Source organism: Lentzea albida (genome assembly GCF_900111005.1).
GTDB classification, from domain to species: Bacteria; Actinomycetota; Actinomycetes; order Mycobacteriales; family Pseudonocardiaceae; genus Lentzea; species Lentzea albida.
This window is the reverse complement of the sequence record NZ_FOFV01000003.1, coordinates 114,011-169,175: the sequence shown is the minus strand read 5'-3', so window position 1 is coordinate 169,175 and position 55,165 is coordinate 114,011. Positions and strand designations below refer to the sequence as shown.

Here is a 55,165-nt window from a genome sequence, read left to right as displayed (position 1 = left end):
GCGAACCGTCGCACCGGGAGACCGCGCCCGGCTGTTGCGGAAGTTCGCGGAGGTCGTCGACGCGCACGTCGAGGAGCTCGCGCTGCTGGAGGTCGAGAACTCCGGCCACACCATCGGCAACGCGCGCTGGGAGGCGGGCAACGTCCGCGACGTGCTGCAGTACTACTCGGCCGCGCCGGAACGGCTGTTCGGCAAGCAGATCCCGGTCGCGGGCGGGCTCGACGTCACGTTCCACGAGCCGCTCGGCGTCGTCGGCGTGATCGTGCCGTGGAACTTCCCGATGCCCATCGCGGGCTGGGGTTTCGCGCCCGCGCTCGCGGCCGGCAACACCGTCGTGCTCAAGCCCGCCGAGGTGACGCCGCTGACCGCGATCCGGCTCGGTGAGCTCGCGCTGGAGGCGGGCCTCCCGGAGGGCGTGTTCCAGGTGCTGCCGGGCAAGGGCAGCGTCGTCGGCAACCGGTTCGTCACGCACCCGTTGGTGCGCAAGGTCGTCTTCACCGGCTCCACCGAGGTCGGCAAGCAGATCATGGCGGGCTGCGCGGACCAGGTGAAGCGGGTGACCCTGGAGCTCGGCGGCAAGTCCGCGAACATCGTCTTCGCCGACTCCGACCTCGAGAAGGCGGCCGCCACGGCGCCGTACGGGGTGTTCGACAACGCCGGTCAGGACTGCTGCGCGCGCTCGCGGATCCTCGTGCAGGCCGGCGTCTACGACCGGTTCATGGAGCTGCTGGAGCCCGCCGTCAAGGGCGTCAAGGTCGGCGAGCCCGGTGACGAGGCCACCGAGATGGGGCCGCTCATCACGGCGGCGCACCTCGGCAAGGTGGCGTCTTACGTCCCAGACGACTCCCACGTCGCTTTCCGGGGCTCGTCGCCCGACGGTCCCGGGTTCTGGTTCCCCCCGACGGTCCTCACGCCGCCCGCGGACCACGTGACCGTCACCGAGGAGATCTTCGGGCCGGTCGTCGTCGTGCTGCCGTTCACCGACGAGGCCGACGCGATCCGGATCGCGAACGACTCCGAGTACGGCCTGTCCGGGTCGATCTGGACGAACGACGTCGGCCGTGCGATCCGGGTGTCCCGTGCCGTCGAGGCCGGGAACCTGTCGGTGAACTCGCACTCGTCCGTCCGCTACTGGACGCCCTTCGGTGGTGTGAAGCAGTCCGGCCTCGGCCGCGAGCTCGGTCCCGACGCGCTCGACGCCTTCACCGAGGTCAAGAACGTCTTCATCGCCACCTGATTTCCGGTCACACCCGAGCAAGGAGAACACAAGATGGTGCAGCGACTCGAGGGCCGCGTGGCCGTCGTGACGGGGGGCGGCAGCGGCATCGGACTCGCGACCGCGCGCCGGTTCGCGAGCGAGGGCGCGAAGGTCGTCGTCGCCGATCTCGACCCCGCCACCGGCAAGGCGGCCGCGGACGAGGTGGGCGGGCTGTTCGTCCAGGTCGACGTGACCGACGAGGAACAGGTCAAGGCGCTCTTCCAGACCACTGTGGACACTTACGGCAAGCTGGACATCGCGTTCAACAACGCCGGTATCTCGCCGCCCGACGACGACTCGATCCTCACGACGGGCATCGAGGCGTGGGAGCGCGTCCAGAAGGTGAACCTCACGTCGGTCTACCTGTGCTGCAAGTACGCCATCCCGCACATGCAGGCCAACGGCAAGGGCTCCATCATCAACACGGCGTCGTTCGTCGCGACGATGGGCGCGGCGACGTCCCAGATCTCCTACACGGCGTCGAAGGGCGGCGTGCTCGCGATGTCGCGTGAGCTCGGCGTGCAGTTCGCCCGGGAGGGCATCCGCGTCAACGCCCTGTCTCCCGGCCCGGTCAACACCCCGTTGCTGCGGGAGCTGTTCGCGAAGGACCCGGAGCGGGCCGCGCGCCGGCTCGTGCACGTCCCGCTCGGCCGGTTCGCGGAACCCGAGGAGATCGCCGCGGCGGTCGCGTTCCTGGCGTCCGACGACTCCTCGTTCATGACCGCGTCGAACTTCCTCGTGGACGGCGGCATCGCCGGCGCGTACGTGACACCTCTGTAGATGGTGGAACACGCGCAGGAGGCGTTGTTCCGCCCGGTGCGGGCGGGCAACGCCTTCGAGGAGACCGTCGAACGGCTCATGCAGTCCATCCGGCTCGGCGTCGTCGCGCCAGGGGAGAGGCTGCCGTCCGAACGGGACCTGGCCACCCGGCTCGGCGTGAGCCGGGTGACCGTGCGCGAGGCCATCAGGTCGTTGCAGGAGAACCACTACGTCGAGTCGCGAAGGGGGCGGTACGGCGGCACGTTCGTCAAGGACTCGCTCCCGAAGTCGGCCCCCGGCAAGGAGTTCGGCGACCTGCACGACGTGCTGACGTTGCGCAGGGTGCTGGAGACGGGCGCCGCGGAGACGGCGGCGGGCCGCTCGCTCGGCCCGGCCGAACGCCGTGGCCTGCGCGCCCGCCTCGAGGAGGCCTCGACCTCGTCGCTCGCGGAGTACCGGCGCAAGGACTCGCGGCTGCACCTCGCGATCGCCGAGGCGACCGGGTCCGCGGCGCTGACCGCCGCCGTCGCCGAGTCGCGGATGCGCGCCAACGAGCTGCTGGACCACATCCCGCTGCTCGAACCGAACCTCGCGCACTCCAACGCCCAGCACGAGCGCATCATCGTCTCCATTTTGGACGGAGACCCGGCGGCGGCCCGCCAGGCGATGGCCGAGCACCTCGACGGGACGGCCTCGCTGCTGCGCGGCTTCCTGGTCTGACCGGTCAGACTCCGGCGAACGCAGCAACGTGGCACAGTGATCGGGCATGTTGACGACAACGTGAAAACGTTTGCAGGCTTAAATGTCCTGTTGTCATGCGAATTCCGCATGCGACAAGGCTTGGCGTGAGCCTTGCGGACAGTTACCGTCCGAATACCTCGGGGACTTGCAGCGCGAGGAGCTGTTGATGCCAGGGTTGCGCAAGGTGTTTCGCGACGCCATGGGCCGGGTGCACTCACTCCGTGTCTTGTCCGAGGCGGGCATGGTCAGTCTCACGAACATCAAGATGTCCATGCAGGCGTTGCAGGAGGTCAAGGTCTGGGGACCGAACGTGACGGCGCTGCGCCGGTCCGTGCGGCTGAACCCCGACGGCGTCGCGGTCGTCGACGAACGCGGCTCGGTCACCTACCGCCAGCTGGACAGGCGGTCGAACGCGATCGCGCAGGGGCTGCGCTCGCTGGGGGTGCAGCACACGCACATCGTGGCGCTGATGTGCCGCAACCACCGCGGCATGGTCGAGTCGCTGCTGGCGTGCGCGAAGCTCGGCGTGCGCGTGCTGCTCGTCAACACCGGGTTCGGCGCCCCGGTCGTCCTGGACCTGTTGCACCGCGAGCGGGCCTCGCTCGTCATCCACGACGAGGAGTTCACACCGCTGTTCCACCAGCTGCCGCCGTCGATCCCGCGCTGGCTGTCGTGGTCGCGCGACGGCCTGGACCGCCGCACGCCGACGCTGGACCAGCTGGTGGCCAAGGCGCCGCGCGGCGAACTGGAACCGCCGCGCGAACCGGGTGTCGTGATCCAGCTGACGTCCGGCACGACCGGCACACCCAAGGGCACGGCCCGCGAGATCAAGTCCGTGCTGACCGCGTCGGACTTCCTCGACCGCATCCCGATGCGCTCGGGCGAGTCGACGTTCATCGCGGCCCCGATCTTCCACTCCGTCGGCTACTCGCACCTGACGCTCGCGATGTCGCTGGGCTCGCGCGCGGTGCTGCACCGCCGTTTCGACCCGCGCAAGACGCTGTGGTCGGTGCAGGGCCAGCGCTGCACGACGCTGGTGCTGGTGCCGACGATGCTGCAGCGGATCATGGAGCTCGACCGGCACGTGATCGACTCGTTCGACCTGTCGCACCTGAGCGTCGTGTTCTCGTCCGGGTCGCCGATCTCGCCGGACCTCGTCGAGCGCACCCAGTCCGTCCTCGGCCCGGTGCTCTACAACCTCTACGGCTCAACGGAAGTCGCCGTCGCCACCGTCGCGACCCCCGAAGACCTGGCGGCCGCGCCGTCGAGCGTCGGCCTGCCCCCGCACAACTGCGTCGTGCGCATCTACGACGAGAACGGCAACCGCATCACCCGGTCGTTCGTGACGGGCCGCATCTACGTCCGTGGCTCGCTGACCGTCGACCTCTACACCGACGGCACGCAGAAGGACTCGATCGACGGCCTGGTCGCGACCGGCGACCTCGGGCACTTCGACCCCAGCGGCAGGCTCTACTTCGACGGCCGCGAGGACGACATGATCGTCTCCGGCGGCGAGAACGTGTACCCGGTCGAGGTCGAGAACCTGCTCATGACGCATTACCGGGTGCGCGACGCGGCGGTGCTGGGCGTGCCGGATCCCGAGTACGGGCAACGGTTGCGCGCGTTCGTGGTGCCGGTCGCGGGGGCGCGGATCGACGTGCGGGAGCTGCGCGAGTTCGTGCGCACCCGCCTCGCACGGCACAAGGTCCCGCGCGAGGTCGTGGTCGTGCCGCAGCTGCCGCGCAACGCGACCGGCAAGGTGCTGCGGCGCCAGCTCCTGGCGATCCGGCTCGGGCCGCAGCACTAGTACGTCTGGGCGGAACGCGCGTCACCGCAGAACGAGGGGGACTAATCCGGCGGTGACGCGCGTTCCTGGCTTGGGGAGTGCGCGACTCACGGCGTCGGGGATCGGTACGTGAGTCGCGCACTCGGTCGGGTCACCGCTCGAAGCGGTCGCCCCGCTCACCGCGGTCGCCGAACGGCCCGCGCTGGTCGAAGCGGTCGCCGCCGCGGTCGGGGCCTCGTTCACCGCGCTCGTACATCCGCACCTGGCCGGGGCCGCCGCGGTGGTCGAAGCGGTTGGCGGCGACCGCTCCCACGATGCCGCCGCCGAGTACGAGGCCGAGCAGCCCCACGGCGACGAGCTGGGTGGCGCGGTGGCGCACGAAGCGCCTCCCGCGGCCGGGGCCCGCCGGCACCGCGGCCGCGGGGGTCGCGGCCGGAGGAGGCGGAGGTGGTCCGGCCGGTGTCTCCGCGGCGGGAGCGGCGGCCGGAGTGGCCGCTGCCGGTGCGGCGGAGGCTTCGGCCGGTGCTGCCGCCGGCGCCCCGGCAGGCAGCGGGGTGGTCGCCTGGTCCGGTGCGGGCTGGGCGGCCTGCGGTTCGTTCTGCGACGGCTCCTTCGGCGGAGGCGTCTGTCCCTGCTCGCTCATGTCCTCAACGATGCGCCGTTCGACTGAGCTGGGGCTGACAGCCACCTGTTCGTTTCCTGAAGCCCTCCGGGGAACCGCCTGGAGTTCATCACGGGCCTCGAACCAGCGAAAACGTGCCGCTGGTCGGCGTAGGTCGCGCCGAAGGTCTCGTCGTCGAGCACCCCGGTCCACAGGAAGTGCAACGTGGTGCGCGTGCCGTTGCGGGCGTCGCGGCGGGCGTAGTGGTCGCGCAGGTCGGCGTAGAGCAGGCGCAGTTCGTCCCGGTTGGACTCGGTGAGGCGGACCGGGCATTCGACGACCAGGTCGGACATGGCGGTGCTCCTTTCGGCGGGCCGGGAGACGACCAGGGTGCTCGCCCCGGGCACCGCGCCGCATCCGAAAAACCACTCAGACGCCGTGCGTAGAGAAAGCGGTTGCGCCGGCGCGCTTCAATCGGACCATGGAACTCGTACCGCTCCGCAGGGAGTTCGCGCAGGCTATGGCCAGGAGCCGCCCGAACGACGCCGAGGTCGACCGCCTCACCGGTACGCACGGGACGTTCACGCTGGAGGATTACGAGGCCTACGTCGAGCGGACCCTGAACGACCCGAACCGCTACACGCGTGCGATAACGGAGGACGGCGAGTTCCTCGGCGAAGTCGTTCTCACCATCAATCCGCACAACCGCTCGGCGGGCCTGCGGATCGCGATGTGGGACGGTTTCGGCAAGGGGTACGGGACGGCCGCGATCAAGCACGCCCTCGACCACGCGTTCCACGAGCGGAACCTCCACCGCGTCGACCTGGAGGTGTACGACTTCAACGAGCGGGCCATCCACGTGTACAAGAAACTGGGCTTCCGCGAGGAGGGCCGGTTGAGGGACGCCCTGCTCTGGGACGGCGTCTTCCACGACGCGATCGTCATGTCCATCTTGAGCACCGATAACATCTGATCCGCAACCACTCTCTTCGATCTAGGAGTCACCGTGTCCGAGTCGCGCCCAGCAGTCGCCCAGAACCCGCCGCGCGTGGTGGTTCCGGCTGGGACGACGGCGGGCACGGCCGTGCGCGAGGCCGGTCTGCCGGGCAAGGGCCCCGACGCGATCGTCGTCGTGCGCGACGCCGAGGGCCACCTGCGCGACCTGTCGTGGACCCCGCAGGTCGACGTCGAGGTCGAGGCCGTCGCCGCGGACACCGAGGACGGCCGCAGCGTCGTGCGCCACTCCGCCGCGCACGTGCTGGCGCAGGCCGTCCAGCAGCAGTTCCCCGAGGCCAAGCTCGGCATCGGCCCGCCCGTGAAGGACGGCTTCTACTACGACTTCCAGGTCGAGAAGCCCTTCACGCCCGAGGACCTGCAGGCGCTCGAGAAGCGCATGAAGCAGATCATCAAGTCCTCGCAGCGGTTCTCCCGGCGCGTCGTCGAGTCGATCGACTCCGCGAAGGCCGAGCTGGCCTCCGAGCCGTTCAAGCTGGAGCTCGTCGACATCAAGAGCGACGTCGACACCAGCGAGGTCATGGAGGTCGGCGGCGGCGAGCTGACGATCTACGACAACCTCGACCCGCGCTCCGGTGAGCAGGTCTGGGGCGACCTGTGCCGCGGCCCGCACGTGCCGACGACCAAGCACATCCCGGCGTTCAAGCTGACCCGCGTGGCGGCGGCGTACTGGCGCGGCAACGAGAACAACCCGCAGCTGCAGCGCATCTACGGCACCGCGTGGGAGTCGCAGGAGGCGCAGGACGCGTACCTGGAGCGCCTGGCCGAGGCCGAGCGCCGCGACCACCGCAAGCTGGGCGTCGAGCTCGACCTGTTCTCGTTCCCGGACGAGATCGGCTCCGGTCTCGCGGTGTTCCACCCCAAGGGCGGCATCATCCGCAAGGCGATGGAGGACTACTCCCGCCAGCGCCACACCGAAGAGGGCTACGAGTTCGTCTACTCGCCCCACATCACCAAGGGCAACCTGTTCGAGGTCTCCGGCCACCTCGACTGGTACAAGGACGGCATGTACCCGGCGATGCACCTCGACGCCGAGCTGAACGAGGACGGCACCGTCCGCAAGCCGGGCCAGGACTACTACCTCAAGCCGATGAACTGCCCGTTCCACGACCTGATCTTCAAGTCGCGCGGCCGTTCCTACCGCGAGCTGCCGCTGCGCATGTTCGAGTTCGGCGGCGTCTACCGGTACGAGAAGTCCGGCGTGGTGCACGGCCTGACCCGCGTGCGCGGCATGACGCAGGACGACGCGCACATCTTCTGCACCAAGGACCAGGTGCGCGACGAGCTGAAGTCGCTGCTGACGTTCGTGCTGGACCTGCTGCGCGACTACGGCCTCGACGACTTCTACCTGGAGCTCTCGACCAAGAACCCCGAGAAGTACGTGGGTGCGGACGAGATCTGGGACGAGGCGACCGAGACGCTCGCGTCGGTGGCGCAGGAGTCCGGCCTGGAGCTCGTGCCCGACCCCGGTGGCGCCGCGTTCTACGGCCCGAAGATCTCGGTGCAGTGCCGCGACGCGCTCGGCCGCACCTGGCAGATGTCGACCATCCAGCTCGACTTCAACCTGCCCGAGCGCTTCGAGCTCGAGTACACGGGCCCGGACGGCTCGCGCGTGCGCCCGGTCATGATCCACCGCGCGCTGTTCGGCTCGGTGGAGCGCTTCTTCGGCGTGATGACCGAGCACTACGCGGGCGCGTTCCCGGCGTGGCTCGCGCCGGTGCAGGTCATGGGCATCCCGGTGACGTCCGAGAACGCCGACCACCTGTTCGCCGTCCGCGAGACGCTGAAGAAGGCCGGCATCCGGGTCGAGGTCGACGCCTCCGACGACCGCATGCAGAAGAAGATCCGCAACCACACCATGCAGAAGGTGCCGTTCATGCTCCTGGCGGGCGCCAAGGACGTGGAGGCGAACGCGGTGTCGTTCCGGTTCCGCGACGGCACGCAGATCAACGGCGTGCCGGTGGAGCGGGCCGTCGAGCAGATCGTCGAGTGGGTGCAGCGCCGTGAGAACGCCTCGCCCACGGCGGAACTGCTCTCGTGACGCCTGAGTACTCCTCTCAGGACGGTGTGGGGGTCCCGGACGCGTTGCAGCGCCTGTGGACCCCGCACCGCCTGTCGTACGTGCAGGGAGCGGGCAAGGCCGAGGGCGACGAGCCGGAGGGCTGCCCGTTCTGCCGCGTCGTGGAACTGTCCGACGAGGACGGTCTGATCGTCGCGCGCGGCGCCGAGGTCTTCGCGCTGCTGAACCTGTATCCGTACAACCCCGGCCACCTGATGGTGTTGCCGTACCGGCACGTGGCGGACTACACGGACCTGACGGTGTCGGAGGTGGCCGAGCTCGGTGCCTTCACCCAGAAGGCCATGAAGGTCGCTCGGCACGTGGCGGCGCCGCACGGGTTCAACATCGGCATGAACCAGGGCGTCGTGGCCGGCGCCGGGATCGCCGCCCACCTGCACCAGCACCTGGTGCCGAGGTGGGGCGGCGACGCGAACTTCATGCCGGTCATCGGGCACACGAAGGTGCTGCCGCAGCTGCTGGGCGAGACCCGGCAGCTCCTGGCCGACGGCTGGAAGGCCGTCGACTGATCGCTCAACAGTAGAAATCTGTTGACTTTCGATAGGTCAGCGAGGCATGGTCATCCCATGCCTCGCTTGCTGCTGCCCCTGGTGGGCTGTCTCCTCCTCGCCGCGCTCGGTGTCGGCGCTCTGCTGTACGCCCAGCACGACGACGCGCCCGGTCTGGGTCTCATCGGTTTCGTGCTGATTTTCGGCGGCATCGGGCTCGGTGTTCGGGCCGCATTGCGGACTAAACGTGGCGTTTAGCCTGCGGGCGTGATTGAAATCCGTACGAATTCGTGGACAAAAGAGTGACAAAACCCACTGCCGTTTGTCTGCGGTGGACAATCAAGGCTCTTTCCACGTGACAAGGAATGACTTTAGGTTACTTCTTTCGGGTGCATTTCCCGGCCTGTTCGAGACGTAACGCCAGCACAAAGCGATTCCAGGTAGGTGAGATCACCCACCTGGAGGTGTCAACTGCGAGTCAAGTCCCCGCCTATGGCCGATCGTCTCACCGTGTGCGAATGGTTACGGTGCGAACATGACCGCACCTGAGCGTTCGCGATTAGCGAGAGAGCGGCTTTCGCGTGAACTACGCCGGTTGCGCACCGAGGCGAAGATGACCGGCACGGCCACCGCCCGTGCCACCGGGATGAGCCAGTCCAAGCTGTCGAAGATCGAGAACGGCATGCTGCTCCCGTCCGTGACGGACGTGGAGCGTCTCGTGGCGGAACTGGCCGCCGCGAGAGAGACGCGCATCGAACTGGTCGAACTCGCCAGGTCGCTGCACGCGGAGGCGGAGACCCGCCGCGTCGTGCTGCACCGAGGAGCGCACCGCCACCAGCAGACGATCAGCCGCGTGGAGGCGCGGGCCGCGACGTCGAGGTTCTTCCAGGTCAACCTGGTCCCCTCGCTGCTGCAGTCCGAGGCCTACCTGCGGATCGTGCTGGGGACGATGCCGCATTCGGAGCAGGAGGCCGCGGTGGCCGCCCTGCGCACCCGCCGTTCCCGGATGGACGACCTGGCCAAGCAGTTCGTGTTCGTGCTGTCCGAGAGCGCACTCCGCTGGCGGATGGGCTCGGCGGAACTCATGGCGGAACAGGTGGAACACCTGATCGCCATGCAACGCCGCCCGAACGTCCGCCTGGGCGTCGTGCCGTGGTCGGCCGACGCCAACGTGGTCGCGTTGCACGGGTTCCAGATCTACGACGAGCGCGTCGTCACGGTCAGCGTGCTGACCGGCAACGCCACCATCACCGACCCGCTGGACGTGCGCGAGTACCTCGCGTTGTTCAGCCGGTTGGAGCGGCTGGCGGTGCGAGGGGAGGAGTTGCAGGGGTTGCTGAAGCGCATCGCCGAGGACCACCGCCGGCTGGGCTAGGGGCCCGGCCGGGCTCCGGTCAGCGGATCCGGTCAGCGGTGTGCGGTGTTAGGAGGGGTTGAGCGAGGGGGTCGAGCGGGCTGTTCGCGGGGCTGTCGCGGGGACGAGACGGCGCTCGCACGGCCCGCGCTCCGCGCGCATGCCCCGCGCTCCGCGCGCATGCCCCGCGCTCCGCGCACGGCTGGCGCCTCGCGCACGTCCGACACCTCGCGCACGGTCTGCCTCGCATGCATGCCTGGCGCTTGGCGCACGGCCCGCACCTCACGCACGGCCCGCACCTCACGCACGGCCCGCACCTCGCGCACGACTGACGCCTCGCCCATAGTCCGCCTTCGCGCGCACGGCTGGCGCTTCGCGCGCGGCCTGTGCCTCGCGTGTGGCTCGCCCCTCGCGCACGGCTGGCGTTTCGCGCATGCCCGGCGCCTCGCGCATGTCCCGCGCCTCGCGCGCACGGCTTGCTTCTCGCGTGAGTGCCGCCTCTCGCGCACGGTCCGCCTTCGCGCGTGCGTCGCGCCTCGCGCACGGCCCGCGCCTCGCGCACGGGTTGCGTCACGCGCGCACGGCCCGCCTCTCGCGCACACGCGCGTCGCAGAAAGGCCCCGCCTCGCGCAGTTCGCCCGGACCGCGTCCCACTGCGCACCGCTCCCGCGGCGACCTCGCCCCGCGGGGCGTTCGTCCCCGCACGGCCTCCGCCTCGCTGGCCCGCTCCGGCTCCTCTTACCGCCGGCCTGCCCACGCGCAAACCCCGGACGTCCCGCTCACCCCGCCCAGCCCGCGCGCAAACCCCGCACCCGCCCCCACCCCATCCCGCCCGCCCGCGCGTCCGCCCGCGGGACCTCACCCGCGGCGCGCGCGTTTCGCCAGTCCAGCTAGGCTGCGGCTGCCATGCTGAACATCTTCGCTCGCGCGTCCGTCTCGCGCGTCACCGATCCGATCGGGGCGTGGCTGCTGGCGCGTGGCCTCACGCCCAACGCCGTGACCGTGGTCGGCACGGTCGGTGCCGTGGCGAGCGCGCTGTGGTTCATCCCCCGCGGGCAGCTGTTCGTGGGCTGTGCGCTGGTGACGTTCTTCGTGCTGCTCGACCTGATCGACGGTGCCATGGCCCGCGCGCAGGGGCCCACGAGGTTCGGGGCCGTGCTCGACGCCACCTGTGACCGCATCGCGGACGGGGCGTTGTTCGCGGCGCTCACCTGGTACGCGTTCGACACCGGCAACCGGTGGACGGCGGCGGCCGGGTTCATCTGCCTGGTGGCCTCGCAGGTCATCTCCTACGTGAAGGCGCGGGCCGACGCGTCCGGCCTCAACGCGGACGGCGGGCTGGCCGAGCGGGCCGAGCGGTTCATCGTCGCGCTGCTCGGCGCCGGGGTGCAGGGGCTGGGAGTGCCGTACCTGCTGGACATCTCGCTGTGGCTGCTCGCGGCGATGACGGTCGTCACGGTGTTGCAGCGCGTCTTCGCGGTGGCGAAGTCGGCGCGGGAGGCCGCGTGAACCTCGCGACCCTCGGGTACAGCGCCGGGTGGCGGCTGATCCGCCTGCTGCCGGAGTCGTGGGCACGCCGGTTGTTCCGCGCGGGCGCGGACTACGCGGCGCGCAAGGGCGGTGCGAGCGTCGAGCAGTTGCGCACGAACCTCCGCCGGGTCGTGCCGCGGGCCGGTGAGGACGAGCTCGACGAACTGGTGCGCGACTCGTTGCGGTCGTACGCGCGGTACTGGTGCGAGGCGTTCCGGTTGCCGTCGATGGACCTCAAGGCCGCCTACGAGAAGTGCGACTCGCAGGTGTCGGGTGTGGAGAACCTCGACGCGGCGCTCGCAGCGGGCACCGGCGCGGTCGTCGCGCTGCCCCACAGCGGCAACTGGGACATGGCGGGCGTCTGGCTCGTCGGCCACTCCGGCACGTTCACCACGGTGGCCGAGCGGCTCAAGCCCGAGTCGCTGTACCGCAAGTTCCTCGACTTCCGCGAGACCCTCGGCTTCGAGGTGCTGCCGCTGCACGGCGGCGACCGTCCACCCGCGACGGTGCTGGCCGATCGCCTGCGCGCCAACAAGGTCGTGTGCCTGCTGGCGGACAGGGACCTGACGTCGTCCGGTGTTCCGGTGACGTTCTTCGGCGAGCAGACCCTGATGCCTGCGGGTCCCGCGCACCTGGCGTCGACGACGGGCGCCGCACTGCTGCCGGTGGGCTGCTGGTTCACCGGGGACGGCTGGCACTTCCGCATCCACCCGCCGATCAAGGTGAGCAACGTCCAGACCGCCACGCAGGCCGTCGCGGACGTGTTCGCCGCCGACATCGCCGCTCATCCGGCCGACTGGCACATGATGCAGAAGCTCTGGCTCGCCGACCTGCCGGAGAGCCGCCGCGCCGCACTGGCCAGGAGGCTCGCGCGGTGAAGGTCGGCATCGTCTGCCCGTACTCCTTCGACGTGCCAGGGGGAGTGCAGGCGCACGTCGTCGACCTCGCCCGTGCCCTCATCGGCCTCGGCCACACGGTGAACGTGCTGGCGCCGGCCGACGACGACCAGGAACTGCCGGAGTTCGTCACCTCCGCGGGCCGTGCGGTCGGCATCCCGTACAACGGTTCCGTGGCACGGCTGAGCTTCGGCCCCGTCTCGTACGCGCGGGTCCGCCGCTGGATCGACGAGCACAGGTTCGACGTGCTGCACCTGCACGAGCCGACGGCGCCGTCGCTGTCGTTCCTCGCGCTGATGGTCGCGGACGGCCCGATCGTCGCCACCTTCCACACCTCGACGCCGCGCTCCAAGATGCTGTCGGCGTTCCAGGGCGTGCTCCAACCCTTTCTGGAGAAGGTCACCGCCCGCATCGCCGTCTCCGCGCTGGCGCGGCGCGTCCAGGTCGAGCACCTCGGCGGGGACGCGGTGGAGATCCCGAACGGCGTCGACGTCGACTTCTTCGCCTCCGCGTCCACTTTGGACGGCTACCCGCGGCCGGGCGGCACGATCGGGTTCGTCGGCCGCTACGACGAGCCGCGCAAGGGCATGCCGTTGTTGTGGGAGGCGTTCGGGCTGATCGCCGACGAGTTCCCCGACCTGCGCCTGCTCGTCGTGGGTCGCGGCGAGAACCCGTTCGAGGGCCCGCACGCGGACAGGGTCGACCTGCTGGGCCAGGTCAGCGACGAGGACAAGGCCCGCATGCTCCGCTCGGTCGACGTCTACGTCGCCCCGAACACCGGCGGCGAGTCCTTCGGCATCATCCTGACCGAGGCCATGTCCGCCGGCACCGCGGTGGTGGCGAGCGACCTGGACGCGTTCCGGCGCGTGCTCGACGACGGCAAGGCGGGCGTGCTGTTCCCGGTGGGCGACGCCCACGCCCTGGCCGACGCGCTGCGCTCGGTGCTGCGCGACTCGGCCCTGCGCGCCGAGTATGTGACCGTTGCGTCCCAACGGGTTCAGACCTACGACTGGTCCGTGGTCGCCTCCCAGGTGCTGCGCGTCTACGAGACCGCGATCGCCGCCGACCCGCGCCGGGTGAGCGAGGCATGACCACCGCGCTCGTCGTCGTCCTCCTCACCCTGCTGCTGGCCGCCTGGATCCTCAGCATCGCGAACCGCCTCGACCGCCTGCACGTCCGCACCGACGCGGCCTGGGCGGCCCTCGACGCGGCACTGGCCCGCCGGGCGGTGGTCGCCCGCGCGTTGCTGGACCCCGCTCTGTCCGCCGCGGCCTCGCGTGCCGAGGCCGCCGCGCGCTCGGAGCGCGAACTGGCCGAGAACGAACTCTCGGCCCTCCTCGTCGCGGTCGACCGCTCGTCCCTGGCCCCGGAACTGGCCTTCGAACTCGCCGACGCCGAAGAACGCGTGATGCTGGCCCGCCGCGTCCACAACGACGCCGTCCGCGACACGCTGCTGCAGCGCCGCCGCCGCGTGGCCCGCTGGCTGCGCCTGGCCGGCACCGCCCCGCAGCCGTCGTACTTCGAGATCGCCGAGCCCGCCGCCCCCGCGGAACCCGTGATGCTCAAGCCGCGCCCGTCGGCCCGCGTGGTGCTGACGGACTCCGCCGGCCGCGTGCTCCTGTTCCAGGGCTTCGACCCCGCACGTCCGCAGGAGTCGTTCTGGTTCACGGTCGGCGGCGGCGTCGAGGAGGGCGAGGAGCTGCGCGATGCGGCCGTCCGCGAGGCCTTCGAGGAGACCGGCCTGGAGCTCCGGCCAGAACAGCTGATCGGCCCCGTGTGGCGGCGGCGCGCGGTCTTCAGCTTCGGCGGCGAGACGTTCGACGCGGAGGAGTGGTTCTTCTACGCCTCGGTCGACGGCCTGGACGTGGACACCTCGGGCTTCAACGACGTCGAGGAGAGCTCGATCACCGGGCACCGGTGGTGGAGCGCGGAGGAGCTGGAAGCCGCCGAGGACACCGTGTACCCGGTGCAGCTGGCCGAGCTCCTGCCGGCACTCGGACCGGAGTGGGACGGCGAGACCCGCGCGGTCCGCTGACCTCGTTGTTCCACCGTTGACCGCATAGCGGGATGGTGACGCGGATCGCGACCGGGCGTTGGCAGGCGTGCGACCGGTGGTCACGGCCGCGATGCGCCAGAAGGCGAGCGCGCGGCTGGCGGTGAGCGAGGACCGCAGGGGTGGCTCGCGAAGCGGCCGGGGTGCGGGTGGACCGCGTGACGACCGAGGTGAAGGTTCGCTCGACCAGTGGTGACGGTGCCGTGCGCGTCGCGGAGGTCGACGAGCACAGCGGCTATCCCGTCGAGGGCTCGAAGCAGGGCACCAGCACGAAGTCCCGGCACCGGTTCACCTTCGAGTGGTCCGGTGGCAGGTGGGCGGTGGCGGACGTCGTTCCGCTGGACGAGAAGAGCAACCTGAGCGATCGGGCACTGGCCTCGATCGCGCCCGACGAGGAGCGTCGTGCGGCGATCCGCCACCGGATCGAAGCCGTTCGCGCCGGGATCACGGCGAACCTGCCGGCGTTGCGGGCCGCCGACACCGCCAAGCTGGCGGGCAAGCAGGTGGTCGCTCCTGACGCGCTGAAACCCTCGGAGGGCAAGGGTCCGGGTGGTGTGGCGGTACCCGCCCGCCCTGCGGACAGGCCGTTCGCGCCGGAGGTGCGGGACCAGGTCCACGCGCTCGGCGGTGAGGGCAGGCCGTACGACTACCAGACGATGATCAACGTGGCCTGGTACTACGCCACCGAACCCGTGCCGTACACCAGGGACGTGAACGACTGCACGACGTTCATCTCCTGGGTGCTGTGGAACGGGCGCTACGAGGAGCGCGGCAGCGAGTCGTACCCGGAGACGCTGTGGAACTACGACGACGCCGACGTGTGGTACTACCGTTGCAACGACTGCTCTCCGCGCCACACGTACACCTGGGGCGGTGCGCTGAACTGGAACGTCTACGAGAACAACTACGGCGGTCGGGTGACGTTCATGCCCTACCTCAGCGATCTCCTGCTCTCGGACGTCTTCCAGATGGAGATGAACAACTACGGGGACCCGCCCGGGATTCCCGACCACACCACGATGGTGACGGGACGGGGAACCGATGGGTGGCCCCTGCTCAGCTACCACTCGAGAGACACGAGGGACAAAGGTCTGTGGGACGTGATCGGCGCGGAGGACGGCCCGTTCTGGGCCATCCGCACCTGAGTCGTGCCGCCGCCGTTGTGCTGCTGTGCCTGGCGGCCACGGCGTGCGGGCGGGAGGCGTCGTCCTGTCCGGCGCCGACGAACGACGGGCTGCGGGCCGACCGGCAGAAGTCCGCGTTCGTCGCCCGTGTGGTGGTGACCGGCAAGACCCGCCTCGAACAGGGGCCGACCCTCAGCGAGGGGTACCTGCTGCGGACCGACTCCACGTTGGTGGGGGAGGAGCCGCCGCGCGAGTTCGCGTTGTGGCCCGCGCTCGACGCGGCGGACCTGCGCGAGGGCACCACGTACGTGGTGTTCGCCCGGACGAGCCTGTCGGGGCAGGACGGACCGGTGACGGCGAACGGGGCTCCGGTGACGGCGTTCCACGTCGCGGTGCCGGGGGGTGTGTTCGAAGTGGACGGTGATCGGATCGCCCGCGCCTGCCGGGACGGCAACAGCGAACGGGTCGGCGACGACGTGCTCACGGGAATCTGAGGGCCTGGGTGTTCCTCCGCGGAGGAACACCCAGGCCCTCGACGTCAGACCGCGGGGATGACCGCCGACCCGTAGGCGTCCCGCGTCTTGTCCTTCTCGTCGTGCATCAGGTACAGCGCGAAGTTGTCGACGCCGATCTCCTTCAACTCCTGCAACCTCTCGACGTGCGCCGACTCCGGCCCGACGAGGCAGAAGCGGTCCACGATCACGTCCGGCACGAAGTCCGTGGAACGGTTGCCCGCCTTGCCGTGGTGGGAGTAGTCGTAGCCCTCGCGGTCCTTGATGTAGTCGGTCAGGGCCTTGGGCACGACGCCCGAATCCCCGTACCGCGCCACGAGGTCCGCGACGTGGTTGCCGACCATGCCGCCGAACCACCGCAGCTGGTCGCGCTGGTGCGCGAGGTCCGTGCCCACGTAGGCGGGCGCCGCCACGCACATCGTGATCGCCGACGGGTCACGTCCGGCGGCGGTGGCCGCCTCGCGGACCGAGCCGATGGTCCAGCGGGCGATGTCCGGGTCGGCGGTCTGCAGGATGAAGCCGTCGGCCTGTTCCCCGACCATCTTCAACGCCTTGGGACCGTAGGCGGCCATCCACATCTCGAGCTTTCCGTTGCGCACCCACGGGATCTGGACCGGTGTGCCGTGGTGCTCGACCTCCCGGCCCTCCGCCAGCTCCTTGATCACGTGCATCGCGGAACCGAGGGTCGCGAGCGACGCGGGCTTCTGGCCGATCACGCGGCGGGCCGAGTCGCCGCGGCCGATGCCGCAGACCGTGCGGTTGCCGAACATGTCGTTCAGCGTCGCGAACAGGGACGCGGTGACGGACCAGTCCCGGGTCGACGGGTTGGTCACCATCGGGCCGACGACCAGGTCCCGCGTGGCGGAGAGCACCTGCGAGTAGATGACGAACGGTTCCTGCCACAGCACGCAGGAGTCGAACGTCCAGCCGTAGCGGAAGCCGCAGTCCTCGGCCGCGCGGAGGCCCTCCACCACGTCCCGCGCCGGCGGGTCGGTCTGCAGCACTACACCGAAGTCCACAGTGGACCTCCTCTCAGACGAGGTACTGGTTGAGATCGCGCGACACGAAACGGCCGTGGCCGGTCGAGCCGTGGTACGCGCCGTCGGCGATCACCTTGCGGCCCCGCGAGAAGACCGTCTCCACGCGGCCGGTGACCTCGAAGCCCTCGTACGCCGAGTAGTCCACGGCCATGTGGTGCGTGTCGGCCGAGATGGTCTGCGTGGCCGACGGGTCGTAGACCACGACGTCCGCGTCGGCTCCCGGGGCGATCACGCCCTTGCGCGGGTACATGCCGAACATGCGGGCCGGGGTCGTGGAGACGATCTCGACCCAGCGCTCGCGGGTGATCTCGCCCTTCACGACGCCCTGGTGCAGCAGGTCGACGCGGTGCTCGACGCCGGGCATGCCGTTGGGGATCTTCGAGAAGTCGCCGAGGCCCAGCTGCTTCTGGTCCTTGAAGCAGAACGGGCAGTGGTCGGTGCTGACGACGGACAGGTCGTTCGTGCGCAGGCCGCGCCACAGCGACGACTGGTGTTCCTTGGGGCGCAACGGAGGCGACGCCACGTACTTCGCGCCCTCGAAACCGGGCTTCGCCAGGTCCTCCAGCGACAGGTACAGGTACTGCGGGCACGTCTCCGCGAACACGTTCTGGCCCGTGTCACGGGCGGCCGTCACGGCGTCGAGCGCCTGGGACGCCGACAGGTGCACGATGTACAACGGTGAACCGGTGACGCGTGCCAGCTGGATCGCGCGGGACGTCGCCTCGCCCTCCAGCTCCGGCGGCCGGGTCAGGCCGTGCTGCACCGGGTCGCCGAGGCCCGACGCCAGCGCCTGCGCGACGAGCTGGTCGATCGCGATGCCGTTCTCCGCGTGCATCATGATCGTGGCGCCGGTCTCGCGCGCCTTCTGCATGGCGCGCAGGATCTCGCCGTCGGTGGCGTAGAAGACGCCGGGGTAGGCCATGAACATCTTGAAGCTGTTCACGCCGGCCGCGATGCACGACTCCATCTCCTTGAGCGACTCGTCCGTCACGTCGGAGATGATCATGTGGAAGCCGTAGTCGACCGCGCAGTTGCCGTCCGCCTTGCTGTGCCACTTGTCCAGGGTGGACAGCAGCGACGAACCCTTGGGCTGCACGGCGAAGTCGACGATCGTGGTGGTGCCGCCCCACGCCGCGGCGGTCGTGCCCGTCTCGAAGGTGTCCGCGGACTGGGTGCCGCCGAACGGCATCTCCATGTGCGTGTGGGCGTCGATGCCACCGGGGATGACGTACTTCCCGGCCGCGTCGATGACCTCGTCCGCCTCGACCGCGAACCCCGGCGTGACGAGAGCGGCGATGTGCTCGCCGTCGATCAGCACGTCGGCGGCGTGCGAGCCCGTCGCGTTGATCACCAGGCCGTTCTTGATCAGTGTGCTCACGGCGTCACCAGGCCCTCGTAGGTGTCGGGGCGGCGGTCGCGGTAGAACGCCCACGTGTCGCGGACCTCGGTCAGCAGGTCCAGGTCGAGGTCGCGCACCACGAGCTCTTCCTCGGTGTCGGACGCCGCGTCGCCGACGAGCTGCCCGCGCGGCGAGACGAAGTACGTCTGGCCGTAGAACTCGTTGTCACCCAGCGGTTCCACGCCCACGCGGTTGATCGCGCCGACGAAGTACTCGTTCGCGACGGCCGCGGCGGGCTGCTCCAGCTTCCACAGGTACTCCGACAACGACCGGGACGTCGCCGACGGGTTGAACACGATCTTCGCGCCCGCGAGTCCGAGGGCGCGCCAGCCCTCGGGGAAGTGGCGCTCGTAGCAGATGTAGACGCCGATCCGGCCGACCGCCGTGTCGAACACCGGGTACCCGAGGTTGCCGGGCTTGAAGTAGAACTTCTCCCAGAAGCCCTTCACCTGCGGGATGTGGTTCTTGCGGTACTTGCCGAGGTACGTGCCGTCGGCGTCGATCACGGCCGCCGTGTTGTAGTAGACGCCCGGCTGCTCGACCTCGTACATCGGCACGATCAGCACGATGTTGTTCTGCGCGGCCACCTCCTGCATCAGCTGCGTGGTGGGACCGTCCGGGATGGACTCGGTGTAGGAGTAGAAGTCGGCGTCCTGCACCTGGCAGAAGTACGGGCCGTAGAAGAGTTCCTGCAGGCACAGCACCTGAGCGCCCTGGGAGGCGGCGGCGCGGATGTGCTCGACCGCGTTCGCGATCATCGACTCCTTGTCGCCCGTCCACTTCTGCTGGACGAGCGCCGCCCGGATGATGTTGCTCACCTGGTCGTCTCCTTTGCCGTGGTGTCCTTCAGAGCGAGGAAGACCAGGAAGCCGGCCGCGAAGCCGACGACCCAGTTGTAGTCGTAGAGGGGCTTGAGGAACGGGATGAGCCCGTCCGCCGGGAACGGCCCGCCGTGGGCGCCGCCGACCGCGAGCACCGAGCCCACGAGCGTCGCCGCGACCGCGCGCCAGTTCCAGCCGCCGTTGAACCAGTACGCGCCACTGCCGTCCAGGTAGAGGTCCGCGAGTTCGAGCCGGGTCTTCCTGATCACCCAGTACCCGGCGACGAACACGCCGGCCACGGACGCCAGCAGGCCGCCGTAGAACCCGAGCCACGCGAAGATGTAGATGTTCGGGTCGGAGATCAGCCGCCACGGCTGGATCACGATGCCGATCACACCGGTGATCAGGCCGCCGACCGCGAACGTGATGCGCTTCGGGAAGGCGTTCGAGAAGTCGTAGGACGGGCTGACGACGTTCGCCGCGAGGTTCGCCGAGATCGTCGCCAGCACCAGCGAGATCAGCGCGATGATCACCAGCAGCGTGCTGTCGAAGCGGGACGCGAGGTCGGCCGGGTCCCAGATCGCCTCGCCGTACAGCGCCTGCGCGCCCGAGGTGGTCAGGATCGCGACGATCGCGATGAACGACATGGTGGTCGGCAGGCCGAGGATCTGCCCGGTGACCTGCTTCTTCTGGCTGCCACCGAACCGCGTGAAGTCCGGCATGTTCAGCGACAGCGTCGACCAGAACGCGATCATGCCCATCAGCGCGGGGAAGAAGACCTTCCAGAAGTCCGGTCCCCAGCCGAGCTTGCTGGGCGTGTCGAGGATCGGGCCGAACCCGCCGGCCTTCACCAGCACGTAGCCCAGCAGGATCAGGAACCCGACGCTGACCAGCGGCGCCGTCCAGTTCTCGAACCGCCGGATCGCCTCCATGCCGCGCCAGATCACCAGCATCTGCACGACCCAGAAACCGAAGAAGCACAACCACAACGTCCACGGCTGGCCGCCGATCGACGACGCCTTGGTCCAGCCGTCCCCGGCCAGCCGGCCGATGATCACGTGCAGCGCCTTGCCGCCCACCCACGTCTGGATGCCGAACCAGGCGCACGCGATGAACGCCCGCAGCAACGCCACCAGGTTCGCGCCGCGGATGCCGTAGAACGCGCGGGCGAACACGGGGAACGGGATGCCGTACTTCGTGCCCGCGTGGCTGTTGAGCAGCATGGGGATCAGCACGATCAGGTTGCCCAGGGTGATCGTGAGGAAGGCCTGCACCCAGTCCATGCCGATCGCGATCAACGACGCCGCGAGCGTGTAGCTGGGGATGTTGTGCGCCATGCCCATCCACAGCGCGAAGAAGTTGTACGTCGTCCACGTCCGCTGCTCGACGGGCACGGGGGCGAGTTCGGGGTTGTAGAACCTGCTGTCCTTGATGGGACCCACGTCGCTCAGTTCGACTCGGCCATCAGGTGTGACCTGGGGCGGTGAGGACTCGACTGCCATCGTTCAACCCCCTGTTACGCTGCTGAAACAACGCCAACCCGGTCTGATTCCATCCCGGAATCCTGGGTCCGCCGGTGCAGGTCTGGCAGTGTCAGAGTGTCCACGCTTGTCATGATCGGCGCACATTGTGTTCCACTGACGGCATGGGGATGTCGCGCAGGGCCGTTCTGCTCGGTGGCGTGGGGCTGGCGGGAGCAGCGGGGACGTGCGCCGCGCTCTCCCCGCGCGGCCGCCGTCTGCTCGGCTGGACGGGTCCCGACGGGGTGGTGCCGGATGTCGAACCTGTACCCGTTCAGCCCATGCCGTGGGGTGCGTGGATGGGTGCGACCGGCCCGACCGTGCTCGTGCTGCACGGCCGTGGCGGCAGCGTCGGGTGGTGGGAGGCCCTCGGGCTGCCGCGGTTCCTCAACGGCAGCGCGTTCCGGTGCGCGGTGGTCAACGGCGGCGAGGACTACTGGGTGAACTTGACGCCACCCGTGCCGTTCGAGGCCGCGCTGGGCGTGTCGATGGGCGGCTTCGGCGTGCTGGACATCGCGTCCCGGAGGCCTCTGAAGGCCGTGGCGGCGATCAGTCCGGCGCTCTTCCCGGCGTGGGAGGACGCCGAGCGCATCGACGGGTTCGCGTCACGAGAGGTGTGGGAGGCGCACGAACCGTTGCGGCACACGGAGAGGATCAAGTCACCGGTCGGCGTGTGGTGTGGACGCGAGGACCCGTTTCACGACCCGGCGCGCGCACTGGCGGACGCGGTCGGCGCGCAGGCGTCGTTCGACCACGGCGAGCACGGCGACGGCTACTGGCGTCGCGTGCTGCCGGACGCGCTGAGGTTCATCGCGCAGCGACTTTGAGGCGCACCACGGCCGTGCCCGCCTTGCGGTCGTGCCACGTCCGCGTGCCCCGCAGGTCCAACGCCTCCACCACGGACAGCGAGAGCAGCGCGAAGCCGCCGACCAGCAACAACGAGCCGAGCCAGCCCGCCGACCCCATGGCGACGTGCTCGCCGATGACGACCCACGGCTGTTGCCAGCCGAGGCCCGCCATCAGCGCCGGTTCCCGCCAGCCCAGACCGGTCAGCACGAGCACCACGCCCGTTCCGGGCAGCGCGGTCGTGATGAGCGTGCGGGTCAGCGCTCGTCTGAGGCTCAGGCCGGACGCGGGGCCCACGACCCGCAGCCCCGTGAGGGCCTTGCCGAGGGTGTTCAGGCGGAGCAGCAGGAAGTCGTACACCGCCGCGCAGAGCACCACCAGCACGGGTTCGTGGACCAACGGCCACGCCACGACCAGCACCAGGAGCCAGTCGAGCAGACGGGCGAGCAGCCGACGAACGAGCATGATTCACGCTAAGCGGCAGAATGCCGTCATAAGTGGTCAGTTCATGGCCACTTGTCGCACGAACTCGGCCACCCACCGGCCGTTGTCGCGCCGGATCGAGCGCGGGGCGAGGCCGTCGCCCGCGAACGCCTCGACCTCGGCGGGCGTGAGCGGCCACGGAGGACCGTCCGGGTCGGGGCCCTCGTCGCGCGCCACGGCCAGCACGAGCAGCTCGCCGCCGGTGAGCGCCGCCACCTGCTCGGTGGCCTCGGCGTGCAGGGCGACGGGCAGCGCCTGCACCGTCATGTTCTCGACGACCAGGTCGAACGCCCGGCGCCACTGCGCGGGCGGGTCCAGCAGGTCGGCGACGACGTAGGAGACGGACGAGTCGGGGTGGCGCTCCCGCACGGCGGCGATGGCGGTGGGGGAGATGTCGAACGCGGTCACCTCGAACCCCAGTGAGGCCAGGAACTCGGCGTCACGGCCGTAGCCGCAGCCCACGACCAGGGCGCGCCGCCCGGTGCCGTCCACGCCGTCCGCCCACTCGACGAGGTGCGGTTGCGGCTGGGGGACGTCCCAGGGGACGGAGGCCGTGCCGGCTTCGGCCTCCGCGTAGAGCTTCTCGAACCAGCCTGTCGGGTCTGCCACCTGCAGGCGGCGGGCGTCGTCATCAGCGGACATGACAACACCCTGTCAGGTCAGCGCGCGGCGCGCGCCCGAGTTACGTATTCCACCAGCCCGTCGTCCGCCGGCCACCCGATCCGCGAGCTGATCGACGCCTTGTTCTCCTCCCACGACCGCTGCGCCGCCGCCTGCACGGCCGCGTCGCCACCCGTGAACTTCGCGCCGAGCTCGTCCCACTGCCGCGCCAGCTCGACGACACGCGGGTCGGACGGCGGGGTGCCGTCGGCCATGTGCTGCCGCAGTCGCGCCACCAGCTCCAGCCACGACGCCTTCAGCGCCTCCACGGCCTCGGGGCCCAGCGCCGCCGCGCGCGACCGCAGGTCGCCCAGCTGGTCGGCGGTGAAGTAGCTCTCGTGCACGGACATCATCTCCAAAGTGGACAGAAGGGATTCGGGGGTGTGCCCGTCGAGCAGCGCGGTGAGGCGGGAGCGGAGTGCCTCGACGTGTTGTGCTTGCGCGGTCAAGGAAGCGAGCTGGGCCTCGAAGATCGGTCGCAGGGAGTCCGAACGGGACAGTGCCGATCGGACTTCCTCGAGCGACAGGCCGAGCTGACGCAGCGATCTCACCTGATAGAGGCGACGTACGTCGTCCGGTGTGTACCGACGGTGACCGGATGGCGTGCGCTCGGAGGCGACGACCAGTCCGATCTCGTCGTAGTGATGCAGCGTGCGGACCGTCAGTCCGCTCGCTTTGGCCAGGTCACCGATGCTCCAGCGGGTCACGTGACGACCGTAGGACCTCCCGTGGCGTGAGGTTCAAGCCCTGAACACCCGATCGAGCGGGTTAATTCGCGAACCGAACGCGCCGATGAAATCGAAGATCGGTCCCCAAAACCAGATTGAGGAAAACTGTGTCCCGTTCCGGACTCTTCCGTGCCGCCGCCCTGCTCGCCGCCAGCGCCGCGCCGCTCCTCGCCGCGGGCTCCGCCAACGCCGCCGAGCTCCCGCAGCTGGGCTCGACCCTTCCCGAGGTCGGCGCGGACCAGCTGGCCTCCGGCGCCACCCAGCTCACCAACCCGCTCGAGGCGGCCTCGGCCCTCCAGCTGCCGCACGTCGGCACGCCCGTGGCGAGCGACCTGCCCGTGGCCGGTGCCCTGCCCGTCCCCGCCCTGCCGGGTGCCGCCCAGGAGCGCTCGCTGCCCGCGACGCCGGACCTCGCCGGTCTGCCGCAGGTGGCGACCCCCGAGGCCCACGGCGGCAACACGCACCTCGGCTCGGTGCGCGCTCCCATGCCGTCCGGCCTGCCCACCGAAGGCGCCGTGCCGAACCCGACCGTGCTCTCCGGCGTCCTGCCGACGATCAACGGCTGAGTTCGCACGTCGAAAATGGGCCCGTGCGCGCTCACGGGCCCATTTCGTGCACCAGCAGGGCGACGTAGAGCGAGAGCACGGACTCCGGGTCCTCCAGCGAGACGCCGAGGACCTGTTCGATCCGCCCCAGCTGCTGGTAGTACGCCGTGCGCGAGAGGTGTGCCGCCGCGGCCGCCGCCGACTTGTTGCCGCCGTTCTCGCACAGGCACCGCAGCAGCTCGACGAGCCGCGATCCCTGCGCCGCGTCCCGTGCCAGCAGGGGCCCGAGCTCGCGGTCCGCGAACGCCCGCACCCGTTCGTCGTCGCGCAGCAGGTGCAGCAGACCGCGCAGCCGCACGTCGTCCAGCCGGTGGTAGAGCTGGGATCCGGGCGCTCGCAACGCCGCCCCGGCCACGTGCGCGGCCTCGCCCAGCGACCGGCGAACGTCCGTTGTGGACGTCACGGTGGTGCCGACGGCGATGACGACCTCGGACGCCGCCGTCCGGTGGATCTCACGGGCGACCTTGCGCAGCACCCCTTCCACGCCCACGGTCATCGGCACCGAGAGCAGCGCCCGCACCGACGTGTCGTCGACGACACCGACCAGCGCCGCGACCGTCACCCGCCGGCCCGCGAGCGCGGTCGCCTCGGCGAGATCGCGCAGGACCTCCTGCGTGGCAAGCGTTTGCCCCTGCAGCACCGACACCGGCCGGACCGCCACGCCGATGAGCTGCCGTCGTTCCAGCGGCACCCCCAGCGCCGCCGCCCGCGCGCCCAGGTCCGGGGACTGCGGCGACTGGCCGAGCAGCTGCGCCAGCAACGTCCGGTGCGTCTGCCGTTCCAACGACTCCCGGTCGCGCGCCACGAGCCGATGCACGGCCAACGCGGACGCGGCGCGTTCGGCGACCACGACGTGCCGGTGCGGTGGAGCCTCCGGCGAGACCATCACCAGCCGGCCCCAGTCGGCGCCGCGCGCCCCGACGATCGTGATCAACCAGCCGGACGCCGCGTCGTAGGCGGTCCGCTCGGTCACCGTGACGGCCCGCGAGCGCGCCGCCCAGTCGTCCAGCAGCGTCACGGGGTCGTTGCCCGCCGCGTCGTAGGCGAGCACCTCGTGGCCCAGCGTCTCCAGCACGACGGCCAGTCCGGACGTCCGCGCCACCTCGCGCAGCACCTCCGACGGCTCGGCGCCCGCGACCGTCAGCGCCGTGAACGTCTCGTGCACCTGTTCCGCGGCCCGCAGCTCGGCCAGCTGGGCGTCCACGATCAGGCCGACGACGGCCTCGGTCACAGCGACGTACTTGGTCTCCTCGGTGAGCGTGACCAGCGGCAACCCGTGCCGTTCTGCCTCGGTGACGAGCGCGGCCGGCACGTCGTCGCGCCACCGCCGCCCCAGCTCGACGACGAGCCCGGCGCAGCCCACGGCGGCCAGTTCCTCGACATACCGGGCGAGCCCGGACTCGGGCAGCATCACCCCGGTCGTGAGCACCAGTTCGCCGCCGCGCAGCAACGGCGCGATGTCCGCGATCTCCGCCACGTGCACCCAGCGGACCCTCCGGGCGAGGCCCGCCGACCCCGCCACCAGGCGCGGTTTCCCCTGCCGGATCACCGGGAGGGCGACGACATCCGCGACCGTCGGGTACATGGACACAACGTAATGCCAACCAGCCGATCCGGGTACAGGTTGTGCATGGCGGCCAGGGCCCCGCGCCAGCAGACTCCGAGGTCAGGTGCGGAACCCCTGGAGGCGAGATGGCCCACAAGGAGCTGCTGGCACGTCACCGCGCGGTGATGCCGAAGTGGCTGGCCCTCTACTACGACGAGCCCATCGAGATCGCGAGCGCTTCCGGGCGCCGGGTGACCGACCGCGAGGGCACGACCTACCTGGACTTCTTCGCGGGCATCCTGACCAACGCCATCGGCTACGACGTCGCGGAGATCAGCGACGCGATCCGGTCGCAGCTCGACACGGGCGTGCTGCACAGCTCGACGCTGTACCTGATCCAGTCGCAGGTCGAGCTCGCGGAGAAGATCGCGGAACTCTCCGGCATCCCCGACGCCAAGGTCTTCTTCACCAACTCCGGCACCGAGGCCAACGAGACCGCGCTGATGCTCGCCACCCAGGCGCGGCGCAGCGAGCAGGTGCTGGCGCTGCGCAACAGCTACCACGGCCGTGCGTTCGCCACGATCGCCATCACGGGCAACCGCGGGTGGTCGGCGTCCGCGCTGTCGCCGATCAAGGTCAGCTGGGTGCACGGCGGTTACCGCTACCGCTCGCCGTTCAAGTCGTTCAACGACGCCGACTACATCAAGGCCTGCGTCGACGACCTGCGCGAGATCATCGAGACGACCACGTCCGGCGACGTCGCGTGCATGATCGCCGAGCCGATCCAGGGCGTCGGCGGCTTCACGTCCCCGCCAGACGGCCTGTTCCGCGCGTTCAAGGACGTGCTCGACGAGTACGGGATCCTGTTCGTCTCCGACGAGGTGCAGACCGGCTGGGGCCGCACCGGCGAGCACTTCTGGGGCATCCAGGCGCACGACGTGGTGCCGGACGCGATGACGTTCGCCAAGGGCCTCGGCAACGGTCTCGCGATCGGCGGCGTCGTCGCGCGCGGCGACCTGATGGACACGATCAACGCCAACTCGATCTCGACGTTCGGCGGCAACCCGATCTCCACGGCCGGCGCGCTCGCCACCGTGAACTACCTGCTCGACCACGACCTGCAGGCCAACGCCGCCAAGCTGGGCTCGCGGCTGCTGAGCGGCCTGCGCGAGATCGCCGAGAAGCACCCGGTGATCGGCGACGTGCGAGGCAAGGGACTGATGGTCGGCGTCGAGTTCGTCGGCCCCGAGGGCGAACCCAACGGCGCCGCGGCGGCCACGGTCCTGAACGAGTCGAGGGCGCGCGGCCTGCTCGTCGGCAAGGGCGGCCTGTACGGCAACGTGATCCGCCTGGCCCCGCCGATGACCCTGACCGAGGACGAACTCGAAGAGGCGCTGGGAATCCTGGCTCAGGCGGTGGAGAAGGCGTGATCAGGCACTGGATCAACGGCAAGCCCTGGGACGAGTCCCCGGAACGCGCGGGCGACGTCTACGACCCGACGACGGGCAAGGTGGCCCAGCAGGTCGCGTTCGCCTCGGTGTCCGAAGTGGACGCGGCGGTCTCCGCGGCCGCGGAAGCGTTTGCGTCCTGGCGCAACGCCTCCCTGGCGCAGCGCACCACGGTCATGTTCAAGTTCCGCGAGCTGCTCAACGACCGCAAGGGCGACCTGGCGAAGATCGTCTCGGCGGAGCACGGCAAGGTCGTCTCCGACGCGGGCGGCGAGATCCAGCGCGCCCTCGAATCCGTCGAGTACGCCTGCGGTATCCCGCAACTGCTCAAGGGCGGCTTCAGCGAGAACGCCTCGACCCGCGTCGACGTCTACTCGATCCAGCAGCCCGTCGGCGTGGTCGGCGTGATCTCGCCGTTCAACTTCCCGGCCATGGTCCCGCTGTGGTTCGTGCCGACCGCAATCGCTTGCGGCAACACGGTGGTCCTGAAACCGTCCGAAAAGGACCCGTCTTCGTCGAACTTCATCGCCGAGCTCTTCGCCGAGGCGGGCCTGCCGGACGGCGTCCTGAACGTCGTGCACGGCGACAAGGTGGCGGTTGACCGGTTGCTGGAACACCCGACCGTGAAGGCGATCTCGTTCGTCGGCTCCACCCCGATCGCCCGCTACGTCTACGAGACCGGCACCTCGCACGGCAAGCGCGTGCAGGCGCTGGGCGGCGCCAAGAACCACATGGTCGTCCTTCCGGACGCCGACCTGGACCTGGCCGCGGACGCCGCCGTCTCGGCGGGCTTCGGCTCGGCGGGGGAGCGCTGCATGGCGATCTCGGTCGTCGTGGCCGTGGGCGAGGTCGGCGACTCGCTGGTCGACCGCATCAAGTCCCGGATGGCCGAGGTGCAGGTCGGCTCCGGTGCCTCCTGCGAGATGGGCCCGCTCGTCACCGGCGCGCACCGCGACAAGGTGACGTCCTATTTGGACGCGGGCGTGTCCGAGGGCGCCGTGCTCGCGGTCGACGGCCGCGACCACCCGATCGACGGCGACGACGGCGGGTTCTGGCTCGGCCCCACGCTCTTCGACCACGTCGGCACGGACATGTCGGTCTACACCGACGAGATCTTCGGCCCCGTCCTGTCGGTCGTCCGCTGCGACACCTACGAGGACGCCGTGGAGATGGTGAACTCGAACAGGTACGGCAACGGCACCGCGATCTTCACCAACGACGGGGGCGCGGCGCGGCGGTTCCAGAACGAGATCGAGGTGGGCATGGTCGGCGTCAACGTGCCGATTCCCGTGCCGGTCGCCTACTACTCGTTCGGCGGGTGGAAGGAATCGCTGTTCGGTGACGCGCATGCGTACGGGCCGCACGGCGTGCACTTCTTCACGCGGTCGAAGGTGGTCACGTCGCGATGGCTCGATCCGTCGCACGGTGGCGTGAACCTGGGGTTCCCGCAGAACACCTAGAGTGGGCTGGTGAGCACTCGCCGCTCGTACGATCGCGTGGCCGCGCGTTACGCGTCCGAACTGAGCGGCGAGCTCGCCGGCAAACCGCTGGACCGCGCACTGCTCGACGTGGTGGCGGACTTCGCGGACGGTCCCGTGCTGGACGTCGGCTGCGGGCCCGGCCACGTCGCGGCCTACCTGGCTGGCCGGGTGCCCGCGGTGGGAGTCGACCTGTCGCCGCGCATGTGTGCGCACGCCGCTGTACCTGCGTGCGCCGGAGACATGACGGCGTTGCCGGTGCGGTCGCGGTCGGTCGGCGCGCTCGTCTGCCTGTACGCGGTCATCCACCTCGACGCGGAACAACGCGCCAAGGCGTACGCCGAGTTCGCGCGGGTCCTGAAGCCAGGAGGACAGGCGCTGGTGGCGTTCCACGTGCGAGACCAGGACACCTCGTCAGGGCAGGCGAGAACCCTGACCGAGTGGTGGGTGACGAGGTCGACCTGACCTTCCACTTCCTCGACCCCGAGGAGGAGACCCGCGCGCTGGCGGAAGCGGGCCTCGCCGTGACGGCCCGCCTCGACCGCGCTCCGGACCCGCGCGTCGAGCACCGGAGCGATCGCTGCTACCTGCTGGCGCGGGCCGCCAGTGCCTCCGGCAGCGGGTCGTAGCGCGAGAACCGGCGCGTGAACGTGCCGGTGCCCGACGTCAGCGACCGCAGCTCGATCGCGTACCGCAGCAGCTCCGACGACGGCACCTCGGCACGGATCACCGTGCGCCCGCCCTCGTCCGCCTCGGTGCCGAGCACGCGCCCGCGCCGTCCGGAGAGGTCGCCCAGCACGGTGCCGAGGTGCTCGTCGGGCAGGCGGATCGCGACCTCGTCCATCGGTTCCAGCAGCTGGGTGCGCGCCGCGGCCGCGGCCTCCTTCAGGGCCAGCGCGCCCGCTGTCTGGAACGCGGCGTCCGACGAGTCGACCGAGTGCGCCTTGCCGTCGACGAGGGTGACCCGGACGTCGACGACCGGTGTGCCGTCGTGCAGGCCTCGTTCCAGCTGTGCGCGCACGCCCTTCTCTACGCTGGGGATGAACTGGTGGGGGACCGAGCCGCCGACGATCTTGTCCACGAACTCGAAGCCGGAGCCGCGGGGGAGCGGTTCGACGACGATGTCGCACACCGCGTACTGGCCGTGGCCTCCGGACTGCTTGACGTGCCGGCCGTGGCCCTTCGCCGCTGCCGCGAAGGTCTCGCGGAACGGGACGCGCACCGGTTCGGTGTCGATCTCCGCGCCGCCCGCGCGCAGGCGGGCCAGCACGACGTCGGCGTGCGCCTCGCCCATGCACCACAGGACCATCTGGTGCGTCTCGGCGTTGCGGTCGAGGCGCAGGGTCGGGTCGCTCGCGACCAGGCGGTTGAGGTTGCGGGCCAGGTTGTCCTCGTCGCTGCGTGTGCGCGGCACGACGGCTATGGGCAGCAACGGTTCCGGCATGTCCCACGGCGCCATGAGCAACGGCTGTTCGGGGGCGGACACGGTGTCGCCGGTCTCGGCGGTGGTGAGCTTGGTGAGGGCGCAGAGGTCGCCGGCGACGCAGTAGGGCACCTCGCGCAGGGACGAACCCAGCGGCGAGTAGATGTGGGCGACGCGTTCGTCGGCGTCGTGGTCCTCGTGACCGCGGTCGGCCATGCCGTGACCGGAGACGTGCACGGGGCGTTCGGGGCGGAGGGTGCCGGAGAAGACGCGGACCAACGACACGCGGCCGACGTAGGAGTCCACGGCTGTGCGGACCACCTCGGCGACGAGTGGCCCGTCCGGGTCGGCGGCCATTCTGGGTTGAGGAATGCCCTCGATCGACGTCACGTCCGGAACGTCGTGCTCCAGCGGTGACGGGAACGCGCGCGCGATGCCGTCCAACAACTCCGTCAGGCCCATGCCGGTGGCGGCGCACACGGGCATCACGGGGTGGAACGAGCCGCGCGAGACGGCGGTCTCCAGATCGGCGATCAGCGTGTCCTGGTCGATCTCCTCGCCCGCCAGGTAGCGGTCCATGAGGGTCTCGTCCTCGCTCTCGGCGATGATCCCCTCGATCAACGCCGCGCGCTCGTCCGGGTAGTTCTCACCGGACGTCAGCAGGCCGACGAGGTAGTCGCCCTCCTGCACGTACAACGGCGTGACGCCCGCGCCGAACGCCGCCTGGCACTCGATGACCTCGTTGCCGAAGTTCGCGCGGTGGTGGTCGGTGCGTGTGATGACCACGGCCCGAGGCATGCCGACGAGAGCGCACTCCTCCCACAACGCGATGGTGGCCGCGTCCACGCCCTCGAAGGCGTTGACAACAAAAAGGGCCGCGTCCGCGGCCCGCAGTCCTGCCCTGAGCTCACCCACGAAGTCGACGTAGCCGGGGGTGTCGATCAGGTTGATCTTGATGTCCCCGTGCTGGATCGGGGCCACCGCGAGGCCTACCGACCGTTGTTGTCGCACGGCGGCCGGGTCGTGGTCGCAGACCGTGGTGCCCTCGGTGACCGATCCCGCGCGGGTCAGCACGCCGGTGGCGGCGAGCAGGGCCTCGGTGAGCGTCGTCTTGCCCGCACCGGACGGGCCCACGAGCACGACGTTGCGGACCTTGGCCGGGTCGTCCACAGCGACCGCGCCTGCCGATGTGCCGTTGTCGGAGTGCTTGCTTCCCATGGCGACCTCCGTCAAGTCGTAGTGTTCGATCTCACACCCGATGGGGTTCCGGGACAACCCCGCAGACCCATCTGGTCGCCGACTGGCGTTCACGCCAGCTCTGCGTGACGGGCATCACGACCTGCGTTGATCGTGAAAGTGGCCTTCCGAAACGTGGCTCCAGTGGCTTGGCAGAGGGGGCCACAGCGGTCGTACCGTGAGTTCACCAAGACTTCCCCTCGTGAAAGGTTGCCCAGGTGAGCACTGATCAGGTCACGGGTACTGCCCGCGTCAAGCGCGGCATGGCCGAGATGCTCAAGGGTGGCGTGATCATGGACGTGGTCGACGCGACCCAGGCGAAGATCGCGGAGGACGCGGGCGCCGTCGCCGTCATGGCCCTCGAGCGCGTTCCCGCCGACATCCGCGCCCAGGGCGGCGTCGCGCGCATGAGCGACCCCGACCTGATCGACGGGATCATCAACGCCGTCTCGATCCCGGTCATGGCGAAGGCTCGCATCGGCCACTTCGTCGAGGCCCAGGTCCTCGCGTCGCTCGGCGTCGACTACATCGACGAGTCCGAGGTCCTCACCCCGGCCGACTACGCGAACCACATCGACAAGTGGGCGTTCACCGTCCCCTTCGTCTGCGGCGCCACGAACCTCGGCGAGGCCCTGCGCCGCATCACCGAGGGTGCGGCCATGATCCGCTCCAAGGGCGAGGCCGGCACCGGTGACGTCTCGAACGCCACCACACACATGCGCAGGATCCGCCAGGAGATCCGCCGCCTGCAGAACCTCCCCGAGGACGAGCTCTACGTCGCCGCCAAGGAGCTCCAGGCGCCGTTCGAGCTGGTCCGCGAGGTGGCCCAGAACGGCAAGCTGCCCGTCGTGCTCTTCACCGCGGGCGGCATCGCGACCCCTGCCGACGCCGCGATGATGATGCAGCTCGGCGCCGAGGGCGTGTTCGTCGGTTCCGGCATCTTCAAGTCCGGCAACCCGGCCCAGCGCGCCGAGGCCATCGTGAAGGCCACCACCTTCCACGACGACCCCGACGTCATCGCCAAGGTCTCGCGCGGCCTGGGCGAGGCCATGGTCGGCATCAACGTCGAGGACGTGCCGGAGCCGCACCGCCTGGCCGAGCGCGGCTGGTAAGCACTGCGCAACGAAGGCGCACCGCTTCGAGGCGGTGCGCCTTCGGTCGTTCTCAGCCGACGGTGAACGTGTGGGTCAGGCAGTACGTCGTCTTGATCTCCGGGTACGCGAGGGCCAGCGCGAGCCGTTCGTCCTGCCCGCACGCCGCCTTGTCGACGGTGTCCGCCAGCACCTTGGCCTTCACGACCATGTAGCCGCCGCACGGCTTCTTCGGGAACTCCGCCTTCAGCGACGCGAGCGCGAAGTCGTAGCACTCGCCGTCGGTGAACACCGGGACCAGGCACACGTTCATGCCGTACCCCTTGGTGTACTTGACGTACGAGTCGTCGTCCTCGCCGCACTTCTCCGCGGTCTGCAACGTCCTGGTGACCACGTAGTTGTGCTTGTTCTCGGTGCACTCGGTCTTCGCGTAGGCCGCGTCGAACGTCCCGCCGGTGAGCAGCACGCAGTCGCCGACCACCGCGAACGGCTTCGGCTTGCTGGTGGTGGTCGTCGGTACCGCCGTCGTCGTGGCCGGCGCGGTGCCGCTGCCGAACTTAAGGTCGTCCTTGCGCACGACCCACAGCAGCACGGCCCCGATCGCCACGACGAGCACGAGCAGGCCGGCTCCGATCAGCAGGCCGGCGCGCGAGGACCGTTGCGGTGCCACGTCCAGCATCGGACGCGGGCCGTCACCCTGCTGCGGGTACTGCGGCGCGGGGCCCGAGTAGGCCCCGAACGGGTCCGGGTCGACGGGGCCGTACAGGGCGTCGTCCGGGTCGGGCGACCGGCGGGCCGGGCCCGCGGGCGGCGCCCACGGGTTCTCCGGCTCGCCGGGTCTGCCAGGTGGTGTGGTCATCAGGTTCCCCCAGTGGTCGAAAGGGGGAGCCTAATGCGTTCTCCGCGTCAGGTGCGCACGGTTTCGGCCAGGCCGGACAGCGCCTCGGGCAGCGGTTCGTGGTGCAGCACGCCGAGTCGTTGCGTGGCACGGGTGAGCGCCACGTACAGCTCCGCCGCGCCCCGCGGTCCTTCGGCCATGATCCGTCCCGGTTCCACGACGAGCACGGAGTCGTACTCCAGGCCCTTCGTCTCCGCGGCGGGCACGGTGCCGGGCACGCCGTGCGGGCCGATCACCACGCTGGTGCCTTCGAGGGCGGCCTCCGCGAGGGTGAACTCCTCGATGGCCGCCGGCAGCTCGTCCTCCGACAGCTGCCGCGCCCACGGCTCGACACCGTTGGCGCGCACCGACTCCGGCGCGACGACGTCCGGTGCGAACTCGGCGAGGACCCTGGCCGCGACGGCCATGATCTCCGCCGGCGTGCGGTAGTTGACCGTCAGCGAGCGGTACTCCCAGCGGCCCGGCACGTACGGGTCCAGCATCTGACCCCACGACGTGGCACCCGCCGGCGCACGGCGCTGCGCCAGGTCGCCCACCACGGTGAAGGAACGGCCGGGGCAGCGGCGCATCAACACCCGCCAGTCCATTTCGGACAGTTCCTGGGCCTCGTCCACCACCACGTGCCGGTAGGTCCAGCCGCGGTCGGCCATCGCCCGCTCGACGAGCGTGCGCTGGTCGTGGTTCTCGAAGCGCTCGGCCAGGTCGTTGGCCTCCAGCATGTCCGAGGCGAAGAGGTGGTCCTCGTCGTCCATGTGGTCGAAGCGGCCGACCATGCTGTCGAGCACCTCGGCCGCGTACCGGGCCTCGGCCGCGCGCTCGGCCTCCGCGGCCTGGTCGGCGGCCTGCTCGGAGCCGTCCTTGCCCAGCAGGTCGTACAGCTCGTCGAGCAGCGGCACATCCGACACGGTCCACGCGTCGCCCTCGGCGCGGTGCAGCGACGGGTCCGCGCCCGCCGCCGCGAGCTCCTCCGGCGACGAGTACAGCGAGCCCAGCAGCTCGAACGGCGTCATGATCGGCCACAGCGCGTCGAGCGCGGCGATGAACGCGTCGTCGTCGGCGAGGTCCCTCACCAGGCCCGACCGCATGTCCTCCCAGGCCTGCTTGTCGTCCCGGGCCATCCAGCCCTTGCCGATGCGGCCGATGGCGCGCTCGGTCAGGACGTACGTGACGATCTCGCGGAACACCGCGCGGGCCTCGTTGTGCGGCAGGCCGCTGTCGCGCGCCTCCTGCCGGGCCCACTCGGCGACGTCCGCGCCGATGTTGACGACGATGTCCTTGATCCCGATCGGGATCGGCTCCTCCGGAACCCGCTGCCGGGCAGCGACCGCCGCCTTCAGCACGTCCACCATCGTGCGCGAGCCCTTGAGCTTGGCGACCTCGGGCGCGTCCTCGGCGGTCGCGAGCAGTCCGGGCAGCAGGCTGCCGGCGGTCGAGAACACGACGTCCGACTCGCCCAGCGACGGCAGAACGCGGCTGATGTGGTTCAGGAACGCCGGGTTCGGGCCGACGACGAGAACGCCGTGCCGTTCCATGCGCTCTCGTTGCGTGTACATCAGATAGGCGACGCGGTGCAGCGCCACGACCGTCTTGCCGGTACCCGGGCCGCCCTCGATGACCAGCACGCCGGGGTGGTCGAGCCGGATGATCGCGTCCTGTTCGAACTGGATGGTCGCCACGATGTCGCGCATGCCCTGCCCGCGCGGCGCGTTGAGCGCCTCCAGCAGGGCCACGTCGCCCCGCTCCTCGCCGAGCTTGCCGAACACCTCGTCGGTGAACCCGGCCACCGTGCGGCGGCGGGTGAGGAACTGGCGACGCCGGCGCTGCCCCTCGGGGTTCGCGCCGGTGGCGGTGTAGAACGGCCGCGCCGCCGGTGCCCGCCAGTCGAGCAGCAACGGCTCGAAGTCGTCGAACTCGTCGAACAGGCCGATCCTGCCGATGTAGGAGACGTCCCCGTCGGCGCTGTCGAGCCGGCCGAAGCACAGGCCGTAGTCGGCGACGTTCAGGCGCTTCATCTCGCGGTGCCGGGCGCGCACCTCGTTGTCGCGTTCCATCGCGGTCTCGCCGGTGCCACCCAGCGCGGACTGGTACGCCGCCTTCACGCGCGCACGTTCGCCATCGAGCCGTGCGTAGAGACCGGCCACGTAGTCGCGTTCGGACTGCAGTTCTTCTTCGTAACCCACGTGCTCCCCAGTGCGCCTGGTTTTGGCTTGAGGCGTCGAGTGTGAACGATGCCCGGGGCCTTGTGGCAAGGCCCCCTCTCTGCTATACGTTTGAATGGAAGAACGGGCCGGTCGCACGCGCGACGCGGCCCGTTTTTCGTTGGCGTGGAGGAGGCGGCGCTGGTCATCATGGCCGCGTGAACCTGCCGCTCCGCTGGGACCTCGTGACACCGGACCAGCTCGGGTCGATGCTCGACGACGTCGAGGCGCCCGAGGTCTGGTACCTCGACGACCTCGCGGAATGCGCCGGCAAGGTCCTGGCTCGCAGCGGCGACGGGGACCTGGTGTTCGTGGGGAGGTCGCTCGACTCGATGTTCGACCTGCTCGGCGGCGCGCTGGAGGGCAGGAAGTTGCACCGGCTGCCCCTGTCGTTCCGCCACGGCCCGGTCCTGCGCGGGGACGTCCCGCGCGCCCGCGAGATGCTCGCCGAGATCGGCGTCACGCCCGCATCGCTGGCCCGGCGCGACCGTCCGGTCACCTTCGTCGACGTCGTGGCGACGGGAGGGTCGTTCGAGAAGCTCTTCGGCCTGCTGGACGACTGGATCGCCGAGGAACGCGAGACCTGGCCCGCGATCCGGCGCAAGCTGCGGTTCGTCGGCGTGACGATCCGCAGGCGGACCAGCCCGAACGTCGAACGCTGGCAGCAGCAGGCCGAGTGGACGCGACGCCTGCCCGCCTCCTCGGTGGTCAACGTGTCGCTCGACGTGCGGGTCTGGAGTTACCTGGGCAACAACCAGACCAAGCTCACCTGGCCCTTCCCGCTGCACCGCTGGCGCGAGCACCTGCGCGAGGCGAAGCGGGACGAACGCACGCGCGTCGCGCTGGCCGAGGCCGTACACCTGGTGGCGCTCGGCCGCACCCAGGAGGTGCGGCGGAAGATCGCACGCGGCATGGATGGCGAACCCGCGCTCAGCGAGTCATGGCTGCGGACGTTGCAGAGCCGCCTCAGCTAGACGGTGTGCTCCATCACCATCATCGCCGTCGTCCCCGGCTCCAGCGCCTTGCACACGTGCGGCAGATCCCCCGGATACACGATGTAGTCACCGGGCCCGAGCTCGATCGGGTCGTCGGCGAGCCCCGCCAGGCACCGGCCCGACGCCACGATCATGTGCTCGACGCTGCCCGGCACGTGCGGCAGCGACTCGCGGGCACCGCCCGGTTCGAGTGCCAGCCAGTAGATGTCGTGCTTGGTGCCCGGACGGCACGCGGCCAGCAGCGTCGCGGAGTAGTGCGCGCGCTCGGAGTGGATGACCGGGCCCTCGCCCGCGCGGATCACCTGCACGCGGGGGACGGCGGGTTCGACGAGCTGGCTGAACGGGACGCCCAGGGCCACGCCGAGGGCCCACAGGGTCTCCACGCTGGGGTTTCCCGCGCCGGACTCCAGTTGGGAGAGCGTCGACTTCGCGATGCCGGCCTTCTTGGCGACCTCGCTCAGCGACATGCCGGTGCGATCGCGCTCACGCCGGAGGTTGGCCGCGATCAGGTCGAGTGGTGCGTTCGACACAGAAGTCCATCCGTTCGTCTTGACGAACACCGAGCCCAGGTGTTCATCTTAATGGGTGGTGCGTTCGATCTGGCGAACTCTTGATGCTGTGCTCCTGCGTGACGTGGCCGCGGTGGCACTGGGGGCCGCGGTGACCGGTGCGAGCTTCGGCGCGATCTCGGTGGGCTCCGGCCTGCCGTGGTGGATGCCGGTGCTGATGTCGCTGGTGATCTTCGCGGGTGGCTCGCAGTTCATGGCCGTGGGCGTTGTCGCCGCTGGTGGCAGTCCTGCCGCCGCGGTGCTGGCCGGGCTCGTGCTCAACGCGCGGCACCTGCCGTTCGGGCTCGCGGTCGGGGACGTGCTCGGCAGGAACCCGCTCGCGCGGATCGTCGGCAGTCACCTGTTGATCGACGAGTCGACGGCGTTCGCCATGGCGCAGAGGGATCCCGCGAGAGCGCGTGCCGCCTACTGGGCGTGCGGTGTGTCGTTGTTCTTCACCTGGAACGTGGGCGTACTCGTCGGTGCGCTCGTGGGGCAGGCGATCGGTGACCCGGGGACGTTCGGGCTGGACGCGGCGTTCCCGGCGGCGCTGCTGGCGCTCACGCTCCCGGCGCTCAAGGACGCGGCGACGCGCAACGCGGCTCTCGCCGGCGCCGCGATCGCGCTCCTGACGACGCCGTTCCTGCCCGCCGGTGTGCCCGTGCTGCTCGCGCTGGTCGGCCTGGTCGCGTTCCGCACCACCAAGAAGGAGGAGCCGTGCCCGTCACCGCGGTCCTGATCCTGGCTGCCGGCACCTTCGCCATCCGGTTCGCCGGGCCGTTGCTGCGCGACCGCGTCACGCTGCCCGAGAAGGTCCGCGAACTTATGTCCGCCTCCGCCACGGTGTTGCTGCTGGCTCTGGTGGCCGTGTCGGCTTTGACGAACGGCAAGCAGTTCGGTGGCTGGGCACTGGCCGCGGGAGTCGCTGTCGGTGGTCTCGCGGCGTGGCGCAAACTGCCATTCGTCGCAATTATTGTCCTGGCGGCGGGAACGACCGCGGGGCTGAGGCTGCTCGGCGTCGCCTAGTGCTTTCTGACGTGCGAGAAAAGCAGGTTCGTGTGCACCTCCGTCACCTCCCGGCGGCTCGTGAACTTGTCGAGCACGAGCCGTTGGAGATGACCGACGTCGGACACGGCGACGTGCACGAGGAAATCCTCCGGACCCGTCACGTGGGAGAGCGCGAGCGTTTCGGGGAGCGAGAGCACGTACGCCATGAACGGGTCGACGATCTCTTTGGTGTGCGGGCGGATCTTCACCGCGAGCATCGCCTGCACGTGCTGGCCGACGGCGCCGGGGTCGATCTCGGCGTGGTAGCCGGTGATCACGCCCCGCTCCCGCAACGCCCGGTGCCGGACCACCGCCGTCGACTGCGCGACGTTGACGCGTTCGGCCAGGTCCTTGTTCTGCAGCCGCGCGTCCTTCCGCAGCTCCCGCACGATGGCCTCGTCGATCGAATCCAGCACGGCTCTTCTCCGTTCTACCGAATCGGCTGCGCCGTTGCACCCGCTCTGCCGAGGAAGTCTCCACCATTCGGGCCATGACGCGCATCGAGACCATCGCAGTGCACGGCGGCCGCGACGACCTCGCGGAGCTCGGCGTGCACGCTCCTCCCATCGACCTGTCCACCACCTACCCCGTGCCCGACCAGGCGCTCGGCGGTCAGGCGCTGGGTGACTGGGCCACCGGCGCCGCGCGGGCCTCCTCGCCCGTCTACGCGCGGCTGCACAACCCGACGGTGGCCCGTTTCGAGCAGGCGCTCGCGGCCCTCGAGCACACCGAGACGTCCGTGGCGTTCGGCAGCGGCATGGCGGCGGTGACCGCCGTCGTCCAGGCCGCGTGCGTCATGGCCGGAAAACCGCACGTCGTGGCCGTGCGGCCGCTGTACGGCGGCACCGACCACCTGCTGTCGTCCGGTCTGCTCGGCGTCACGACGACGTACGTCGAGGCGGGCCTGGTGGCCTCCGCGATCCGGCCGGACACCGGGCTCGTCGTCGTCGAGACGCCGGCCAACCCGAACCTCGACCTCGTCGACATCGAGCACGTCGTGCGCCAGGCCGGTTCCGTGCCGGTCATGGTCGACAACACCTTCGCGACGCCGGTCCTGCAGAACCCGGCGCTGCACGGCGCGGAGTACGTGCTGCACTCGGGCACCAAGTACCTGGGCGGGCACGGCGACGTGCTGGGCGGCGTGGTGGCCTGCTCAGAGGAGCTGGCGGCGGCGTTGCGGCAGGTCAGGATCATCACCGGTGCCGTGCTGCACCCGCTGGGCGGCTACCTGCTGCACCGCGGCCTCGCCACCCTGCCGCTGCGCGTCGAGGCGGCCTCCCGGTCGGCGGCCGTGCTGGCCTCGCGGCTGGCCGAGCACGACGCCGTGGAGTTCGTGCGCTACCCGTCCACGTCACGGCAGATGCGCGGAACCGGCGCCATGATCGCGTTCGGCGTGCACGGCGATCCGGTCGAGGTGGTGCGCCGTTTGAAGCTCATCACGCCGGCCGTCTCATTGGGTTCGGTCGACACGTTGATCGAGCACCCCTCGGCTTTGACGCATCGCCTCGTTCCCGGAGAAGAACTGCGGGCTTCCGGCGTTCCGGACAATTTGCTGCGCATTTCCGTGGGCCTCGAGCACGTCGAAGACATTTGGGAAGACCTAAACGCAGCGCTGTGTGACGTGGCTTACGTTAAGTCTTCCCCAGGTGATTTCTTGGTGATGACCGCCACTCGCTAGGGTTCCCCGCATTCAGCGCGTCGGGGCGCGGGAGGTTCCGACGCGAGCATTTTTCCGTTTTCGGAAGGAACCTCTTCGTGAGTTCTGTGGAAATCGATGCGGACGGCTACACCAAGGCGCTGAGCAAGCGCCAGGTGCAGATGATCGCCATCGGTGGCGCGATCGGCGTCGGCCTCTTCCTGGGTGCGGGCGGGCGCCTCGCCACAGCGGGGCCGTCGCTGATCCTGTCGTACGCGGTGTGCGGCCTCGCGGCGTTCTTCGTCATGCGCGCGTTGGGCGAACTGGTGCTGCATCGCCCCGTGTCGGGCAGCTTCGTCGAGTACGCCCGCGAGTTCATCGGTCCGTGGGCCGGCTTCACGTCGGGCTGGCTCTACTGGCTGAACTGGGCGATGACCGGCATCGCCGAGATCACCGCCATCGCGATCTACATGCACAAGTGGTTCCCCGACCTGCCGCAGTGGATCACCGCTCTCGTGGCGCTGGTGGTCCTCGTGGCCATCAACCTGTTGTCGGTGAAGCTCTTCGGCGAGCTCGAGTTCTGGTTCTCCGTCATCAAGGTCACCGCGATCGTCGTGTTCCTGGTGGTGGGCACCGGCCTGGTCATCGGCAACGCGGACATCGGCGGTACGACGGCCTCGGTCTCGAACACCCTCGGCCACGGCGGCCTGTTCCCGGCGGGCATCGGCGTCGCCCTCATGACGTTGCAGGCCGTCGTCTTCGCCTACGCGGCCATCGAACTCGTGGGCATCGCCGCGGGGGAGACCAAGGACCCCGAGAAGGTCATGCCGCGCGCCATCAACGGCGTGGTCTACCGCATCGCGATCTTCTACGTCGGTTCGGTGCTGCTGCTGACGATGTTGCTGCCGTGGGACCACTTCACCGGCACCGAGTCGCCGTTCGTGACCGTGTTCTCGGCGCTGGGCGTCCCGGTGGTCGGCGACATCATGAACGCCGTCGTGCTGACCGCCGCGCTGTCCTCCTGCAACTCCGGTCTCTACTCGACCGGCCGCATCCTGAGGTCGTTGGCGCAGAAGGGCGAGGCGCCCGCCGTCACCGGCCGCATGAACTCCCGGCACGTGCCCTACGGCGGCATCCTGTTCACCGGTGTCGCCTACCTCTTCGGCGTGGTGCTCAACTACATCGTGCCGAAGGAGGCCTTCGACATCGCGATCGCCGTGGCGTCCCTGGGCGTCGTGTCGACCTGGGCCACGTTGATCATCTGTCAGCTGCGGCTGCGCAAGAAGGCCATGGCGGGCGAGATCCAGCGGCCCTCCTACCGGATGCCGGGCGCGCCTTACACCTCGTACGGAACGTTGGCGTTCCTCGCACTGGTGATCGGGCAGATGGCGTTCGCGGGAACGGCCGAGAAGATCGCGTTCTGGTCGATTCCGGTGCTCGCGCTGGTGCTGTTCGTCGGCTGGCGTTTCGTGAAGTCGCGTGACGTGCGGCAGAACGAACTCGTCAGCGTCGACTGACGGTGCCGCACAAGGCCTCCTCGTCCCTTGGACGGGGAGGCCTTTTCGTACCCCCTGTTGTTCCGCCATGACTTTCGGCTTCGGCGACCGGTTGACCCCCTTTCGCGACAAGGCGATCGAGCGGGGAATTCCCCCGGAAGACGTGGAGAACTGGTTGATGCTCGCCCGCCCCTGCGCGACGCTGACGCAGTCCGGGGACGGGCCGGTGGTGGGCCGGTTCGGCGGCCCGCTCCTGCTGCCGGCCGACGTCCCGGACCCCGCCGAGCCGTTCGTCGCCACCCTCGACCTCGCCGCTCTGCCCTCCGGCTGCACGGACCTGCCGCTGCCGCGCGACGGGCAGCTGCTGCTGTTCGCCTTCCCGGAGGACGAGGGCGAGTGCGTGAGCATGGGCAGCGTGGTCCACGTCCCCGTCGGAACGGCCGTGGTGGAACGCGACCGGAACGCCTGGAACGAGTGGGACGTCGACGACTACGAGACGATGTTCGAGGAGTTCCCCCAGGGCCCGCTGCGGGCGGTGGCCGCCGTGTCCCTGCCCAACCACCACGCGTTCCAGGTCCGCGGAGAGCGGACCGCCGGCCCGATTCCCGGACACCCGCGCTCCGAGGACCTCGTCGGCGTCTGGCAGGACACCCGTGAGGCCGTCAACACCGAGGGGTCGCTCCAGATCGGGGGCTACGCGGACGAGGAGGCCGTCTACACCGATCCGCTCGGCAACGTCGTGCGCCGTGCCGTGCGAGCGGCCGAGAAGGGCAACTGGGAGGGCCCGGTGTCGGACGACGTCGCGGACTGGGTGCTCCTGGCCGACTGGTACGCCGGAGCGGACGTCTCCGGCTGGGAGAGCGCCACCGTCCACTGGGGGATCCAGCGCGACGACCTCGCGGCGGGACGCTTCGACCGCGCCTTCGCCCAGGTCTTCTACAACCCCTGATCCGGCTCGAATATGCTGGTGAGCATGGTTGTCGCTGCTCCTCCCGTCATCGGCGTGCTCGCCCTCCAGGGCGATGTCCAGGAACACCTCGTGTCGCTCGCCCAGTGCGATGTCACGGCACGGCCCGTGCGCCGGGCCGAGGAGTTGGACGAGCTGGACGGGATCGTCATCCCCGGCGGCGAGTCGACGACCATGAGCAAGCTGCTCGACAACTTCGAGCTGCTGGAGCCGTTGCGGGCGAAGATCAAGGCCGGGTTCCCCGCCTACGGGTCGTGCGCGGGCATGATCCTGCTGGCCAACGACGTGCTCGACGGGCGCGAGGACCAGCACCAGCTCGGCGGCCTGGACATCACGGTGCGCCGCAACGCGTTCGGCAGGCAGGTCGACTCGTTCGAGACCGACCTCGACCTGGCCGGCGAGAGTGTGCACGCCGTGTTCATCCGTGCGCCGTGGGTGGAGTCGGTGAGCGGGGACGTCGAGGTCCTCGCTACGGTGCCCGTTACGGCTGAGGCGGGCGATGCCGCCGGTAGGATCGTCGCGGTCAGGCAGGGCAAGGTGCTGGCCACGGCGTTCCACCCGGAGCTCACGGGGGACGAGCGCGTGCACCGCCTGTTCGTGGACATGGTTCGTGGTTCGACTGGTTCGGAGGAGAAATGAGCGGCCACTCCAAGTGGGCGACCACCAAGCACAAGAAGGCCGCCATCGACGCCAAGCGCGGCAAGCTGTTCGCGCGGCTGATCAAGAACATCGAGGTGGCGGCCCGCACGGGTGGTGGGGACCCGGACGGCAACCCGACGTTGTTCGACGCCATCCAGAAGGCCCGGAAGAACTCGGTGCCGCTGGACAACATCGAGCGCGCCCGCAAGCGCGGTGGCGGTGAAGAGGCCGGCGGCGCCGACTGGCAGACGATCATGTACGAGGGCTATGGCCCCAACGGTGTCGCGGTGCTCATCGAGTGCCTCACCGACAACCGCAACCGCGCCGCCACCGAGGTCCGCACGGCGATGACGCGCAACGGCGGTTCGATGGCCGACCCCGGTTCGGTGTCGTACATGTTCAGCCGCAAGGGCGTCGTGATCGTGCCGAAGGCGGGCACGACCGAGGACGACGTGATGATGTCGGTGCTCGAGGCCGGTGCCGAGGAGGTCAACGACCTGGGCGAGGCCTTCGAGGTCGTGTCCGAGGCGGGCGACCTGATCCCGGTCCGCAAGGCGCTGCAGGACGCGGGCATCGACTACGAGTCGGCCGAGTCGAGCTTCCTGCCGTCGGTGTCGGTCCAGCTCGAGGCCGAGGGCGCGAAGAAGATCTTCAAGCTGATCGACGCGCTGGAGGACTGCGACGACGTGCAGAACGTCTTCGCGAACTTCGACGTGTCGGACGAGGTCATGGCCGAGGTCGGCTGAGACCCCGCACGGACGGACGCCGGTCACGCAGCACGCGTGGCCGGCGTTCCCGCTTTTCAGGCGATGCCGCCGGTCGACTGCCACTCGATGCAGGTCGGGCGGGTCCCGGTCTGACGAAACTCGTCCAACGCCTTCGTGATGGTCTTCAGCGTGAGCGCCGAGCGAGGTGGGAAGGGGGTCCGGTTGTCCTTGTCGATGTACAGGACGGGTGGGGAACTGGGGAGGTCCTCGTTCGAGACTGACGCCCAGGACCAGAACCGGCCGGGCTCGTCGTACTCGTCTGGCCCGAAGTAGTGCAGTGCGCCGATGGTGCTCTCGTGGTCGAGGTCCATCTTGAACATCCGGTCCGGCATGTCCAGAATGCCGAACCTCGGCAGTTCGGGGGCGACCACCTGAGTGGGATGGGGCTGCGCGCCCTCCTTGAGGAGGTTCGAGAGGACCTCTTCGATCTCCGAGGTCGATTTTGCCGAGACTGGTCCACCTGACTGCAGCGGGCCAGTCTTGGCGTAGTACCAGAACTCGAGCGTGAAGCTCACCGAACGTCCTTTCCGCGGATTTCATGTGACTTTACCGGGTCGTGGATCACGAGCTTTTGTCCTGGCAGAAGCACGTACGGCAACAGGCGAGTGCAGGACAAGTCGCCCGTGCAGACCTTGTTGTTGATGGTCAGGTCGACCCGGTCGACACCGCCTTGTCGCATCCGCCAGGCCACCTTCATCTCGACGTGCGTTGCCGACTCGATCTTGATGGGCGGAATAGCTCCCACTGCGATCAGGTGGTTGTTGATGCGCTCGTGTTCTCCGTCGGGTTCGCGTCCGCTCTGCACGAGTTCTGCGTGGCCGTCCGGGTCGAGATAAAAGCCGCTGGTGATGTAGGGAGGAAGACGTTCTCGCTGCTGCTCTGCCCAGGTTGGCGGCTCAGGTGCTGTGCCGGCCTCGAACCTTGCCCTGATCTGGTCGATGCCGCGCAGCACGGCTTCCAGAGCCTCGCACTGCCGCAAAGCTCCAGCGCGCACCGCCTCGAAGTCGGCGGTGACCGCTGAGGCCTCGTCCTCGTTCGTCGTGCCCGCGGTGGACCCCGAGAGCAGCTTGCCGCAGTCCCCGGCACTGTCAGAGGCCTGGCGCAGCGCCTGGAGCGCCTGCTCAGCCAACTCCGCGACCCGGTTCAGCGCAGCCGTGACACCTGAGAAGGACATCGGACCCCTGAAAGCAGTGTGTGGCTTGGAGGAGCTCCAAGCCACACACACGATCGGGTGGTCACTTCACGTCGAGGCGGCCGGCCGGGGCGAGGTCCTCGGCCTGCAGCCGCTTCCACGCCAGCTCGTCGACACCGAGGGCGTCGCGCAGGAACGCCCACGACGCCCGCCTGATCACCGCGACGCGCGCGGGGTCCTCGTCGGTCGTGTCCGTGGCGTTGTAGGCGTGGATCCCGCCGAGCGAGTGCTCGCCGCCGAACAGGGTCAGCAACGCGCGGGAACCCTTGCTGTGGTGGTGGACGTCGGTGAACCAGTCGGGGCCGCGGGTGCTGAGCATCGACTGGTCGTGGTCACCCGCGACGGTGAGGAACGGCGTGGTCATCTCCTCGAAGTCCGGGTACATGAACGAGCCGAAGTTCTCCCGCGCGAACGGCGTCAGGTCGTCGCCGCCGAAGCCGGTCGCGGCGAAGAGCACGCCCGCCTTCACCCGCGGGTCGGCCAGGTTCGGGCCCGGCCGCCCGTCGGCGTCGAGGACGCGGGCGCCGAGGAGCATGCCGATGGTCTGCGCGCCCCACGAGTGGCCCGCGACGGCGATGCGGTCGAGGGAGGCGCGGCCGGTGAGCCCGGGAACGGCGGCGAGGAGCTGCTCCAGGTCGTCGACCACCCGCTGGACGTCCTGCACGCGGAAGCGCGCGATCTCGGGATACCGGGGGTCGGCAGGGGTGAGGCCGAGGGTCAGCGAGTCGAGGAACGTCGGCTGGACGACGACGAACCCGTTGCCCGCCCAGAAGTCCACGATCGGGTCGTAGTTCGACATCGACCCGCTGAAGCCGTGGGCCAGCACGACGATCGGGAGATCGGTGCCGGTGGCCGGTGCGGAGACGCGCACCTGGAGGTCGTCGCCGCGGTCCGGCGCGGGCAGGACGATCCCCTTGACGCTGATGATCGGGGTGGTGAAGGTGGGCAGCGCGGTGCTGGTCACGGGCATGACAGAGTTCCCCTGAGAGGTGTGGGTGAGCTGATAGGCTCCTAATCGGAGCGCGGTTCCGAATATACGGAGCAATGTTCCGGTTGGCAAGGGAGGAGTTGTCGCGTGGGTGCAGGAGAGCCGGTGGCCGCGAAGCGGGCGGACGCACGGCGCAACGAGAAAGCGCTGCTCGACGCCGCCGCGGCGGTGTTCGTCACGGACGGGGTGGACGCGCCGGTGCGCCGCATCGCCGCCGAGGCCGGCGTGGGCATGGGGACGATCTACCGGCACTTCCCGACGCGCGCGGACCTGGTCGTGGCCGTCTACCGGCACCAGATCGACGCCTGCGCCGAGGCCGGACCCGCGCTGCTCGCGTCGGCGGAGTCGCCGTTCGCGGCGCTGCGGGACTGGGTGGACCTCTTCGTGGACTTCCTGGTGACCAAGCACGGCCTCGGCGCCGCGATGCGGACCGACCCCGAGGGCTTCGCGGGCCTGCACGGGCTCTTCCTCGACAGGCTGCTGCCGGTGCTCGCCGACATCCTCGGCGCGGCGCGCGAGGCCGGCGAGATCAGGGCGGACATCCCGCCCCTGCACCTGTTGCGCGCCATCGGGGACATCTGCGCGGGGGCCGAGGGAGCCGGCCCCGACTACGACGCGCGGTTCGCCATCGGCCTACTGCTCGACGGGTGCCGCTACCTCGGCTGAGGCCATCTCCAGGAACGCCGACCACGCCTGCGCGCTCACGGGCACGTGGGTGGCCGGTGCCTTGCTGTCCCGGATGCCGACGCCAGTGCCGATTTCGACGCAGTTGTTGCCATCGCCGGTGTAGGTGCTTTTGCGCCACGCGGTCATTGGAGGCCCTCCAAGATGCTGTTGATCACCGCCCTCGATTCTTCCTCACTCAGGGCGATGGCAGCGAGGTCCTTCAGGATGTTCTCGTAGACCTCCACGGTCTCCTTGTCGTCGAAGAACAGTCCGCACTTGACGCTCTCGAGGTAGACGACCGGTGGGTACTTCGGGAACTTCATCAGCCGGAAGTCGCCTGCCGCACCCGCATGCATGCCTGCGGATCTCGGGACGATTCGGATGGTGATGTACTTCCGCACCGACAGTCGCAGAAGGTGGGCGAGCTGCTCTCTCCACACCTCCTCACCGCCGACCGGGAGCAACAGCGCCTGCTCGTGCAGGTAGAAGGTGAAAGTCCGGCTGTATTCGAGGATCTCCGCTCGCGCGACCCTCGCCTCGACGGTCGCCGGGATCTTCTCCGGCGGGACCGTGCGCGCTTTGGCGGTGACGGCCTCGATGTACTCCCGAATCTGGATCAGGCCCGGCACGACGATCATCGACCAATCGGTGATCTCGTTGGCTTCCCTCTCCTGGTTGATCAGCGTGCGGGCTTGGTCGGGCAAGCCGTCTTCGGGAATCTGCACGTAGAAGCTGCCGACCTCGCGGAACAGGGCGAGCAGGCGATCGCGCTCGACGAGCGGCACGCGGCAGTAGGCGAGCAGGGTGGCGACCTCCAACTCCGTGACGCCGCCCTTGCCGGACAACATGTCGGAGAGCTTGGCCTCCTGCCAGCCGAGCAGTTCGGCGAGCCGGCGCTGGGTCAGTCCGGTGCTCTCGATGGCGGCACGGACGCCGTTGCCGAACTCGCGGCCCACCACGCTGGACGATCTCTTGGGCATCCCCGGAAGGTAGGGCCGTGGCCCGCGAAAGCTCTATCGTTTCGCGTCAAATCTGCCTGAAGGTGGGAGCGTTGGAACAGCTCCAAGCAGGCATAAGGCGCTCCGGGGGTGCCGTAGGCTGGGTGCCGTGCTTTCCGACGAAGACATCGAACTGCGGGCGCGCCTGCTGTCCGCGGCCGACCGGCACGGCCACACCAACATCGTCGTGAACCCGGACGCCGAGGGCCCCGGCTACGTGTTCTCGGTGGGGGCCTGGCGGCGGTTCGGCGTGGCGGAGGCCGTCGTGATCGGGCTGCCGCAGGGCATGGGCGAGAACCTGATCAACATGTACGTGAAGCGGGCCAGCGGCGGGGAGCGGTTCCAGCCGGGCAAGCCGTACGACGACTTCTTCGAGGGCGTGCCGGTCGTGTTCGAGCGCGTCTACAAGGGGTTCTACCCGGAGTTCTTCGGCAGCGCCTACCTGCTCTACGACGGGTCGGAGTTCGCCGCCGTGCAGATCATCGTGCCGACGCCGCAGGGGCAGTGGCCGTGGCAGCCGGACGCGCCGGAGGGGTTCCACGACCACCAGATCATCCTCACGGAGAGCGGCCTGCCGGAGAGCTGGACGCCAGGGGTCACCGGGCCGTGAACGTCCACATCGGACCGCTGACCGAGGCGCACGCCGGTGAGGTCATGACCGTCCAGCGCGCCGCCTACCTGCAGGAAGCGCGGCGTTACGGGGCCTGGGACCTGCCGCCGCTGGTCGAGACCCTGGAGGAGGTCCGCCGCCACCTCGCCGACGGCACGCCCGCTCTGGGGGCGTTCGACGGGACGCGGCTCGTCGGGTCGGTGCGCAGCCGGGTCGACGGGGACCGCATGGAGGTCGCGCGGCTGTCCGTCGCGCCGGACGTCCAGGGTGGTGGGGTCGGCCGCAGGCTGCTGGAGGCGATCAGCGGGCGGGCGCCGGAGTCCGTCCGCGTGGTCTGGCTGTTCACCGGGGCCGAGAGCGACGCGAACATCCGGTTCTACGAGAGCGCCGGGTTCGTCCGGGCCGGTGAGCACCTCGACGCCACCGGCATCGCGTGCGTCACCCTGGAGCAGAAGGTCGTCTGACGTCCAGGGGCTGCGCCCGCGAGACCAGAACGTTGTCAGCTGGACGTTGTCCGCTTTTCGCGCCACGACACCGGACAACGATCACCCTGTAGAACTGCGGTGCGGCCGGCCGGTCCGGGGGGATCCGGTGGCCGCGGTCGGGGGAGGAGCGCCCCGCAACGCAGGAGGCACAGGGGGCTGCGTTGCGGGCCGCTTCAACCACCGGCGGACTTACGGCTTGCGTCCCAGCAGGCCGATGAGTCGCGTCTGGTCGTCGGCGTCCGGCGGAACGGGGACAGGTGAGTCGAACATCGACGACCCGCTCCAGTCGTCGACGTTGTCCTCCACGTAGGACAGCACGGCCGACGCGAGTGCCGGGTCGATCCGCTCGTCCGCTCCGATCGAGCGCGCCAGGTCCCAGGCGTGCACCGCGAGATCCGCGGTCATCTGCCAGCAGTACTCCTCGGCGTCCATCGTCCCGCTCGACACGCTCACGGACCGGCCCAGCGCCGACGGCTCCAGCCACGCCTCGCGGGCCGCCGCGGCCGCCACCACCCAGGACACGAGCGGGTCGTCACCCAGGTTGTCGTGGTCGAACCGGTCCCCGACCTGGTCCACCGTGCAGCCGGCGAGCAGTTCCGGGGCCCAGAGCTGCTCGTGCACGAGGTGGCCGACGAGGTCTCTGACCGACCACTCCCGGCAGGGGGTGCCGAGGGTCCACTGGTCCGGTGCGACCTCCCGCACCCGCCGGTCGAACTCCGTCATCGCCACGCCGTGCGCCTGGATCAAGTCCATCCCAGCAGTGCATCAAATCCTGGCCAACCCCGCACCCCGGCGTGAGAGCTGGGCCACTCGGACGCAACCTGATTTGCCAGCCGTACACGCGTTCGGCGTAATCTCGACCGGATCCGCCGTGACATCGTTGACACGAGAGGACGATGACTGTGAGCGCTCCTAGCGCCAGCATCTCCGCGCAGGACAAGGGATTCTTCGGGCACCCCCGAGGCCTGTCCACGCTGTTCTTCACCGAACTCTGGGAACGGTTCTCGTTCTACGGGATGAAGGCCATCCTCGGCCTCTACCTGTGGACAGCCGTCTCCGAGGGTGGCCTGGGCGTCGACAAGGCGCTCGCCCTGTCGGTCGTCGCCATCTACGGCACAGCGGTCTACATGTCCGGTGTCGCGGGCGGCTGGCTCGCCGACCGCGTCTGGGGCGGTCAGCGCGCGACGTTCTACGGCGGCGTGCTGATCATGTGCGGTCACATCGCGCTGGCGATCCCGATCGGCATCACGGGCGTCTACCTCGGCCTGATCTTCATCGTCTTCGGCACGGGCCTGCTCAAGCCGAACATCTCGACCGTCGTCGGCGGCCTCTACGCCCGTGACGACCAGCGCCGCGACGCGGGCTTCACGGTCTTCTACATGGCGATCAACATCGGTGGCTTCGTGTCGCCGCTGATCACCGGCGCGCTCGCGGACGGCATCGGCTTCCACGCGGGCTTCGCGGTCGCCGCGGTCGGCATGGCGCTCGGCCTGATCCAGTACCGGATGGGCCGCAAGCACCTGCGCGGCTCGGCCGCCGTGCCCACGAACCCGTTGCACCCGAACGAGAAGGGCCGCGTCTACGCCCTCATCCTCGGCGCCGCCGTCGCCATCGCCGTGCTGGGCGTCGTGGCGTACCTGCTCGGTGACGTCGAGGGCGTCATCCTGCTGATCAGCATCATGTCGGTCGTGCTGCCCATCGGGTACTTCACCGTGATGCTGCGCAGCAAGAAGACGCTGCCGGAGGAGAAGCCGCGCGTCATCGCCTACATCCCGCTGTTCATCGCGGCGGCGATGTTCTGGCTGATCTTCGAACAGAGCGCGTCGGTCATCGCGGAGTTCGCCGACTCGCACGTCGACAACCACGTGTTCGGCTGGGAGTTCCCCGTCGCCTGGTTCCAGTCGATCAACCCGATCATGATCATCGCGCTGGCGCCGGTGTTCGCCTGGATCTGGCTGAAGCTCAAGGACCGCGCGCCCTCGACGCCGCGCAAGTTCGCCGGTGCCCTGGTGCTCGTCGGCCTGTCGTTCGTGCTGATGTACTTCGCGAGCAACTCGGCCGCCGACGGCAAGGTGACGCCGCTGTGGCTCGTGGTGATGTTCCTGATCATGACCGCGGGTGAGCTCATGCTCTCGCCGGTCGGCCTGTCGGCCACGACGAAGCTCGCGCCCAAGGCGTTCGCGTCGCAGACGATGAGCCTGTGGTTCCTCGCGACCTCGGCCGGTACCGGTGTGGCCGCGCAGCTCGTGAAGTTCTACACGACCAGCCCGTCGGCGTACTTCCTCACGCTGGGAGGCGCGGCCGTGGTGCTCGGCGCGGCTCTCGCCGTGGCGGCTCCGGCCATCCGCAAGCTCATGGCGGGCGTCGAGTAGGGCTTTGAGGTGAAAAGGTGAGAGGAAGGCCCGTCGCGGCGGCGGTGCGGCGGGTCTTCCTCTCACTTACAAGCATGCACTACGGATAAGTGTCATTGGGGCACGAACATTGCTCCAGCCGGGTGAAGTCGAGCACGCGTCGCAACAAAATTCGCCCCAGGTCAGCATTACTTCACCGCGAGTGACCGTTTGGTTTCGTTCGCTCGAACCGGAAGTCGCAACGCGCCGCGGATCAACTTCGACTTCCGGCGCGTCACCGGTCCGTCGGCGACGAGGTCCGGGAAGCGCTTGAAGAGTTCGTGCAACGCGATCGAGCCCTCGATGCGGCTCAGTCCCGCGCCGATGCAGTAGTGGATTCCCGCGCTGAACGCGAGGTGCTCGCGCGCGTTGGACCGCGTCGGGTCGAACCTCAGCGGGTCCTTGAAGACGCGCGGATCGCGGTTCGCCGCCGCCAGCATCAGCATCACCGGCATGCCCTTCGGCAACGAGACCCCGGCGAGCTCGAGGCGTTCCTTCGGCCAGCGGATCGTGTACTGCACGGGCGGGTCGAGCCGCAGCACCTCCTCCACGAACCCCTCGGCGTACTCGGGGCTCTGGCTCAGCGGCGCCACCGTGTGCGGGTTCTCGAACGCCTTCAGCACGCCGTTGCTGATCAGGTTCACCGTCGTCTCGAACCCGGCGAAGAGCAGGAGGCCGGTCGTGGCGACCAGGTCCTCGCGGCTCAGGTCCTCGTGCCGGGTGACCAGATAGCTGACGATGTCGTCCTTGGGATCACGCCGGCGCTCGGCGATCAGCCCGTCGATGAAGTCGTTGTACTCGACGATCGTGGCGTGCAGGTCCTTGAGCTGTTTGTGCGACCACACGCCGTCGAGCGTCTCGGCCAGCGAACTGCCCCACCGCGCGAAGAGCGCCTTGTTCTCGTCCGGCACGCCCAGCAGGTCCGCGATGACCTGGATCGGCACCTGCGAGGCGAACTCCGCGACCGCGTCGAACCGGTCGTCCAGCCGGTCGAGGTAGTCGGTGACGATCTTCTTGATCGACTCGGTGCGGTCCTTGAGCGCACGGGGCGTGAAGAACGGCTGCACCAGCTTGCGCAGCCGCGTGTGGTCCGGCGGGTTCTTCATCAGGAACGAGTCCTGCACCGGGTTGACGATCTTCTCGCCGTCCCGGATCAGGGTGATCGGCACCATCGACGCCTCGTCGAACGTGGCGGTGACGAACCTGTTGTCCCGCAGCACCGAATCGCAGATCGCCCGGCTAGGCGTGACGTACGCCCCCATGCGGCTGCGCACCATGTCGCCCTTCGCGCGCACCTTCTCGTACATCGGGTACGGGTCGCGGTCGGGCGGCGAGGCCATGACGCCCGCGTACGGGTCACCCATCAGCGCGTAGCCGCGGACGAGCGTGCGCAGTGCGAAGAACTGGACGGTGGTCTTCAGCATGGGTCCACACTGCGGTGTGAGGCAGGTGGTTTCAAGAGTTGCGGCGGTGCCTGCGCACGGTTTCCTCCACCAGATCGAGTACAGGTTCCATGTCGTCCGCCGGCAGCCCCATCGCGAGGTGCGAGACGAGGCCTTCGAGGACCAGTTCGAGGAAGCTCGTCAGCACCGTCACGTCGACGTCGTCACGCAGGTTGCCGGCCTCGCGCTGGCGGATGAGGCGCTGGCGGGTGGCCGCGGTGAGCTGTTCGCTGCGTTCGGCCCACCGGGCGCGGAAGTCCGGGTCGGTGCGCAGCCTGCGGCTGACCTCGAGACGCGTGCCGAGCCAGTCGGCGGCGTGCTCCTCGGTGCGCTTCTCGGGTTCGTCGAGGAGGTCGCGCATGACCTGGACGAGACCCTGCTCGGCCACCACGTCGGCCATCCGGAGGGCGTCGTCCTCGGCCAGAGCGAGGAAGAGCGACTCCTTGTCGCGGAAGTGGTGGAAGATCGCACCGCGGGAGAGACCCGTGGCCTCCTCGAGGCGGCGTACGGTGGCACCCTCGTAGCCGTGTCGCGCGAAACAGGCACGCGCGCCGTCGAGGATCTGACGGCGGCGGGCGTCGAGGTGGTCCTGACTCACCCTGGGCACTGGTAGATGGTGGCAGGGGGAGGGCGGGAAATCCAATCCGTACGTACGGATTGGACCCTGTCGCCCATGTGATCCTTTCGAGTGGATCATGTGGGGCGGCTGGGCCGGTTCGGCCGGGGTTGGTTTTATCCTTCCGGCTCATGGAGACGCAGGAGGTTCGCCCGTTGTCGGCGCTGGTGGAGCGTCTGGGGTGGCAGCGGCGGGAGTCGACTGGGGTCCACGTGGTGGATTTGCTGGTTTCGCGTGGGTTTTCGGATTTGATCGCGGTTTTGGCTGAGAACCGGGAGCGGTGACGGGTTCCGGCGTCGGCCTGCGAGGGTGGTCCCTCGGGCCTTGACGAGTTCCGGGGTGCGGTTGGCTGCACCGGTGCCCATCGCAGCACAGTTCATCCGGCTCGCTTCGCATCGCCACACCAGGCTGGGTGCGTGGTTGGTCTTTGCCTGCGGCTGTCCGGTTGGTACCGGGCGCCGGGCCCGAGTGCGTGGTTGTGGTGGGTGGGGCGAGTGCGGTGGGCACCGCGCGCCGGGCTTTCGTGCGTGGTCGTGTCGGGTGGGCGGGCTTCGGGCCTGCCTGTGTGGTCGTGTCGCGGTTGGCCCCACCTGCGTTCGCTCGCGCCCTCCCGTCCGGCGACCGGGATCCGTCTCGGGTTCCGGTAAGCGCTTTCCCGCACCTCGGCGGCGGGGTTGACTCAGGCGGCCCGCGGTGGTGTGATCTGCGCAACAGTCAGGAAAGTTTCTTGTCTATACAGCTGTACCCCGCCGCCGCTTCGTCGTGATCCCCCTGGGAGGCACAACAGTGGCACCGAGAAGAGGCCGGGCGCGTGCGCTCGGTGTGATGGGCGTTGCCTGTGCCACAGCCGTTGCTGTGGTGTCCGTGCCGGAGTCCGCTCTTGCGGCGCCGGTGCGGTACGAGGCGGAGAACGCTGCCGTGTCGCAGGGTGTGGTGGAGTCGAACCACGCAGGGTTCTCCGGGGCCGGGTTCGTGAACGTCGACAACGTGGTGGGCAGTTCGGTCGAGTTCACGGTCACCGCGGCGAGGGCCGGGCAGGTGAAGCTGGTCTTCCGGTACGCCAACGGGAGCGTGGACAACCGGCCCGCCGACGTGAGCGTCAACGGGGCGTTGGCCGTCGACGAGCGGGCGTTCGCGGGGACCGGCGCGTGGACGACGTGGGTGTCCGCCGAGAACACCGTCGCGCTCAACGCCGGCGTGAACAAGATCAAGGTCACCTCCACCGGGGCCACCGGCGGGCCGAACCTCGACTACCTGGAGGTCGAGGAGGCGGCTCTGGAACAGGAGGCCGAGGACGCGGTCGTCAGTCAGGGGGTCGTGGAGTCGAACTGGGCCGGGTTCTCCGGGCGCGGGTTCGTCAACTACGACAACGTCGTCGGGTCGTCCGTCGAGTACGTGATCAACGCCGAGTCCGGTGGGGAGCACGACCTCGTGTTCCGCTACGCCAACGGGACGACGGCCGACCGGCCCGTGTCGGTGACCGTGGACGGGGCCGGCGCGCAGGTCGTGTCGTTCCCCGGCACCGGGGCGTGGACCACCTGGCAGACGCGCACCATCAAGGCCACGCTTCACGCTGGTGCCAACAGGATCAAGGCGACCGCCACGACGGCCAACGGCGGGCCCAACGCGGACAAGTTGACGGCCGTGCTGGTCGGGCCGCCGGACGACGAGGCGCCGACGCCGCCGCGCAACCTGCAGTTCGTCGGTTCCACGCACAACTCGGTGTCGCTGAGGTGGGAGGCGGCCACCGACAACGTCGGGGTCACCGGGTACGACGTCTACCAGCACGGGCAGCTCGTCACGAGTGTCGGGAACGTGCTGGAGGCGACGGCCACCGGGTTGCGGCCCGACGTCGAGTACGACTGGACCGTGTTCGCGAAGGACCGCGCGGGCAACGTCTCGCAGGCCTCCAACAACGTGCCCGGCCGCACCAAGCCCGCGCCCGCCGACACGCAGCCGCCCACGACGCCGGGCACCCTGCGGTCCACCGGCGCCACCTCGACCAGCGTCTCGCTCGCGTGGGGCGCGTCGAGTGACAACGTCGGCGTCACCGGGTACGAGATCCACCTC

At 69.6% G+C, this 55,165-nt stretch carries 59 protein-coding genes (2 of these 59 cut by a window edge); 36 read left to right on the top strand and 23 right to left on the bottom strand.

All coding sequences use genetic code 11. The features are described 5' to 3' along the window. The 4 genes from BMY74_RS09800 to BMY74_RS09785 form a co-directional block, all read left to right on the top strand. A protein-coding gene (locus BMY74_RS09800; protein WP_089913143.1) for an aldehyde dehydrogenase family protein crosses the window boundary here: on the top strand, positions 1-1,237 show its 3' portion. Its footprint begins 116 nt before the window's first position; only the last 1,237 of its 1,353 coding nucleotides appear in the window; its start codon lies off the left edge, out of view; the stop codon is at positions 1,235-1,237. Between the two features lie 33 nt (positions 1,238-1,270). Then, a complete protein-coding gene (locus BMY74_RS09795; protein ID WP_089913140.1) occupies positions 1,271-2,038 on the top strand; it encodes a 3-oxoacyl-ACP reductase in 768 nt (255 codons plus the stop codon). Next, positions 2,039-2,737, top strand: coding sequence for a FadR/GntR family transcriptional regulator (locus BMY74_RS09790; RefSeq protein ID WP_089913136.1), 699 nt, complete (start codon positions 2,039-2,041; stop codon positions 2,735-2,737). Positions 2,738-2,999: 262 nt separating this feature from the next. Continuing rightward, positions 3,000-4,565: an AMP-binding protein gene (locus BMY74_RS09785; RefSeq protein WP_245786009.1), complete on the top strand. Its 1,566-nt coding sequence runs from the start codon at positions 3,000-3,002 to the stop codon at positions 4,563-4,565. 130 nt (positions 4,566-4,695) lie between these two features. Here BMY74_RS09785 and BMY74_RS44115 read toward each other — a convergent pair whose 3' ends face one another. Together BMY74_RS44115 and BMY74_RS09775 are read right to left on the bottom strand one after the other, a co-directional pair. After that, entirely contained in the window at positions 4,696-5,187 is a 492-nt protein-coding gene (locus BMY74_RS44115; protein WP_143091510.1) for a hypothetical protein, read from the bottom strand. Then, on the bottom strand, positions 5,184-5,498 hold the full coding sequence (locus BMY74_RS09775) for a hypothetical protein (protein WP_089913131.1): 315 nt from the start codon (positions 5,496-5,498) through the stop codon (positions 5,184-5,186). Before BMY74_RS09775 ends, BMY74_RS44115 begins: the two co-directional genes overlap by 4 nt. Positions 5,499-5,626: 128 nt before the next feature. Between BMY74_RS09775 and BMY74_RS09770 the strand changes: the two genes are divergently transcribed. The 11 genes from BMY74_RS09770 (at position 5,627) to BMY74_RS09725 (ending at position 16,175) form a co-directional block, all read left to right on the top strand. After that, positions 5,627-6,118: a GNAT family N-acetyltransferase gene (locus tag BMY74_RS09770; protein WP_089913127.1), complete on the top strand. Its 492-nt coding sequence runs from the start codon at positions 5,627-5,629 to the stop codon at positions 6,116-6,118. Positions 6,119-6,151: 33 nt separating this feature from the next. Then, on the top strand, positions 6,152-8,200 hold the full coding sequence (gene thrS, locus BMY74_RS09765; RefSeq protein ID WP_245786008.1) for a threonine--tRNA ligase: 2,049 nt from the start codon (positions 6,152-6,154) through the stop codon (positions 8,198-8,200). After that, complete coding sequence (locus BMY74_RS09760; RefSeq protein WP_089913120.1) at positions 8,197-8,745, top strand: HIT family protein; 549 nt, start codon at positions 8,197-8,199, stop codon at positions 8,743-8,745. The genes thrS and BMY74_RS09760 overlap by 4 nt, the downstream gene beginning before the upstream one ends. Positions 8,746-8,811: 66 nt before the next feature. After that, positions 8,812-8,982, top strand: a complete 171-nt coding sequence (locus BMY74_RS44110) for a hypothetical protein (protein ID WP_177229661.1) — start codon at positions 8,812-8,814, stop codon at positions 8,980-8,982. 277 nt (positions 8,983-9,259) lie between these two features. Then, entirely contained in the window at positions 9,260-10,099 is an 840-nt protein-coding gene (locus tag BMY74_RS09755) for a helix-turn-helix domain-containing protein (protein ID WP_089913118.1), read from the top strand. 885 nt (positions 10,100-10,984) lie between these two features. After that, positions 10,985-11,587 (top strand): phosphatidylinositol phosphate synthase, encoded by a 603-nt coding sequence (pgsA, locus tag BMY74_RS09750; protein ID WP_089913115.1) that lies wholly within the window; start codon positions 10,985-10,987, stop codon positions 11,585-11,587. Next, on the top strand, positions 11,584-12,486 hold the full coding sequence (locus BMY74_RS09745) for a phosphatidylinositol mannoside acyltransferase (RefSeq protein ID WP_089913112.1): 903 nt from the start codon (positions 11,584-11,586) through the stop codon (positions 12,484-12,486). The genes pgsA and BMY74_RS09745 overlap by 4 nt, the downstream gene beginning before the upstream one ends. Beyond that, on the top strand, positions 12,483-13,595 hold the full coding sequence (locus BMY74_RS09740; RefSeq protein ID WP_089913109.1) for a glycosyltransferase family 4 protein: 1,113 nt from the start codon (positions 12,483-12,485) through the stop codon (positions 13,593-13,595). The genes BMY74_RS09745 and BMY74_RS09740 overlap by 4 nt, the downstream gene beginning before the upstream one ends. After that, positions 13,592-14,539, top strand: coding sequence for an NUDIX hydrolase (locus tag BMY74_RS09735; RefSeq protein WP_089913106.1), 948 nt, complete (start codon positions 13,592-13,594; stop codon positions 14,537-14,539). Before BMY74_RS09740 ends, BMY74_RS09735 begins: the two co-directional genes overlap by 4 nt. Positions 14,540-14,679: 140 nt before the next feature. Beyond that, on the top strand, positions 14,680-15,702 hold the full coding sequence (locus BMY74_RS09730; protein ID WP_143091508.1) for an amidase domain-containing protein: 1,023 nt from the start codon (positions 14,680-14,682) through the stop codon (positions 15,700-15,702). Positions 15,703-15,719: 17 nt separating this feature from the next. Further along, a complete protein-coding gene (locus BMY74_RS09725) occupies positions 15,720-16,175 on the top strand; it encodes a hypothetical protein (RefSeq protein ID WP_089913100.1) in 456 nt (151 codons plus the stop codon). A gap of 44 nt (positions 16,176-16,219) precedes the next feature. Here BMY74_RS09725 and BMY74_RS09720 read toward each other — a convergent pair whose 3' ends face one another. From BMY74_RS09720 to BMY74_RS09705, 4 genes are read right to left on the bottom strand one after another with little or no spacing between them, the layout of a single operon-like run. Further along, a complete protein-coding gene (locus BMY74_RS09720) occupies positions 16,220-17,212 on the bottom strand; it encodes a TIGR03842 family LLM class F420-dependent oxidoreductase (RefSeq protein ID WP_089913097.1) in 993 nt (330 codons plus the stop codon). A 13-nt stretch (positions 17,213-17,225) separates the two neighbouring features. Next, on the bottom strand, positions 17,226-18,611 hold the full coding sequence (gene hydA / locus BMY74_RS09715; protein WP_089913094.1) for a dihydropyrimidinase: 1,386 nt from the start codon (positions 18,609-18,611) through the stop codon (positions 17,226-17,228). Next, positions 18,608-19,450 carry a nitrilase-related carbon-nitrogen hydrolase gene (locus BMY74_RS09710; RefSeq protein ID WP_089913091.1) on the bottom strand — a complete coding sequence of 281 codons (843 nt, stop codon included), beginning with the start codon at positions 19,448-19,450 and terminating at the stop codon, positions 18,608-18,610. Before BMY74_RS09710 ends, hydA begins: the two co-directional genes overlap by 4 nt. Continuing rightward, entirely contained in the window at positions 19,447-20,955 is a 1,509-nt protein-coding gene (locus BMY74_RS09705) for an NCS1 family nucleobase:cation symporter-1 (RefSeq protein ID WP_089913088.1), read from the bottom strand. The genes BMY74_RS09710 and BMY74_RS09705 overlap by 4 nt, the downstream gene beginning before the upstream one ends. Positions 20,956-21,098: 143 nt before the next feature. On the opposite strand from BMY74_RS09705, the gene BMY74_RS09700 reads away from it, so the two are divergent. Next, on the top strand, positions 21,099-21,800 hold the full coding sequence (locus BMY74_RS09700; RefSeq protein WP_143091506.1) for an alpha/beta hydrolase: 702 nt from the start codon (positions 21,099-21,101) through the stop codon (positions 21,798-21,800). Here BMY74_RS09700 and BMY74_RS09695 read toward each other — a convergent pair. From BMY74_RS09695 to BMY74_RS09685, 3 genes are read right to left on the bottom strand one after another with little or no spacing between them, the layout of a single operon-like run. Beyond that, positions 21,781-22,284, bottom strand: a complete 504-nt coding sequence (locus BMY74_RS09695) for an RDD family protein (protein ID WP_089913081.1) — start codon at positions 22,282-22,284, stop codon at positions 21,781-21,783. The two genes, BMY74_RS09700 and BMY74_RS09695, sit on opposite strands and share 20 nt — an antisense overlap. A 36-nt stretch (positions 22,285-22,320) precedes the next feature. After that, complete coding sequence (locus BMY74_RS09690; RefSeq protein WP_089913078.1) at positions 22,321-22,944, bottom strand: class I SAM-dependent methyltransferase; 624 nt, start codon at positions 22,942-22,944, stop codon at positions 22,321-22,323. Between the two features lie 17 nt (positions 22,945-22,961). Further along, entirely contained in the window at positions 22,962-23,669 is a 708-nt protein-coding gene (locus BMY74_RS09685) for a MerR family transcriptional regulator (RefSeq protein WP_089913075.1), read from the bottom strand. A 128-nt stretch (positions 23,670-23,797) separates the two neighbouring features. Here BMY74_RS09685 and BMY74_RS09680 point away from each other — a divergent pair, with 128 nt between their 5' ends. Then, complete coding sequence (locus tag BMY74_RS09680; RefSeq protein WP_089913072.1) at positions 23,798-24,256, top strand: hypothetical protein; 459 nt, start codon at positions 23,798-23,800, stop codon at positions 24,254-24,256. A 31-nt stretch (positions 24,257-24,287) separates the two neighbouring features. Here the strand turns inward: BMY74_RS09680 and BMY74_RS09675 are convergent, their stop codons facing one another. Continuing rightward, positions 24,288-25,880, bottom strand: coding sequence for a PucR family transcriptional regulator (locus BMY74_RS09675; protein ID WP_089913069.1), 1,593 nt, complete (start codon positions 25,878-25,880; stop codon positions 24,288-24,290). Positions 25,881-25,987: 107 nt separating this feature from the next. Here BMY74_RS09675 and BMY74_RS09670 point away from each other — a divergent pair, with 107 nt between their 5' ends. From BMY74_RS09670 to BMY74_RS44105, 4 genes are read left to right on the top strand one after another with little or no spacing between them, the layout of a single operon-like run. Beyond that, positions 25,988-27,271 (top strand): aspartate aminotransferase family protein, encoded by a 1,284-nt coding sequence (locus tag BMY74_RS09670; RefSeq protein ID WP_089913066.1) that lies wholly within the window; start codon positions 25,988-25,990, stop codon positions 27,269-27,271. After that, positions 27,268-28,749: a CoA-acylating methylmalonate-semialdehyde dehydrogenase gene (locus BMY74_RS09665; RefSeq protein WP_089913063.1), complete on the top strand. Its 1,482-nt coding sequence runs from the start codon at positions 27,268-27,270 to the stop codon at positions 28,747-28,749. Before BMY74_RS09670 ends, BMY74_RS09665 begins: the two co-directional genes overlap by 4 nt. 9 nt (positions 28,750-28,758) lie before the next feature. Then, positions 28,759-29,232 (top strand): class I SAM-dependent methyltransferase, encoded by a 474-nt coding sequence (locus BMY74_RS09660; protein ID WP_177229660.1) that lies wholly within the window; start codon positions 28,759-28,761, stop codon positions 29,230-29,232. Then, entirely contained in the window at positions 29,208-29,396 is a 189-nt protein-coding gene (locus BMY74_RS44105; protein WP_143091504.1) for a hypothetical protein, read from the top strand. The genes BMY74_RS09660 and BMY74_RS44105 overlap by 25 nt, the downstream gene beginning before the upstream one ends. On the opposite strand, the gene BMY74_RS09655 is transcribed toward BMY74_RS44105, so the two are convergent. Beyond that, positions 29,351-31,408 carry an elongation factor G-like protein EF-G2 gene (locus tag BMY74_RS09655; protein ID WP_089914206.1) on the bottom strand — a complete coding sequence of 686 codons (2,058 nt, stop codon included), beginning with the start codon at positions 31,406-31,408 and terminating at the stop codon, positions 29,351-29,353. The two genes, BMY74_RS44105 and BMY74_RS09655, sit on opposite strands and share 46 nt — an antisense overlap. 236 nt (positions 31,409-31,644) lie before the next feature. On the opposite strand from BMY74_RS09655, the gene pdxS reads away from it, so the two are divergent. After that, positions 31,645-32,538: a pyridoxal 5'-phosphate synthase lyase subunit PdxS gene (pdxS, locus tag BMY74_RS09650; protein ID WP_089913060.1), complete on the top strand. Its 894-nt coding sequence runs from the start codon at positions 31,645-31,647 to the stop codon at positions 32,536-32,538. A 52-nt stretch (positions 32,539-32,590) separates the two neighbouring features. Here pdxS and BMY74_RS09645 read toward each other — a convergent pair whose 3' ends face one another. After that, on the bottom strand, positions 32,591-33,376 hold the full coding sequence (locus BMY74_RS09645; RefSeq protein ID WP_089913057.1) for an LppU/SCO3897 family protein: 786 nt from the start codon (positions 33,374-33,376) through the stop codon (positions 32,591-32,593). A 47-nt stretch (positions 33,377-33,423) separates the two neighbouring features. After that, positions 33,424-35,595 (bottom strand): RNA polymerase recycling motor ATPase HelR, encoded by a 2,172-nt coding sequence (helR, locus tag BMY74_RS09640; protein ID WP_245786007.1) that lies wholly within the window; start codon positions 35,593-35,595, stop codon positions 33,424-33,426. 176 nt (positions 35,596-35,771) lie between these two features. On the opposite strand from helR, the gene BMY74_RS09635 reads away from it, so the two are divergent. Beyond that, positions 35,772-36,587: a hypothetical protein gene (locus tag BMY74_RS09635; protein ID WP_218159587.1), complete on the top strand. Its 816-nt coding sequence runs from the start codon at positions 35,772-35,774 to the stop codon at positions 36,585-36,587. On the opposite strand, the gene BMY74_RS09630 is transcribed toward BMY74_RS09635, so the two are convergent. Next, positions 36,584-37,138 carry a helix-turn-helix domain-containing protein gene (locus tag BMY74_RS09630; protein WP_245786006.1) on the bottom strand — a complete coding sequence of 185 codons (555 nt, stop codon included), beginning with the start codon at positions 37,136-37,138 and terminating at the stop codon, positions 36,584-36,586. The genes BMY74_RS09635 and BMY74_RS09630 overlap by 4 nt on opposite strands. A 58-nt stretch (positions 37,139-37,196) precedes the next feature. On the opposite strand from BMY74_RS09630, the gene BMY74_RS09625 reads away from it, so the two are divergent. Beyond that, entirely contained in the window at positions 37,197-37,895 is a 699-nt protein-coding gene (locus tag BMY74_RS09625; RefSeq protein ID WP_089914201.1) for an AzlC family ABC transporter permease, read from the top strand. After that, positions 37,874-38,182, top strand: coding sequence for an AzlD domain-containing protein (locus tag BMY74_RS09620; RefSeq protein WP_089913050.1), 309 nt, complete (start codon positions 37,874-37,876; stop codon positions 38,180-38,182). The genes BMY74_RS09625 and BMY74_RS09620 overlap by 22 nt, the downstream gene beginning before the upstream one ends. Here BMY74_RS09620 and BMY74_RS09615 read toward each other — a convergent pair. Next, positions 38,179-38,619, bottom strand: coding sequence for an Lrp/AsnC family transcriptional regulator (locus BMY74_RS09615; RefSeq protein ID WP_030478062.1), 441 nt, complete (start codon positions 38,617-38,619; stop codon positions 38,179-38,181). The genes BMY74_RS09620 and BMY74_RS09615 overlap by 4 nt on opposite strands. A 74-nt stretch (positions 38,620-38,693) precedes the next feature. Between BMY74_RS09615 and BMY74_RS09610 the strand changes: the two genes are divergently transcribed. From BMY74_RS09610 to BMY74_RS09590, 5 genes are all read left to right on the top strand, one after another. Beyond that, positions 38,694-39,881: a trans-sulfuration enzyme family protein gene (locus BMY74_RS09610; protein WP_089913047.1), complete on the top strand. Its 1,188-nt coding sequence runs from the start codon at positions 38,694-38,696 to the stop codon at positions 39,879-39,881. 140 nt (positions 39,882-40,021) lie between these two features. Next, the gene (locus tag BMY74_RS09605) at positions 40,022-41,356 is read left to right on the top strand and encodes an amino acid permease (protein ID WP_089914199.1); all 1,335 of its coding nucleotides are present in this window, start codon (positions 40,022-40,024) and stop codon (positions 41,354-41,356) included. Between the two features lie 67 nt (positions 41,357-41,423). After that, a complete protein-coding gene (locus BMY74_RS09600) occupies positions 41,424-42,284 on the top strand; it encodes a DUF1963 domain-containing protein (protein ID WP_089913045.1) in 861 nt (286 codons plus the stop codon). A 24-nt stretch (positions 42,285-42,308) separates the two neighbouring features. Beyond that, positions 42,309-42,941 (top strand): pyridoxal 5'-phosphate synthase glutaminase subunit PdxT, encoded by a 633-nt coding sequence (gene pdxT, locus BMY74_RS09595; protein WP_177229659.1) that lies wholly within the window; start codon positions 42,309-42,311, stop codon positions 42,939-42,941. Then, positions 42,938-43,687: a YebC/PmpR family DNA-binding transcriptional regulator gene (locus tag BMY74_RS09590; protein ID WP_089913043.1), complete on the top strand. Its 750-nt coding sequence runs from the start codon at positions 42,938-42,940 to the stop codon at positions 43,685-43,687. Before pdxT ends, BMY74_RS09590 begins: the two co-directional genes overlap by 4 nt. Positions 43,688-43,743: 56 nt before the next feature. On the opposite strand, the gene BMY74_RS09585 is transcribed toward BMY74_RS09590, so the two are convergent. From BMY74_RS09585 to BMY74_RS09575, 3 genes are all read right to left on the bottom strand, one after another. Beyond that, positions 43,744-44,223 carry an Imm1 family immunity protein gene (locus BMY74_RS09585; RefSeq protein WP_089913040.1) on the bottom strand — a complete coding sequence of 160 codons (480 nt, stop codon included), beginning with the start codon at positions 44,221-44,223 and terminating at the stop codon, positions 43,744-43,746. Beyond that, positions 44,220-44,882, bottom strand: a complete 663-nt coding sequence (locus BMY74_RS09580) for a DddA-like double-stranded DNA deaminase toxin (protein WP_089913037.1) — start codon at positions 44,880-44,882, stop codon at positions 44,220-44,222. Before BMY74_RS09580 ends, BMY74_RS09585 begins: the two co-directional genes overlap by 4 nt. A gap of 61 nt (positions 44,883-44,943) precedes the next feature. Beyond that, the gene (locus BMY74_RS09575; RefSeq protein WP_089913032.1) at positions 44,944-45,870 is read right to left on the bottom strand and encodes an alpha/beta hydrolase family protein; all 927 of its coding nucleotides are present in this window, start codon (positions 45,868-45,870) and stop codon (positions 44,944-44,946) included. 105 nt (positions 45,871-45,975) lie between these two features. Between BMY74_RS09575 and BMY74_RS09570 the strand changes: the two genes are divergently transcribed. Next, on the top strand, positions 45,976-46,554 hold the full coding sequence (locus tag BMY74_RS09570) for a TetR/AcrR family transcriptional regulator (RefSeq protein ID WP_089913029.1): 579 nt from the start codon (positions 45,976-45,978) through the stop codon (positions 46,552-46,554). Here the strand turns inward: BMY74_RS09570 and BMY74_RS09565 are convergent. Then, on the bottom strand, positions 46,522-46,701 hold the full coding sequence (locus BMY74_RS09565; RefSeq protein WP_089913026.1) for a DUF397 domain-containing protein: 180 nt from the start codon (positions 46,699-46,701) through the stop codon (positions 46,522-46,524). The genes BMY74_RS09570 and BMY74_RS09565 overlap by 33 nt on opposite strands. Then, on the bottom strand, positions 46,698-47,534 hold the full coding sequence (locus BMY74_RS09560; RefSeq protein ID WP_089913023.1) for a helix-turn-helix domain-containing protein: 837 nt from the start codon (positions 47,532-47,534) through the stop codon (positions 46,698-46,700). Before BMY74_RS09560 ends, BMY74_RS09565 begins: the two co-directional genes overlap by 4 nt. A gap of 127 nt (positions 47,535-47,661) precedes the next feature. Here BMY74_RS09560 and BMY74_RS09555 point away from each other — a divergent pair, with 127 nt between their 5' ends. Together BMY74_RS09555 and BMY74_RS09550 are read left to right on the top strand one after the other, a co-directional pair. Then, positions 47,662-48,162, top strand: coding sequence for a DUF4262 domain-containing protein (locus BMY74_RS09555; protein WP_245786005.1), 501 nt, complete (start codon positions 47,662-47,664; stop codon positions 48,160-48,162). After that, positions 48,159-48,626 (top strand): GNAT family N-acetyltransferase, encoded by a 468-nt coding sequence (locus BMY74_RS09550; protein ID WP_218159586.1) that lies wholly within the window; start codon positions 48,159-48,161, stop codon positions 48,624-48,626. Before BMY74_RS09555 ends, BMY74_RS09550 begins: the two co-directional genes overlap by 4 nt. Before the next feature lie 210 nt (positions 48,627-48,836). On the opposite strand, the gene BMY74_RS09545 is transcribed toward BMY74_RS09550, so the two are convergent. Continuing rightward, the gene (locus BMY74_RS09545) at positions 48,837-49,400 is read right to left on the bottom strand and encodes a TIGR03086 family metal-binding protein (protein ID WP_089913018.1); all 564 of its coding nucleotides are present in this window, start codon (positions 49,398-49,400) and stop codon (positions 48,837-48,839) included. 143 nt (positions 49,401-49,543) lie between these two features. Between BMY74_RS09545 and BMY74_RS09540 the strand changes: the two genes are divergently transcribed. Continuing rightward, positions 49,544-51,019, top strand: coding sequence for a peptide MFS transporter (locus BMY74_RS09540; RefSeq protein ID WP_089913015.1), 1,476 nt, complete (start codon positions 49,544-49,546; stop codon positions 51,017-51,019). Between the two features lie 167 nt (positions 51,020-51,186). On the opposite strand, the gene BMY74_RS09535 is transcribed toward BMY74_RS09540, so the two are convergent. Together BMY74_RS09535 and BMY74_RS09530 are read right to left on the bottom strand one after the other, a co-directional pair. Next, positions 51,187-52,461, bottom strand: a complete 1,275-nt coding sequence (locus BMY74_RS09535; RefSeq protein ID WP_089913012.1) for a cytochrome P450 — start codon at positions 52,459-52,461, stop codon at positions 51,187-51,189. Positions 52,462-52,492: 31 nt separating this feature from the next. Continuing rightward, positions 52,493-53,086 carry a TetR/AcrR family transcriptional regulator gene (locus BMY74_RS09530; protein WP_089913009.1) on the bottom strand — a complete coding sequence of 198 codons (594 nt, stop codon included), beginning with the start codon at positions 53,084-53,086 and terminating at the stop codon, positions 52,493-52,495. A gap of 140 nt (positions 53,087-53,226) precedes the next feature. On the opposite strand from BMY74_RS09530, the gene BMY74_RS44920 reads away from it, so the two are divergent. After that, complete coding sequence (locus BMY74_RS44920; RefSeq protein WP_177229658.1) at positions 53,227-53,379, top strand: hypothetical protein; 153 nt, start codon at positions 53,227-53,229, stop codon at positions 53,377-53,379. 541 nt (positions 53,380-53,920) lie between these two features. Beyond that, positions 53,921-55,165, top strand: the 5' portion of a protein-coding gene (locus tag BMY74_RS09525) for a PQQ-dependent sugar dehydrogenase (protein ID WP_089913007.1). The gene runs 1,206 nt beyond the window's last position; 1,245 of the gene's 2,451 nt are visible here — the first part of the coding sequence; it begins with the start codon at positions 53,921-53,923; its stop codon lies beyond the right edge, outside the window.

Excerpts from the sequence above, each read along its gene's own strand:
- BMY74_RS09795 (WP_089913140.1), top strand. The coding sequence starts at position 1,271 with ATGGTGCAGCGACTCGAGGGCCGCGTGGCCGTCGTGACGGGGGGCGGC.
- BMY74_RS09790 (WP_089913136.1), top strand. The coding sequence starts at position 2,039 with ATGGTGGAACACGCGCAGGAGGCGTTGTTCCGCCCGGTGCGGGCGGGC.
- BMY74_RS09785 (WP_245786009.1), top strand. The coding sequence starts at position 3,000 with ATGGTCAGTCTCACGAACATCAAGATGTCCATGCAGGCGTTGCAGGAG.
- BMY74_RS44115 (WP_143091510.1), bottom strand. The coding sequence starts at position 5,187 with ATGAGCGAGCAGGGACAGACGCCTCCGCCGAAGGAGCCGTCGCAGAAC.
- BMY74_RS09775 (WP_089913131.1), bottom strand. The coding sequence starts at position 5,498 with ATGTCCGACCTGGTCGTCGAATGCCCGGTCCGCCTCACCGAGTCCAAC.
- BMY74_RS09770 (WP_089913127.1), top strand. The coding sequence starts at position 5,627 with ATGGAACTCGTACCGCTCCGCAGGGAGTTCGCGCAGGCTATGGCCAGG.
- BMY74_RS09755 (WP_089913118.1), top strand. The coding sequence starts at position 9,260 with ATGACCGCACCTGAGCGTTCGCGATTAGCGAGAGAGCGGCTTTCGCGT.
- pgsA (WP_089913115.1), top strand. The coding sequence starts at position 10,985 with ATGCTGAACATCTTCGCTCGCGCGTCCGTCTCGCGCGTCACCGATCCG.
- BMY74_RS09735 (WP_089913106.1), top strand. The coding sequence starts at position 13,592 with ATGACCACCGCGCTCGTCGTCGTCCTCCTCACCCTGCTGCTGGCCGCC.
- BMY74_RS09705 (WP_089913088.1), bottom strand. The coding sequence starts at position 20,955 with ATGGCAGTCGAGTCCTCACCGCCCCAGGTCACACCTGATGGCCGAGTC.
- BMY74_RS09700 (WP_143091506.1), top strand. The coding sequence starts at position 21,099 with ATGGGGATGTCGCGCAGGGCCGTTCTGCTCGGTGGCGTGGGGCTGGCG.
- BMY74_RS09695 (WP_089913081.1), bottom strand. The coding sequence starts at position 22,284 with ATGCTCGTTCGTCGGCTGCTCGCCCGTCTGCTCGACTGGCTCCTGGTG.
- BMY74_RS09690 (WP_089913078.1), bottom strand. The coding sequence starts at position 22,944 with ATGTCCGCTGATGACGACGCCCGCCGCCTGCAGGTGGCAGACCCGACA.
- BMY74_RS09675 (WP_089913069.1), bottom strand. The coding sequence starts at position 25,880 with ATGTACCCGACGGTCGCGGATGTCGTCGCCCTCCCGGTGATCCGGCAG.
- BMY74_RS09670 (WP_089913066.1), top strand. The coding sequence starts at position 25,988 with ATGGCCCACAAGGAGCTGCTGGCACGTCACCGCGCGGTGATGCCGAAG.
- BMY74_RS09655 (WP_089914206.1), bottom strand. The coding sequence starts at position 31,408 with ATGGGAAGCAAGCACTCCGACAACGGCACATCGGCAGGCGCGGTCGCT.
- BMY74_RS09645 (WP_089913057.1), bottom strand. The coding sequence starts at position 33,376 with ATGACCACACCACCTGGCAGACCCGGCGAGCCGGAGAACCCGTGGGCG.
- BMY74_RS09610 (WP_089913047.1), top strand. The coding sequence starts at position 38,694 with ATGACGCGCATCGAGACCATCGCAGTGCACGGCGGCCGCGACGACCTC.
- BMY74_RS09605 (WP_089914199.1), top strand. The coding sequence starts at position 40,022 with ATGATCGCCATCGGTGGCGCGATCGGCGTCGGCCTCTTCCTGGGTGCG.
- BMY74_RS09600 (WP_089913045.1), top strand. The coding sequence starts at position 41,424 with ATGACTTTCGGCTTCGGCGACCGGTTGACCCCCTTTCGCGACAAGGCG.
- pdxT (WP_177229659.1), top strand. The coding sequence starts at position 42,309 with ATGGTTGTCGCTGCTCCTCCCGTCATCGGCGTGCTCGCCCTCCAGGGC.
- BMY74_RS09590 (WP_089913043.1), top strand. The coding sequence starts at position 42,938 with ATGAGCGGCCACTCCAAGTGGGCGACCACCAAGCACAAGAAGGCCGCC.
- BMY74_RS09580 (WP_089913037.1), bottom strand. The coding sequence starts at position 44,882 with ATGTCCTTCTCAGGTGTCACGGCTGCGCTGAACCGGGTCGCGGAGTTG.
- BMY74_RS09575 (WP_089913032.1), bottom strand. The coding sequence starts at position 45,870 with ATGCCCGTGACCAGCACCGCGCTGCCCACCTTCACCACCCCGATCATC.
- BMY74_RS09565 (WP_089913026.1), bottom strand. The coding sequence starts at position 46,701 with ATGACCGCGTGGCGCAAAAGCACCTACACCGGCGATGGCAACAACTGC.
- BMY74_RS09560 (WP_089913023.1), bottom strand. The coding sequence starts at position 47,534 with ATGCCCAAGAGATCGTCCAGCGTGGTGGGCCGCGAGTTCGGCAACGGC.
- BMY74_RS09545 (WP_089913018.1), bottom strand. The coding sequence starts at position 49,400 with ATGGACTTGATCCAGGCGCACGGCGTGGCGATGACGGAGTTCGACCGG.
- BMY74_RS09540 (WP_089913015.1), top strand. The coding sequence starts at position 49,544 with ATGACTGTGAGCGCTCCTAGCGCCAGCATCTCCGCGCAGGACAAGGGA.
- BMY74_RS09535 (WP_089913012.1), bottom strand. The coding sequence starts at position 52,461 with ATGCTGAAGACCACCGTCCAGTTCTTCGCACTGCGCACGCTCGTCCGC.
- BMY74_RS44920 (WP_177229658.1), top strand. The coding sequence starts at position 53,227 with ATGGAGACGCAGGAGGTTCGCCCGTTGTCGGCGCTGGTGGAGCGTCTG.